Below are 56,837 nucleotides of genomic sequence, written 5' to 3'. Positions count from 1 at the left end.
TGGCCGCGGTCGCCGGTGATCTCGATCTCATCCTGGCGGCGGAACGCGCAGAAGCTCCATTGCGCGATGCCATGCACGCCTGGCCCGATGCGGAAGCACATGGAGACGCTGTCCTCGGCGGCGTAAGCGCCGGCCAATGAACTGGCCAGGCCGCGCACATCGCTCAGCGGACCCAATAGATGATCGAGCAGGTCCAAGGTGTGCGAGCCCAGATCGACGAACAGCCCGCCGCCGGAGATCGCGGGATTGGTCCGCCAGAAGTCCGGCGATGCGGCATTCACCGAATGCGGCCGATGCAGGGTGGCGCGAACGCTGCGCGGTGTACCGATCGCGCCGCTGTCCAGCAGCTGCTTCACCTGCGCGAATCGGGGCAGGGCGCGGCGGTAGTAGGCGACGAACACGGGCACGCCACGGCGTGCACTGGCTTCCAGGATGCGCTCGCATTCGGCGAGGTCCAGGGCCATGGGTTTCTCGATATAGACCGGCTTGCCCGCCGCAATCGCCTGCAATGCGTACTGCATGTGCGTGGAGGGCGGTGTTGCAACGTACACAGCGTTCACGTCCGGATCGCCGATCAGCGCGTCGGCATCCGTGTACCAGCGTGGCACCGCGTGGCGCCGCGCATAGTCTTCGGCCAATGCGGCATTGCGGCGCATGACCGCCGCCACCCGTGAGCCGGGTGTGGTGGCCAGGGCGGGGCCGCTCTTCTTCTCGGTGACGCTGCCGCAGCCGATGAAGCCCCACACCACGTTGTCCAGGATCATGCGTCTGTCCTCACATTGGGGCTGCGGTGGCCACAGCGACCCCGCTCATGCCTCGGGCAGCGGCTCGGGCACGGTGCCGGGAACGAACACGCCGTCCTTCACGTAGGCGGCCAGGGTCATGTCCAGTGCGAGCATGCCATCGCGCTTGAGGTCCATCAGTTCCGGTTCGACCATCGCACCGTGCAGTACGCCGAGCACGGTGGCGTGCAGCATGCGTGCGGCGATCTTCGGGTCTGCACCCTCGCGCAGCTGGCCCAGATCGCGGGCGCGGCGCAGGGCGCGCTCCATCCGGTCCAACGCATCGCGGAAACCGGCCTGCTGCATTTCGGTCAGCACCTTGGTGTCAGCCGACGCATCGCTGCGCAGCATGATCTCCATGGTCTTGCGCAGGCGCTCGTCCTCGGACAGTTCGATGAACGAGTGGATCATCACTGCGCGCAGGTCGTGCACCGGCGTGTCGCGCTGGTCGGTCGAGGTGCGCTCCAGCTCCTGCATGAAAGGCAGATGCACGCGCTCGACGATCGCGGCCAGCACCTCGCTCTTGTTCTTGAAGTGCCAGTAGACCGCACCGCGGGTATAGCCGGCGCGGGCACCGATCATCTCCAGCGTGGTACGGGCCACGCCGTGTTCATGGAAGCAGGCTTCGGCGGCGTCAAGGATGCCTTCCCGGGTTGCCTGGGTGTCCTCTTTGGTCTTGCGGGCCATGGATGGGTACGAGTGCGGGTGAAACGTGGCTGAATTGTACCGGTTTACAAACAAACAAGCATGTATGTATATTTCGCTCCCATCATTCCCGTCGTGTGCGTGGCAGGCCGGTCCGGCTTCCACTCCCCGCTGGTGAGCGTTGCCTGCTGGCGCTTTCGGCCTGTATCAGCGCGATTTGAGATTCCTTCCCCTAAGAGCCTTTCCGTCATGTTGCTGAGCCGAATCCGACCCTTTGCGCTGTCGCTGGCGATCGCCGCGACCGTGGCTGCCTGCGGCGGCCAACCCCAGGCCCCCGAGCAGGGCCCGGGTGACGTCACTGTGGTCACGCTGAAGTCCGAGACCGTGGGCCTGACCCGCGAACTGCCGGGCCGTACCAACGCCTTCCTGGTCGCCGAAGTGCGGCCGCAGGTCAATGGCATCGTCGCCAAGCGCCTGTTCACCGAAGGTGGCATGGTCAAGGCCGGCGAGCCGCTGTACCAGATCGAGGACGCCAGCTACCGCGCCCAGGCCAACAGTGCCCGCGCCCAGCTGGCCCGCGCCGAGGCCACCGCCAACGCCGCCCGGCTGAGCGCCAAGCGCATCACCGAGCTGGCCAAGGTCGATGCGGTCAGCCAGCAGGACCTGGAAAATGCCGTGGCCGCGCAGAAGCAGGCCGAGGCGGATGTCGGTGCCGCGAAGGCATCGCTGGACGCAGCCAACGTCACCCTGGGCTACGCCCGCATCACCGCGCCGATCAGCGGCCGCATCGGCAAGTCCAGCGTCACCCAGGGTGCGCTGGTCAGCGCCGGCCAGGCCAATGCACTGGCTACGGTGCAGCAGCTGGATCCGATCTATGTCGACCTGACCCAGTCCTCGGCCGAGCTGCTGCAGCTGCGCCGCGAACTGGCTGCCGGCCGCCTGCAGGACAACCAGACCCTGCCGGTCAGCATCCTGATGGAAGACGGCAGCACCTTCGAGCACAAGGGCACGCTGGAGTTCTCCGAAGTCAGCGTCGATCCGACCACCGGCAGCTTCGGCCTGCGCGTGAAGGTGGACAACCCGGACGGCCTGCTGATGCCGGGCATGTACGTGCGTGCGGTGATCGGCGGCGGCGTGCGCAGTGATGCCGTGCTGGTGCCGATGCAGGGCATCGCCCGCGATCCGAAGGGCGATACCACGGCGATGGTGGTCGGCAAGGACAACAAGGTCGAAGTACGCCCGGTCAAGGTCAGCCGCACGGTTGGCGACAAGTGGCTGGTCGAGGACGGCCTGAAGGCCGGTGACAAGGTCATCGTGGAAGGCCTGCAGAAGATCGGCCCCGGCATGCCGGTCAAGGCCACCGAAAAGGGCGACGTACCGGCCAAGCCGGCGGCCGCCGCCCAGCCTGCCGCCCCGGCCGGCGACGCGAAGTAAGCGGAGAACCCCATGGCACGCTTTTTCATCGATCGACCCATCTTCGCGTGGGTGATCGCCATCATCATCATGCTCGCCGGCGGCCTGGCCCTGTTCAAGCTGCCGGTCTCGATGTACCCCAACGTCGCGCCGCCGGCGGTGGAAATCAGCGCCACCTACCCGGGTGCATCGGCCAAGGTGGTCGAAGACTCGGTGACGCAGATCATCGAGCAGAACATGAAGGGCCTTGATGGCCTGATCTACTTCTCCTCCAACAGCTCGTCCAACGGCCAGGCCACCATCACCCTGACCTTCGAGAGCGGCACCAACCCGGACATCGCCCAGGTGCAGGTGCAGAACAAGCTGCAGCTGGCCATGCCGCTGCTGCCGCAGGAAGTGCAGCGGCAGGGCATCAACGTGGCCAAGTCCAGCTCGGGCTTCCTGAACGTCATCGCGTTCGTGTCCGAGAACGGCAGCATGGACGCCAACGACATCGCCGACTACGTCGGTTCCAATGTCGTCGACCGCCTCAGCCGCGTGCCGGGCGTGGGCAACATCCAGGTATTCGGTGGCAAGTACGCCATGCGCATCTGGCTGGACCCGAACAAGCTGCATACCTATGGCCTGTCCGTCGCGGAAGTGACTGCGGCGATCAAGGCGCAGAATGCCCAGGTGGCGATCGGCCAGCTCGGCGGTGCGCCGTCGGTGAAGGGCCAGCAGCTCAACGCCACCATCAACGCGCAGTCGCGCCTGCAGACCCCGGAACAGTTCCGCAACATCATCGTGCGCGGCGCGCAGGACGGTGCCGAGCTGCGCCTGGGCGACGTTGCCCGCGTCGAACTGGGTGCCGAGTCCTACGACTTCGTCACCCGCTACAACGGCCAGCCGGCCAGCGGCTTGGCGGTGACCCTGGCCACCGGCGCCAACGCGCTGGATACCGCCGCCGGCGTGAATGCTGCGCTGGAAGACATGAAGAGCTTCTTCCCGGCCGGGCTGAAGGCGGAGGTCCCGTACGACACCACCCCGTTCGTGCGCGTGTCGATCAAGGGCGTGGTGCAGACCCTGATCGAAGCGATCGTGCTGGTGTTCGTGGTGATGTACCTGTTCCTGCAGAACTTCCGCGCCACCCTGATCCCGACCATCGCCGTGCCGGTGGTGCTGCTGGGTACCTTCGGCGTGCTGGCCATGCTCGGCTTCTCGGTGAACATGCTGACCATGTTCGCGATGGTGCTGGCGATCGGCCTGCTGGTGGACGATGCCATCGTGGTGGTGGAGAACGTCGAGCGCATCATGTCCGAGGAAGGACTGTCGCCGCTCGAGGCGACCCGCAAGTCGATGGGCCAGATCACCGGCGCGCTGGTGGGCATCGGCCTGGTGCTGTCGGCGGTGTTCGTGCCGATGGCCTTCATGAGCGGATCCACCGGCGTGATCTACCGGCAGTTCTCGGCCACGATCGTCTCTGCAATGGCGTTGTCGGTACTGGTGGCGATCGTGCTGACGCCGGCACTGTGCGCGACCATGCTCAAGCCGTTGAAGAAGGGCGAGCATCATGTTGCCCACCGCGGCCTGGCCGGTCGCTTCTTCAATGGCTTCAACCGTGGATTCGACCGCACCAGCGAAAGCTACCAGCGTGGCGTGCGCGGCATCATCCATCGCCCGTGGCGCTTCATGGGCATCGTGGCGGCGCTGTTCGTGCTGATGGGCGTGTTGTTCGTGCGCCTGCCCAGCTCATTCCTGCCCAACGAAGACCAGGGCGTGTTGATGGCGCTGGTGCAGGCCCCGGTGGGTGCCACCCAGGAACGTACGCTGGAATCGATCGCGGCACTGGAAAACCACTTCCTGCAGAACGAGAAGGATGCGGTGGACTCGGTGTTCTCGGTGCAGGGCTTCAGCTTCGCCGGCATGGGCCAGAACGCCGGCATGGCATTCGTCAAGCTGAAGGACTGGAGCGAGCGTGACGCCAACAATGGCGTGATGCCGATCACCGGACGCGCGATGGCGGCCCTGGGCCAGATCAAGGATGCCTTCATCTTCGCCTTCCCGCCGCCGGCCATCCCGGAACTGGGCACCGCCTCGGGCTATACCTTCTTCCTGAAGGACAACAGCGGCCAGGGCCACGAGGCACTGGTGGCCGCGCGCAACCAGCTGCTCGGCCTCGCCGCCGGCAGCAAGAAGCTGGCCAACGTGCGCCCGAACGGCCAGGAGGACACGCCGCAGTTCCGCATCGACATCGACGCGGCCAAGGCGACCTCGCTGGGGCTGTCGATCGACCAGATCAACGGCACGCTGGCCGCCGCGTGGGGCAGCTCGTACATCGACGACTTCGTCGATCGTGGCCGCGTCAAGCGTGTGTTCGTGCAGGCCGACCAGCCGTTCCGCATGGTGCCGGAGGACTTCGATCTCTGGTCCGTGAAGAACGACAAGGGTGAAATGGTGCCGTTCAGTGCCTTCGCTACCAAGCACTGGGATTACGGTTCGCCGCGCCTGGAACGCTACAACGGTGTGTCGGCCATGGAAATCCAGGGCGAACCGGCCCCGGGTGTCGCCTCCGGTGATGCCATGGCCGAGATCGAACAACTGGCCAAGCAGCTGCCGGCGGGCTTCGGCATCGAATGGACGGCGATGTCATACCAGGAGCGCCAGGCTGGCTCGCAGACGCCACTGCTGTACACGCTCTCGCTGATGATCGTATTCCTGTGCCTGGCCGCGATGTACGAAAGCTGGAGCGTGCCGACCGCAGTGCTGCTGGCGGCCCCGCTGGGCATCCTCGGCGCGGTGCTGGCCAATACCTTCAAGGGCCTGGAACGCGATATCTACTTCCAGGTGGCGATGCTGACCACGGTGGGCCTGACCAGCAAGAACGCGATCCTGATCGTGGAGTTCGCCAAGGAGAACCTGGAGAAGGGCGCAGGCCTGATCGAATCGATCATGCATGCCGTGCGCGACCGCCTGCGTCCGATCGTGATGACCTCGCTGGCCTTCGGCATGGGCGTGGTACCGCTGGCGATTTCCACCGGTGCCGGTTCCGGCGCCAAGCAGGCGATCGGCACCGGCGTGCTCGGCGGCATGATCGTCGGCACCGTGCTCGGCGTGTTCTTCGTGCCGCTGTTCTTCGTGGTGGTGCAGCGCGTGTTCAAGCGCAAGACCGCCGAGTGATGAAATCCGGTAGCGCCGGGCCATGCCCGGCGGATGCCTCACCGCGTAGCCGCCGGGCATGGCCCGGCGCTACCACCGTGACCCCCAAGGTGTCGCCATGAAATTCTCTTCTCTTGCTGTATCCCTGGCCGCCGCGCTCGCGCTGGCCGGCTGCTCCACTCTGGTGCCGAAGAACACCGCGGTCGCTCCGGCAATTCCGGCGCAGTGGCCGGCCGAGGCTGCACAGGGCCAGGTGGCTGATGTCGCCGCCGTCGGCTGGCGCGATTTCTTCACCGATGCGCGCCTGCAGCAGGTGATCGAGCAGTCGCTGCAGAACAACCGCGACCTGCGCGTGGCCGTGCTCAACGTTGAACGCGCGCGCGGCCAGTACCGCGTGCAGCGCGCCGACCGCGTGCCCGGCGTGGCCGTCACCGGCCAGATGCAGCGCCAGGGCACCGACGCTGGCGTCACCGAGCAGTTCACCGCCGGTGTCGGCGTGGCCGAGTTCGAGCTGGACCTGTTCGGCCGCGTGCGCAACCTCAGCGAAGCGGCACTGCAGCAGTACTTTGCCGTAGCTGCCAATCGTCGCAACGCGCAGCTGAGCCTGGTGGCTGAGACAGCGACGGCGTGGCTGACCTACGGTGCCGATGCCCAGCGTCTGAAGATCGCCGATGCCACGCTGAAGACCTACGAGGATTCGTTGCGCTTGGCCGAGGCCCGCCACGAGCGTGGTGGCAGTTCGGCACTGGAACTGACCCAGACCCGCACGCTGGTCGAGACCGCGCGCACTGATGCAGCGCGCCTGCGTGGCCAGCTGGCCCAGGACCGCAACGCGCTGGCGCTGCTGGCCGGTGGCCAGTTGGATCCGGCGCTGCTGCCGGACGGCATCGAACCGCAGTTGCTGGCACTGGCGCCTCCGCCGGCCGGCCTGCCCAGCGATGTGCTGCTGCAGCGCCCGGACATCATGGCCGCCGAACACCAGCTGCTGGCCGCCAATGCCAACATCGGCGCGGCACGTGCCGCGTTCTTCCCGAGCATCTCGCTGACCGGCAGCATTGGCAGTGGCTCCAGCGAATTGTCCAGCCTGTTCGACAGCGGCACTCGCGTATGGAGTTTCCTGCCGAAGATCACCCTGCCGATCTTCCAGGGCGGCAAGCTGCGCGCCAACCTGGCCGTCGCCAACGCTGATCGTGATATCGCACTGGCGCAGTACGAGAAGTCGATCCAGGTGGGCTTCCGCGAAACCGCCGATGCGCTGGCGTTGAATGTCAGCCTGGATGAACAGGTGAGTTCACAGCAGCGCCTGGTGGACGCGGCCGAACAGGCCAACCGCCTGTCGCAGGCACGTTACGACGCCGGCCTGGACAGCTTCGTGACCCTGCTGGACGCACGACGTACTGCCTACAACGCGCAGCAGACCCAGTTGCAGGCGCAGTTGGCCCAGCAGGCCAACCGCATCACCCTGTACAAGGTACTGGGCGGCGGCTGGCACGAGCGCGGCTTAGCAGCAATTCGATACCGGTAGCGCCGGGCCACGCCCGGCGGCTTTTCGTTCCTGCATGCCTGACGTCTGGGCGGACCGCACTTCGTGCTCGCCGGGCATGGCCAGGCGCTACCGCATGGGCCAACGGCACCATGCAAACGGATATTCATCGAGATGCAGGGTCAACCCTGCTCGGATGGGGTTGACCAGGATGTACAACGCATGGCGCCTCAAGGCTTCCTCGCTGCGTACCGCGTGATCGAAATAGCTCGTCTGCCACAAAGGCGTCTGTATGCCGAACTGCTGCCCCAGCAACCGGCTGCTGCGGGATTTCACCGTTCCCATCATGCGCGCCAGTGATCCGTCGCGCAGCTGCATCAGCCAGTGCAGATGGTCAGGCATGACGACCCAAGCAAAGGACCGGCTGAGGCCCGTGCGTTCAACATACCTCAATGCACCCACAAGACACGTTGCACAACGTGGATCTTCAAAGACCGGACGCCGGTGGCGTACGACCGTGGTGAGGACGTAGTAGCCCCCGATACGGGAGTGGCGGCCGCGTTCCAGCTGACGGCTGGACATGGCGCCAGTCTGCACTGATGGGATGTCCGCCGTTATCAGCCGAGGGCGATGGCCCGTGTGGGATTCTTCCGGGTATCGCGCTCGCCGGGCATGGCCCGGCGCTACCGTCAGATCGCTTCATCGTCGCGCCGCGCTGCATGGCAGGCGCGCACCCGCGCGAGCGCATCGCCGGCTTCGCGCGCCATCTGCTCGTACTCGGCGCGGATCTCTTCCAGGCGTGCCTCGTCCAGTTCTTCCAGATCCAGCAGCTCGTTGTTGGCCTCGGCGGTTGCCCGGATCAGCTCGTCCAGCTTGATCTGCATCGCGGCGGTGTCCGCGTTCTGCGTGTGCTGGATCAGGAACACCATCAGGAAGGTGATGATGGTGGTGCCGGTGTTGATCACCAGCTGCCAGGTGTCGTTGAAGCCGAACACCGGGCCACTGATGCCCCAGATCACCACGATCGCCACTGCAGCCAGGAAGGTCCACGGCGAGCCCGTGGCGGCGGCAGCCTTCTTGGCGATCGTATTGAACAGGTTGCGTGCTTTCATCGTCGTCGTCCCACTCAGGTGACGAGGATGATCGGCAGTGGCGCGTGGAGGCGCCGTGCAGCGGCCGTCAGGCGCGCATGCGTTGCAGTCGTGGCGCCTGCAGGCTGCGCACCGGGCTGCTCTGATAGACGTGCTGCCAGCAGAGGTCGACGAACTCGCGGGCCTGTGCTTCGCTCAGCCGCGGCATGATCTGCAGGGCGTACTGGGTCTGGAACATTTCGTCACGTTCGGCCTCGCTGGCGCGCGGCTGGGTGATCAGCGAATCACAGGCGAACTTGATCCACGGCACGTAGGAGCCGAACGAGTTGTGCGGCAGTGCGCCCTCGGCATGCTGGCGGCGCCAGTGGTCAAGCTCGGCGTCTACGTTGATGACCGGGGGAATGGTGGGGACTTCAGCGTGCATGACAATCCAGTTCGGTTGAGTGGAAAGGGAGTGGGGGTTCATCGGAGTGTGGCGTATCTGCCGGTGCATGCCGCGTCAGCGGGATGTGGAGCCGGTGTGGCGATTGCTGATCAGTTGCGCGTGCTCGACCGCCCCCATCTGCTCGGCCATGGTGGCCATCGCGTTGCACAGTCGCTCGTGATCGCGCGGCTGGCCGCGCACCAGTTCCAGCTGCAGGCCCTGGTAGGCACTCCAGAACGACGCACTGCGCCGGTGCAGCGCGAAGTGCTGCTGCAGGCGTTCGCGGATGGATTCGAGGATCGGGTCGGGCGTAGGTCGTACGGCGTGCGCGCACATGGCTGGCTCCGCCGGGGAAACGAGCCCCGGTAACCCCACCCTAGGCGTGTCAGCCGGGTGGGGTGTTACCGCAGTGTGTGCACGCAGTCCAGCTGACTGTGCGCGCGGTCACGGCAATGGCCGCAAACGCTGTCCGCACCAAGAGGTGGCGGCACTGAAGCGTTCATTAAACGGGTTCAACGGATGACGGTGTGTGGCTCATTCACCGATGTCTTCGTTCCAGATGTCCGGATGGCGGCTGATGAAATCGCCGAGCAGGTCGACGCATTCCTGGTTGTCGAGGTCGATCACGTTGACGCCGTTCTCGCGCAGCCAGTCGATGCCGCCCTGGAACGTGCGCGATTCGCCCACCACCACGGTGCCGATGTTGAACTGGCGCACCAGGCCCGAGCAGTACCAGCACGGCGCCAGGGTGGTGACCATGATGGTGTCCTGGTAGCGGCGCTGGCGGCCGGCCTTGCGGAAGGCGTCGGTTTCGCCGTGCACCGACGGGTCGCCTTCCTGCACGCGGCGGTTGTGGCCGCAGCCGAGCAGGCGGCCGTCGTTGTGGTACAGCGCCGCGCCGATCGGCACGCCGCCCTCGGCCAGGCCCTGGCGGGCTTCGGCGATGGCGGTCTGCAGCAGGGCCTGGTAGTCGGGCGTGGTGATCATGCGGGGGCTCCGGTCAGTCGTGGCCCGCCATCATACGGGCAGGGGGTGCCGCTGGCCCCCGGCGGTGCGATAATCGGGGCCATGAGCGAATCCCCCTATAAAGCCGGTACCACCCATTTCGGGTTCCGCGACGTCGCCGCCAAGGACAAGCAGAAGCTGGTCGGCCAGGTGTTCACCTCGGTCGCGCGCAACTACGACCTGATGAACGACCTGATGAGCCTGGGCGTGCACCGGGCGTGGAAGCGCTACTACGTCGCGACCGCGCAGGTGAAGCCGGGCGACCGCGTGCTCGATCTGGCCGGCGGCACCGGCGACATCGCCGCCCTGCTGAAGGAACGCGTCGGCGCCGAGGGCTCGGTGGTGCTGGGCGACATCAACGCCGGCATGCTGTCGGTCGGCCGGGACCGCCTGACCAACCGCGGCCTGGTGCTTGGCCTGGACTACGTGCAGTGCAACGCCGAAGCCCTGCCGTTCCCGGACAACAGCTTCGACCTGGTCACCATTGCCTTCGGCCTGCGCAACGTGACCGACAAGGACGCCGGCCTGCGCGAGATGTACCGCGTGCTGAAGGTGGGCGGCCAGGCCCGCGTGCTGGAGTTCTCCGAAGTCACTGCCGACTGGTTCAAGCCGATCTACGACTTCCACTCGTTCAAGATCCTGCCCAGGCTGGGCAAGTTGTTCGCCAACGATTCGGACAGCTACCAGTACCTGGCCGAGAGCATCCGCAAGCATCCGCCGCAGGACGAACTGAAGGCGATGATGGGGCAGGCCGGCTTCGAGCGCTGCCACTACAAGAACCTGACCGGCGGCATCGTCTCGATCCACTCCGGCTACAAGCTGTAAGCCCGGTGTTCCGGTAGTGCCGGCCGCTGGCCGGCACCTGTGCGGGCAACCACCGGGCGACGGGGTTGCCGGCCAGCGGCCGGCACTACCGGCGCTGTGCCGGCCATTACCCCGCACCGCGCAACGCCTGCCGGGCCGGAGGGAGGTACCATTGGGGTTTGATCCCCGTAACGGTCCCGATTCATGCGTAATCCGCTGATGCTCCTTCCGCTGGCCGTGGCCCTGGCCGCCGGCTGCTCCCAGGAGGCGGCCGCGCCCGCCGCCGCCCCGACTGCCGCAAAGGCCCCTGCCGCCCCCGTGAACGCCGAGAACCGCAGCCACGACGAAAGCTCGTACGCCGAGCCGGACAAGGTCGTCATCAAGGACATCGCGCTGGATCTGAAGCTGGACTTCGACCAGAAGCAGATCGGCGGCACCGCCACCTACACCCTGGAATGGAAGCAGAAGGACGCCAGGCAGCTGGTGCTCGACACTCGCGAGCTGACCGTGTCCAAGGTCGAGGCCGTCGCCGCCGATGGCGCGCGCAGCCCGCTGAAGTTCGAGCTGGCCGCGGCTGACAAGGTGTTCGGCAGCAAGCTGACCATCGAGGCCCCGGAACAGCCGGCCAAGGTGGAAGTGAGCTACCACACCGCGCCGACCGCATCGGGCCTGCAGTGGCTGGCACCGTCGATGACCGAGGGCAAGAAGCTGCCCTTCATGTTCAGCCAGTCGCAGGCCATCCACGCCCGTTCGTGGGTGCCGCTGCAGGACACCCCGAGCGTGCGCTTCACCTACAGCGCGCACGTGGTCTCGCGCCCGGACGTGATGGTGCTGATGAGCGCCGACAACGATCCGAAGGCCGCGCGTGATGGTGACTACACCTTCAAGATGCCGCAGCCGATTCCGTCCTATCTGCTGGCCATCGCCGCTGGCGACCTGGTGTTCGAGCCGATCTCTGGCCGCTCCGGCGTCTGGGCCGAGCCGACCATGGTCAACAAGGCCGCCAAGGAATTCGAGGACACCGAGAAGATGATCGGTGCCGCCGAGAAGCTGTACGGCGAATACCGCTGGGGCCGCTACGACATGCTGGTGCTGCCGCCGTCGTTCCCGTTCGGTGGCATGGAGAACCCGCGCCTGACCTTCGCCACCCCGACCGTGATCGTCGGCGACAAGTCGCTGGTCTCGCTGGTCGCCCACGAACTGGCGCACAGCTGGTCGGGCAACCTGGTGACCAACGCCAGCTGGAAGGACATCTGGCTCAATGAAGGCTTCACCACCTACGTCCAGGGCCGCATCACCGAAGCCCTGTACGGCAAGGAAATGGCCGAGATGGAGAAGCAGATCGACCAGACCGACCTGCTGGCCGAAGTGAAGGACATGAGCCCGGCCGACCAGGCGCTGGCGCTGCCGCCGCTGAACGAGCGTGATCCCGACGAAGCGCTCAGCCAGGTGGCCTACGTCAAGGGTGCGTGGTTCCTGGAATTCCTGGAGCAGCGCTTCGGCCGCGAGACCTTCGATCCGTTCCTGCGTGGCTGGTTCGATGACCATGCTTTCCAGAGCGCGAACACCGACCAGTTCGTCGACTACATGAAGAAGAACCTGCTGCCGAAGAATCCGTCGGCAGTGACCGAGGCCGAACTGAAGGCATGGCTGGACGAGCCGGGCATTCCGGCGTTCGCGGCCAAGGCGCAGTCGCGCAACTTCAGCAGCGTCGATACCGCGCGCATCGCCTTCGCCAGCGCCGGCACCGTGCCGAGCAGCCAGGTCATCGCCGACTGGAGCACGCAGGAATGGGTGCGCTTCATCGATGGCCTGGGCGCGACCCAGCCGCTGGACAAGCTGGCCACGCTGGACAAGGCCTTCCACTTCACCGGCACCCCGAATGGCGAGATCGCCATGCGCTGGTACCCGCTGGCGATCCGCAGCGGCTACGAGCAGGCCAATGAAGGCGCCGCTGCGTTCATCGAACGCGTCGGCCGTCGCAAGCTGATCCTGCCGATCTATGCCGAACTGGTGAAGACGCCGAAGGGTCTGGAGCTGGCCAAGCAGGCCTTCGAAAAGGCCAAGCCGGGCTACCACCCGATCACGACCGCCTCGGTCCAGGACATGCTGGCCAAGGCTGAAGCCAAGTAAGCGGTAGTGCCGGTCGCTGGCCGGCAACCGGTCACTGCTTCACCACCAACGGCGGGGAAACCCGCCGTTGGTGTATCCGCTTTTCGCTGCCGATAGAATCGGGATGCACTCGCAAAGGACCTCCGCCATGAAACGACTGATCCTGCTCACCGCCTGCACCCTGGCGCTGGCCGCCTGCAGCAACCCCGAGGAAGAACGCAAGGCGCAGGAAGCCGCCGCAGCCGCCGTGCAGGCGCAGAAGGAAGCCAAGGCCGAGGACGTCGCCAAGCAGTACGACATGGCTGTGGCCGCGCAGGACTGGGAACGCGCGCGCCTGCATGGTGCCTCGCTGCTGGACCAGTACAAGGACACCGCCGCCGCCGAGCGCATCGCCGCCGGTTTCGATGAAGTAAAGGCCAAGGGCGATGCCGCGCGCGACCTGCGCCGCATGCAGGGGCTGTGGCAGTACAACCAGATTCCGGTCGGCAGCAAGGGCAGCCAGGTCTCGGCGTCGATCTACAGCAAGGAACGGGTGGACGTGGACGGCAGTGGTGCCAAGCCGGTGCAGCTGGTGTTCCGCGATCACCCGGAGTGGAAGCGGCACGCCTACCTGGTGCTGCAGGCTGGCGATTTCCGCTGCCCGCAGTGCACGGTGAAGGTGACCGTGGACGATGGCAAGCCGGTGTCGATGGCGGCCTGGCGCCCGAAGACCGATGAGGCCATCGCCCTGTTCATCACCGACCAGAAGGCGCTGTGGAAGCTGGCGCGCAAGGGCAGGTCGATCAGCATCGAGTTCCCGGTCAAGGCCGGCGGCACCCGCACGGCGGTGTTCGAAACGGGTGGCGTCGACGCCAGCCGCATGCCGCAGTGGTGGCAGTGACGGGGGCGGCGGGCAGCGCAGTGCACGCGTTGTCCGCGATCCGGCACTGGGTGTTCGACATGGATGGCACGCTGACTGTGGCCGTGCATGATTTCGCCGCGATCCGCCGCGCATTGCAGATTACGGCCGAGGAAGACATCCTCGACCATATCGCGGCGTTGCCGGATGCGCCGGCGCAGGCCAAGCGTGAGTGGTTGCTGGATCATGAGCGCGCGCTGGCCGAGGACGCACTGCCGGCACCGGGTGCGGTGAAGCTGCTGCGCGCGTTGTCGGCGGCAGGCTGCCGGCTCGGCATCCTGACCCGCAATGATCATGCGCTGGCGAAGCTGACGCTGGAGGCGATCGGGGTCGGGGCGTTGTTCGACGATGCCGACATCATTGGTCGCGATGAAGCGGTGCCCAAGCCCTCCCCGGAGGGCCTGCAGCAGCATCTGCGGCGTTGGGGCATCGGGCCTGCCGAGGCGGTGATGGTCGGTGACCACGCCTACGACCTGGAGTGCGGCCGTGCCGCAGGCACCCATACCGTGCTGGTCAACCTGCCGGAAAACCCGTGGCCGGGCCGTGCCGACTGGCATTTCGCCGATTGCCGCGCCTTGTTGGCTGCCTGGCAGGGCGCCTGATGATGTAGAGCCGAGCCCACGCTCGGCTGCTCTCCGGTCAGATCGCGCTGGCGCGCGCAAGCCGAGCATGGGCTCGGCTCTACAGAGAGCAGGCAACGTGTCGGTCGGAGGTTCCGGTAGTGCCGGCCGCTGGCCGGCAGTGTCGACCAAGGTCGACACCCACCGATCAGATGTGCGGGCAGTTCGGTTTACGCGCTTAGCGCGTAACCGAACTGCTGCTTGAACTGCTCGTTGAACTCATCGAAGGTGAAGCGCTGGTTCTGCGTGCCCGGATGCTCGACCTTCAGCGCGCCCATCAGGTTGCCCATGCGGCCGATGGTCAGCCAGTCGTAGCCCTTCTGGATGCCGTAGATCAGGCCGGCGCGGAAGGCGTCGCCACAGCCGGTCGGGTCGACCACGCGGCGCTCGTGCGCCGGCGGGATGTCGTAGCTCTTTTCCGGGGTGTGGATGACCGCGCCCTTCGGGCCGCGGGTGGTGATGTAGGCCTTGACCCGGCTGACGATCTCCTTTTCGTCCCAGCCGGTGCGCTCCTGCAGCAGGTTCGACTCGTAGTCGTTGACCACCACGTAGTCGGCCTGCTCGATGAAGGCGCGCAGTTCCGGGCCGTTGAACAGCGGCATGGCCTGGCCCGGGTCGAAGATGAACGGGATGCCGTCTTCGTGGAATTCCTGCGCGTTCTGGATCATGCCTTCGCGGCCGTCCGGGCCGACCAGGCCCAGGGTCACGCCCGGCACCCCACGCACGTGGTTCTCGTAGGAACGCATCATCGCGCCCGGGTGGAAGGCGGTGATCTGGTTGTTGTCGTGGTCGGTGGTGATGAACGCCTGCGGGGTGAACAGCTCATCGATCACGCGCACGCGCGACAGGTCGATGCCCAGGCCTTCGAAGTATTCGCGGTACGGGCCGAAGTCCGAACCCACGGTGCCCATCGGGATCGGCTGGCCGCCCAGCAGGTGCAGGTTGTAGGCGATGTTGCCTGCGCAGCCGCCGAACTCGCGGCGCATGCGCGGCACCAGGAAGGACACGTTCAGGATGTGCACCTTGTCCGGCAGGATGTGATTCTTGAACTGGTCCGGAAACACCATGATGGTGTCGAAGGCAAGAGAACCACAGATCAGAGCGGACATCGATGTAAGCCTATGCGGTGAATTTTGGGGTGGGCCGGCCCGGTTCAGCGGGCAAGCAAACGGCGCCCTTGGGCGCCCGACGGCGCAAAGGTTACCCGCTGGTGCCGCTCAGGGCCAGAACCGGGTGAGACCCGATCAGGCCGAAAGCCTGTGAAGACGCGGGTTCAGCTAGTTTTTTCCTTGCTCGGCGGCAGGCGGGTTGCTAGGCTTGTCGGCCTCGATTTCTGCCCATTTTTTCGCCATCCCGCGGCGGGCACGACACCCCTCAGGACTCCTTCCTCAGATGTTCAAGAAACTCCGTGGCATGTTCTCCAACGACCTGTCCATCGACCTGGGCACGGCCAACACCCTCATCTACGTGCGCGGGCAGGGGATCGTGCTGAACGAGCCGTCGGTCGTGGCCGTGCGCCAGGACCGTGCCATCGGTGGCACCCGCTCGGTGGCAGCCGTCGGCGCCGAAGCCAAGCAGATGCTGGGCCGTACCCCGGGCCACATCACCACCATCCGCCCGATGAAGGACGGCGTCATCGCCGACTTCACCTATACCGAGGCGATGCTCAAGCACTTCATCAAGAAGGTGCACAAGTCGCGCGTGCTGCGCCCGAGCCCGCGCGTCCTGGTCTGCGTGCCGGCCGGCTCGACCCAGGTCGAGCGCCGCGCGATCAAGGAATCGGCCGAGGAAGCCGGTGCCCGTGACGTGTTCCTGATCGAAGAACCGATGGCCGCCGCGATCGGCGCCGGCATGCCGGTCACCGAAGCCCGTGGCTCGATGGTCATCGACATCGGCGGCGGCACCACCGAAGTGGCGGTCATCTCGCTCAACGGCATCGTCTATTCGGCCTCGGTCCGCATCGGCGGCGACCGCTTCGACGAGTCCATCACCAACTACGTGCGCCGCAACCACGGCATGCTGATCGGTGAAGCCACCGCCGAGCGCATCAAGGTCGAGCTGGGCTGCGCCTACCCGCAGGCGGAAGTGATCGAGATGGAAATCTCCGGCCGCAACCTCGCCGAGGGCGTGCCGAAGATGATCAAGATCAGCTCCAACGAGGTGCTCGAGGCCCTGCACGAACCGCTGTCGGGCATCGTCAGCGCGGTCAAGCTGGCGCTGGAGCAGACCCCGCCGGAACTGTGCGCCGACGTCGCCGAGCGCGGCATCGTGCTGACCGGTGGTGGCGCCCTGCTGCGCGACCTGGACCGCCTGATCTCCGAGGAGACCGGCCTGCACGTGCAGGTGGCCGACGATCCGCTGACCTGCGTGGCCCGCGGTGGCGGCCGTGCGCTGGAGCTGGTGGACATGCACGGCAACGAGTTCTTTGCGCCGGAATAAGCCGTCCCGGCCGTTCCTGCCCGCCGCGCCCTTCCGGGGTGCGGCCCGCCGTGATGGCGGGCCGGCACCGGCGGGGCGCCCGCGTGTTTCCCTTCCGCCTTCTGCCAGTTGAATCGTTGCCGTGCCGCCCTACGCCGGTCCTCCCGTCGCCTCCCGATCCGGTGATGCCGCCAGTCCCCTGCGGTTGCTGGCCTATCTCGCGTTGGCCATCACCCTGATCGTGCTCGATGACCAGGCCGGCTGGCTGGCGCGCCTGCGCGAGCAGGCCAACAGCCTGGTGCAGCCGGTCTGGGCACTGGCCGGCCTGCCCGGCAAGCTGGGCAACCAGGTCAAGGATTCTGCCGCCAGCCACAGCCAGCTGGTCGCCGAGAACCGCGAACTGCGCAACCAGCTGCTGCTGGCCAACGCGCGCCTGACCCGCCTGCAGACCGCCGCACTGGACAATGCCCAGCTGCGCGAACTGCTGAACGTGGCCGAGCGCAGTGGCCTGGACGTGCAGCTGGCGCCGATCCTGGACATCGACCTGGACCCGGTGAAGCAGCGCCTGGTGCTCGACGCAGGCAGCCGCGAGGGCGTGCACGTCGGCCAGGCGGTGATCGACGCCGGCGGCCTGATGGGGCAGGTGATCAGCGTGACCGGCGGCACCTCCACCGTGCTGCTGCTGACCGATCCCGACCACGCGGTGCCGGTCACCGTGGCCCGCAACGGCGTGCGCCTGATCGTCTACGGCCGCGGCGACACGCTGGAGCTGCGCGATATTCCGCTCAGCGCCGGGGTGGAAGTGGGCGATGAGATCGTCACCTCCGGTCTTGGTGGGCGTTTCCCGGCCGGCTTCCCGGTCGGCACCATCACCGGCCTGCGCCCGGACGACACCCATGCGTTCCTGGTCGGCGAACTGAAGCCGGCCGCACAGCTCGACCGCGGCCGCGACGTGCTGCTGCTGCGCCCGGGCGCGGCGATCCGCATTCCGCCGGAGCTGCGCCTGCAGCTGGAAGAAACCGCCCCGGGTGGCCCGGCCACCGGCGCCACCGTGCCCGTGGGAACCGCGCCAGCGGCAACGACGCCAGCTCCGGTCAGCGCCCCGGTAGTGCCGGCCGCTGGCCGGCAACCGACCGCGCCGGAGGCGCAGCGATGAGCCGCCTGCGCGACAACCCGTGGGTGCTGCCGGCCAGCCTGGTGGTGGCGCTGCTGCTGGGCCTGCTGCCGCTGCCGGCGCTGCTGCAGCCGCTGCGCCCGTACTGGCTGGCGCTGGTGCTGGCGTACTGGGTCATCGAAGCGCCCGAGCGCGTCGGCCTGGGCATCGCCTTCGCCAGCGGCGTCATCGCCGACCTGCTGTACGGCGGTGTCCTCGGCGAACAGGCACTGCGGCTGGTGATGCTGGCCTTCATCCTGCAGCGCTTCCGCGCGCGCATCCGCTTCTTCCCGATGTCGCAGCAGATGCTGGCCATCGGCGGCCTGCTGTTCAACGACCGCATCGTCAGCGCACTGGTGCACATCGTGGTGGATGAGCCAACGCTGCCGTGGTCGTACTGGTGGGCGCCGCTGCTGGGCATGGGCCTGTGGCCGCTGGTGTTCGTGCTGCTGGACGCGGTGCGCTTCGGCAAGCGCGGGCGCTGAGCCATGATCCCGCGCCGCCAGGTCAAGAACCCGCACGCCGAAGCCGAGCAGTTCCGCCGTCGCGCGGCGCTCGGTTTCCTGGGCGTGCTGGTCTGCCTGCTGGGGCTGGGCGGCTGGTACTTCAAGCTGCAGGTGCTGGACCACGACGTCTATGCCACGCGCTCGGAAGCCAACCGCATCAAGCCGCGGCCGGTGGTGCCCGGGCGCGGCATGATCTACGACCGCAATGGCCGCCTGCTGGCCGAGAACGTGCCGGCGTTCCGCCTGGACGTGACCCCGGACAAGGTCAAGGACATGGAGGCCACCCTGGAAGGGCTGGCGAAGATCATCAGCATCAGCCCGGAAGAGCTGGAAGCGTTCAACAAGTCGCGCAAGGCGCGCCGCAAGTTCCTGCCGGTCACGCTGAAGCTGCGCATGAGCGACGAGGAGATGGCGCGCTTCGCCGTCGACCGCTGGCGTTTCCCCGGCGTCGAGCTCGAACCCTACCTGACCCGGCGCTATCCCTATGGCGACCTGTTCGCGCACATCATCGGCTACGTCGGCCGCGTTGATGACAAGGATCTGGAGATCCTCGGCGAAGGCAATGCCGCGCTGACCCACATCGGCAAGTCCGGCCTGGAGCGCTATTACGAGCAGCAGCTGCGCGGCAAGGTCGGCTACGAGCAGGTTGAGACCAACGTGCAGGGCCGCGCGATCCGCACCATCGGCCGCGTCGCCGCGCAGTCCGGCGCCGACCTGCGGCTGTCGATCGACGCCGACCTGCAGCGCGCGATGGTGGCCGCGTTCGGCGACCAGGAGGGTTCGGCGGTGGCGATGGATCCGCGCACTGGCGAAGTGCTGGCGATGGTCAGCCTGCCGTCCTACGACCCCAACCTGTTCGTCAACGGCATTTCCCATGCCGACTTCAAGGCCTTGAACGAAAACCCGTCGCGGCCACAGTTCAACCGCCTGGTGCTCGGTGGCGTCGCTCCCGGTTCCACGCTGAAGCCGCTGATCGGCCTGGCGGGACTGGACTCCGGCGTGCGCCGCCCGGAAGACAAGGTGCTGTCCACCGGCATGTTCTACCTGCCGGGCACCTCGCGCGGCTGGGGTGACGCCCACCGTGGCGGCCACGGCTGGACGGATCTGCGCAAGTCCATCGCCGAATCGGTCAACACCTATTACTACAAGCTGGCGCTGGACCTGGGCATCGAGCGCTTCGACCATTACATGGAGTACTACGGCTTCGGCCAGCCGACCGGCATCGACCTCACCGGCGAGATCGGCGGCATCCTGCCGTCGCCGGCCTACAAACGGAAGACCCGCAAGGAAGCCTGGTATCCCGGCGATACGGTCAACATCAGCATCGGCCAGGGTGACTGGAAGGTCACCCCGCTGCAGCTGGCGCGCGGCGTCAGCGGCCTGGCCGACGGCCAGCTGCGCACCCCGCACCTGGTGATCCAGCAGCGCGACGGCTTCGACAGCGACTGGACGGCAATGCCGGCCGGCGAAAGCAAGCCGGTCAGCCCCAACCCCAACAACGTGCAGGCCGTGCGCGAGGGCATGATGGCGACCATGCGGCCCGGCGGCAGCGGCTGGCGCGTAGCGGTCGGTGCGCCGTACGTGATGGCCGGCAAGACCGGTACCGCACAGGTCATCAGCCGCAAGGGCACTGCTGCAGTGAACCCGAAGAGCCTGCCGATGCACCTGCGCCACCGCGCGCTGTTCGTTGGCTTCGCGCCGGTCGAAAACCCGGTCATCGCAATTGCGGTGGCAGTGGAAGGTGGTGGCTATGGTGGTTCGGCCGCGGCGCCGATTGCGCGCAAGGTGTTCGACGCTTACCTGTTGGGCAAGATGCCCGAAGGCATGCAGCCGCTGGACAGCGAGCGCGGCACCACCGCCATCGGCGCCACCGCGTTCGACAACGAAGACGCGGGCGCACGTCAGGCCGGTGACCTCGCCGCTGCACAGGTGGGAGAGCATCCGGTGCTGATCGGTGCACCCGCACCGGAGCCGGCGCCTGCGCCGCAGCCGGGTGCGCCGACCGCCGCGCTGCCAGCCACGCCCCGCCCGACCCCTGCGGAGCCCGCACGATGAGAGTGTTCCTGCGCTGGGCCGGCGACATGCTGAGCCGCTTTTTCAGCACGCTGGACTGGGTGCTGTGCCTGGCCCTGGGCGCGCTGATGGTGATTGGCCTGGCGACCCTGAAGAGCGCTGGTGGCGACAGCCTGGTGATGGCGCAGGGCGCGCGTTTCGCGGTGGGCATGGCCGCACTGTGGGGCATCTCGCGGGTGCCGATCCTGCGCATCCGCTCGGCCACGCCGATGATCTACGCGATCTCGATGATCCCGCTGCTGGCGGTGTTCGTGCTGGGCACCGGTAAATATGGCCGGCAGTGGCTGGACCTGAAGTTCTTCTACCTGCAGCCGGCCGAACTGCTGAAGGTGAGCCTGCCGATGATGGTGGCGTGGTACCTGCACAAGATGCCGCTGCCGCCGCGCTTCAATACCGTGCTCGTGGCCTTGATCATCATCGGTGTACCCACCGGCCTGGTGATGCTGCAGCCGGACTTCGGTACCGGCGTGCTGATCGCCGCCAGCGGCGTGTTCGTGCTGCTGCTGGCGGGCCTGCCGTGGTGGTGGGTTGGGCTGGGCGTGGGCGGCGTGGCAGCGGTTGCGCCGGTAGCCTGGTTCTGGTTGCTGCGGCCGTACCAGAAGGACCGCATCATGATGTTCCTGGACCCGGAGATGGACGCGCTGGGCGCCGGCTGGAACATCATCCAGTCGAAGATCGCGATCGGTTCCGGCGGCTTCGATGGCAAGGGCTGGGGCGAAGGCTCGCAGTCGCACCTGAACTTCATTCCCGAGCAGACCACCGACTTCGCGTTCTCGGTGCTGAGCGAGGAGTTCGGCTGGATCGGCGTGGCCACCGTGCTGGCTTTGTACCTGGTGGTGATCGGGCGCTGCCTGTGGATCGCCAGCCAGTCACGCGATTCCTATTCGCGCCTGCTGGCTGGTGCCACCGGCCTGGCGTTCTTCGTCTACGTGCTGGTGAATGGCGGGATGATTTCCGGCCTGCTGCCGGTGGTGGGCGTGCCGATGCCGCTGATCAGCTACGGTGGTACTTCGGCGGTGTCGCTGCTGGCCGGTTTCGGCCTGGTAATGGCGGTGCGCAGCCACAACCCGGTGCACGGGGGTTACGGGTAACATTGGCTGCGCGCTTCTGTAGAGTCGAGCATGGCTCGACTCTACAAACGCAGGACCACAATGACAGCTTCACGCAAGCACCCGTTGCTACCGTGCCCGCGTGAAATGGAAACGACTGCTTGGCGGCTGCCGTGAGGCGCTGCGCACGATCGATCTGCCGTTGCTGGGCGCGTTGTTGATCCTGATGGGCGCCGGCCTGGCGGTGCTGCACAGCGTGTCCGGCCCGGTGGCCGGGCAGGCGGCACGCTTTGCCGGTGGGCTGTTGGCGATGTGGCTGCTGTCGCGTGTTTCGCTGCTGCGATTGCGTGCATGGACTCCTGCGATCTACGCGCTGTCGATGCTGCCGCTGATGGCGGTGTACGTCATCGGCACCGGCAAGTACGGGCAGCGCTGGCTGAACCTCGGCGTGTTCTACCTGCAGCCGTCCGAGCTGCTCAAGCTCAGCCTGCCGCTGATGGTGGCGTGGTACCTGCATCGGCAACCACTGCCGCCCTCGCCGCGCACGGTATTGACTGCCGCGCTGCTGATCGGCATGCCGGCGGTACTGATCCTCATGCAGCCCAACCTCGGCACCGCCACGTTGGTCACTGCCAGTGGCGTGTTCGCGTTGTTGCTGGCGGGCCTGCACTGGGGCTGGTTGGCGACCGGGGCGGCAGGGCTGGCAGTGGCTGCACCCCTGGCGTGGTTCGGCTTGCTGCGGCAATACCAGAAGGATCGTGTGCTGACCTTCCTCGACCCGGCGGCCGACCCGCTTGGTACCGGCTGGAACATCCTGCAATCGCGCATCGCGATCGGTTCCGGGGGCTGGCAAGGACGCGGCTGGGGGCAGGGCACGCAGGCCACGCTGGATTTCCTGCCCGAGTACACCACCGACTTCGCGTTCTCGGTGCTGGCCGAGGAATTCGGCTGGATCGGCGTGGCGACGCTGTTCGCGCTGTACCTGTTCGTGGTGGGGCGTTGCCTGTGGATTGCGGTGCACGCGCGCGACACGCACGCGCGATTGCTGGCCGGTAGCCTGGGGCTGGCGTTCTTCGTCTACGTGCTGGTGAACGGCGGAATGATTTCCGGCCTGCTGCCGGTGGTGGGCATTCCGATGCCGCTGATCAGTTATGGCGGGACATCCGCTGTCTCGTTGCTGGCCGGCGTCGGGTTGGTGATGGCGGTACGCGGGCACCGGCCCGTGCACGGGGGATAGGGTTTCCAGCCAACGGCGCAGCCCCTCGTGGGTGGTTGGGTTGGTCGCTTAAAACCGGATTGCTGAGGGCTGGCCGGGTGGGTGAGTAGTGCGGGGACGCCGTAAACCCGTCCATGCCGCGGACACCCCGCACTACCCACCCACCCGGCCGCTGACAGTTCACGGGTGTTCTCCATCCACGGAGAAGAAAAAGAAGATCAAAGGCAAAAGCAGCTTGGCCGGTTGCTTCATTGCTTCCTGTAGAGCCGAGCCATGCTCGGCTCACGAGCAAGCGCAGCGCCGCGACCCGCTTTTGAATTTTCTTTTCTTTTCCATGGGGGAACGCGCCCGGAACCTGTCCGTGGCCGGGTAGCTGGGCTGCGCAGGGGCGTGAGCCGCATGGATGCGGCGACCGAGCTTACATGGACGTACTTGCAGCGCCCCCTGCGCAGCCCAGCTCCCCGGCCCCACCCGCGAACCGCTTTTCGCGACCACCCCCGAGGGGCGGCGCCGTTGGCCGAGGACTTCCTGGCGCTGCGCATTGCCCGTTGTGGAAGCGTTCTCACAACAATGCGACGCAACACGCTCCCCGACGAAAGTCCGCAAAAAACGTTAGCTGGTTCACATTTTTACACCGCGTTGATCTTGATCAATGGACTTGTCGTAATCGGCCTGCACAATGGCGGCCCGTTCGGCACGGCGCGCCGTCAATCGATGCAGCGCGAGGGGGCGTCGGGCGGGAGCAGTACTGATCCAACGGGTACAGGGAGCGCGGGGAACTGCCACTGGGGAGCGGCAGCCGCGCAGGTACCGACCGGATCCGGTCGCCGGTTGCGTCTGCGGGGATGGGGACGCAACCGGCCACCTCTATCTGAATGGGGAAGCTCGATCACGACGTCTTCACATTTCCCGCTGAACGCGGGCAAATCGTTGTGATTCATGGTGTTAGGGGTTTTAATTCATCCATGACCTGCTAACCTGCGACGATGATTCGACGCACTCTGGCCTGCATGCTCACCCTCGGCCTGGTCGCCTGCGCGACCCAGCCGAAGTCCCCACCGTCTTCGCCCCAGGCCAGCAGTACGCCGCGCCAGCCCGCCACCAAGGCCCACGGCCCGGCCGAGGCCGCGCCCGAAGCGGCCGCTGCTACAGCGCCGCCGGTCGATCTCACCCCGGTGCCGTTCGAGGTCGCACGGGCCCGCTTTGTTGCCGATACGGCCAAACGCTATGGCCTGAAGCCAGAGCAGATCAGCAGCGTGCTCGACCAGGCGCAGGTGCGCCAGCCGATCATCGCCGCCATGTCGCGCCCGGCCGAACGGGTCAAACCGTGGAACGAATACCGGCCGATGTTCATCAGCAAGGCACGCATCGATGGCGGCCGCGCGTTCCTGGCCCAGCATCGTGCAGAACTGGATCGCGTGCAGCAGCGCACCGGCGTGCCGGCCGAAGTGATCGTGGCGATCATCGGCGTGGAGACCAGTTACGGGAAAAATGCCGGCAACCACCGCGTGCTCGATGCGCTGTACACGCTGGCGTTCTACTACCCGCGCAGTGGCGACCCGGCCAAGCTGGAACGCGAAGTGCGCCGCGAGCTGTTCTTCCGCGATGAGCTGGCCAAGCTGTTCGAGCTGGGCCGTGAGGAAAAGCTGGACATCACCACGCTCAAGGGCAGCTATGCCGGTGCGATGGGCATGGGCCAGTTCATGCCGTCCAGCTATCTCGATTACGCCGTGGACGGTAATGGCGATGGCCGTCGCGACCTGTTCACCAGCTACGACGATGTGTTCTCGTCCATCGCCAATTATTTCGTGAAGAAGGGCGGCTGGGTCCGTGGTGGCCAGGTGGCCGTACCGGCCACGCTGGCGCCGGGGCGCGAGGAGTTCAACCCGACCGAATGGATGCCGACCTGGTCGCTGGCCGACCTGGCGCAGCGCGGCTACCAGCCCAGCGCTGCGGTGCAGCCGGGCGCCACCGCAACGCCGATCACGCTTGAGGGCAGCACCGGCAAGCAGTACTGGCTGGGCTTCCAGAATTACTACGCGATCACCCGCTACAACCTCTCGATGATGTACGCGATGGCCGTGTTCCAGTTGTCGCAGGCCATCGCCGGACAGGAGCTACCCCCGGCATGAACATCAGATGGCTGGTCCCGAGCTTGATCGTCCTCGCGCTCGCTGCCTGCAGCAGTGCGCCGAAGAAGCCGGCCACGGCCGGCCACGGTGGCAAGCCCAGCGGCACGGTGGTGCAGGGTCGCGGCTCGCGCCCGGCGCATTGCCCGGAGGGCTCGCCCTATGCCGCGGCCAAGGAAGACCCGAACACGCGCGGCAACTACACCGCCGGGGGGCTGTACAAGCCAGGCGTGCGTGACAGCACCCCGGACTACATTCCCAACGTCGCCTGCATTCCCGAGCCGGAAGTGACCGCCGAAGAGCGTTCGGCCATCGGCAACAAGTCTCCGTACGTGGTGCTGGGCAAGTCGTACAAGGTGCTCGACGACACCCGCAACTATGTCGAGCGCGGTACCGCCTCGTACTACGGCGCCAAGTTCCACGGCCGCCTGACCTCCAACCGCGAGGTCTACGACATGTACCAGTTCACCGCCGCGCACAAGACGCTGCCGCTGCCCAGCTTCGCCCGCGTCACCAACCTGGACAACGGCGAGTCGGTGATCGTGCGCGTCAACGACCGTGGCCCGTTCCATGATGGTCGCGTGGTCGACCTCAGTTATGCCGCCGCGGTACGCCTGGGCATCACCCAGCGCGGTACCGGCAACGTGGAAGTGCGTGCGCTGCAACCGGGCGAGAGCAACCTGCTGGCCCAAAAGCCGTCGCGCCGCGAGCGCCGTGCCGCCGAAACGGCTGTCGCGGCGGCCAGTACGCGCCCGGTAACGGCTGCGCGTGCCACCGCCGACAGCGACATCGATCGCCTGGTCAAGCGCCTGCCGGCCGACGCCATGCCTGCGCGTGGCCAGCCGGCCACCACCCAGGGCGTGGCCAGCGCCGTGCCGGACGTGGCGGTCAGCAGCCTGCCGCCGAGCGCACCGCCGGCGCGCAGCGCCCCTGTGGCACCGGTTGCCGTCGCCAGCGCCGCGCCGCGCGCGGTCACGCCGGCGCCGGCGCGTACGACGCCGGCCACACCGACGGCCCCCAGCCTGTCGCAGCAGGTGGTGGGCGCGGTGATGGTGCAGGTCGCCAGCTTCTCCAGCCGCGACAATGCCACCCGCGCAATGGGCCAGCTCAACGCCGCCGGCATCGTCGGCGCGACCATCAGCGACATCGCCGCCGGTGGCCGCACCCTGTTCCGCCTGCGCGTTCCCGCCAGCGACCATGCCAGTGCCGCGGAACTTGTCGGCCGCATTGCCGGTCTGGGCCTGGGTTCGCCGCAGATCGTCAAGGATTGACCCGCCCGGGCCGGTGCTGCCGGCCCATGCTGCCCCGGCCTTACAATGGCCACGTTCCACCCTCCATTCCTGGCCGTCCCCTGGAGCCTGCTGTCCAATGAATTTCCGTTCCGCCGCCACCGCCCTGGCCGCCACCCTGGTGGTGGGCCTGGCTTCCGCCCAGACCCCGCTGCCGACCCCGGCCACGCCGGCGCCCGCCGCCGCCGCTGCCGCCCCGGCCACCGTTGCCACCCCGCCGGCGCCGGTGCCGAGCGTATCCAAGGCCTGGGTGCTGATGGACTACGCCACCGGCCAGGTGCTGGCTGGCGAAAACATCCACGAGCAGCTCGCGCCGGCCAGCATCACCAAGGTGATGACGTCCTACGTGGTTGCCGCCGAGGTCAAGAACGGCAAGGTCCGTGCGGATGACCAGGTGATGATGAGCGAGCGCGCCTGGCGCGAAGGCGGCGCCGGCACCGATGGCAGCTACAGCGGCTTCCCGGTCAACCAGACCGCACGCCTGGAAGACATGGAAAAGGGCATGGCGATCCAGTCCGGCAATGACGCCGCGATCGCCCTGGCCGAGCACGTGGCCGGCAGCGAAGAAGCCTTTGCGTCGCTGATGAACAGCTACGCCGCCAAGATCGGCATGAAGAACTCCCACTTCGTCAACGCCCACGGCCTGACTGCCGAAGGCCACCACAGCACTGCCTACGACCTTGCGCTGCTGGGCCGCGCGATGGTGCGTGATTACCCGGAAACCTACGCGTACAACAAGATCAAGGAATTCCAGGTCGGCAACATCAAGCAGCCGAACCGCAATCTGCTGTTGTGGCGCGACGGCAGCGTGGACGGCATCAAGACCGGCCACACCTCCGAAGCCGGTTACTGCCTGATGAGTTCGGCGCAGCGCGGCGACCAGCGCCTGATCGCCGTGGTATTGGGCGGTGCGTCGGAAAAGCAGCGCGCCGATGACAGCCTGGCCCTGCTGAACTGGGGCTTCCGCTTCTTCGAGACCCACCGCCTGTACGAGCCGGGCAAGGCCGTGGCCGAGCACAAGGTCTGGAAGGGCACCACCGACAAGGTGCAGCTGGGCGTGGCCCAGCCGATGCTGGTGAGCGTGCCGCGCGGCCGCTACAACGACCTGAAGCCGAGCATTGATGTGCCCAAGACCCTGGAAGCACCGTTCACCGCCGGCCAGCAGATCGGCACCGTGAAGGTCACCCTGGATGGCAAGGTCGTCGCCGAAGCGCCGCTGGTGGCCGTGGCCGCCGTCGAGCAGGCCGGCTTCTTCAAGCGCCTGTGGGACAGCTTCTGGATGTGGTGGGAATCGGAATGATCCACGCCCCGGCGTGGTGAACGAAAAGGCCGGCGAATGCCGGCCTTTTCTGTTTCGGGATGCCGGTTGCGTGCGGATGCGGGGAGTGCCGGCCGCTGGCCGGCTCCGCTTGAACCCATCCGGATGTGCCAACAGCCGGCCAGCGGCCGGCACTACCCTCACCCGCTCGCTTGCAGCGAGCGATGCAATAACCGGTGTGCCGACCAACGGTCGGCACCTGCCCGCTTCACCATCAGCCCCTCGCCTACAGCGACCGGCTGATGGTGAAGCTGCCGAACACCGGCGCCTCGCGCTGGCCGTTTAACTCGCGCGTGCTGTGGTAGCGCGCGGCGGCGAACTTCCAGCGGCCGTACATCACCGCCACGCCGTACCCGCCGTAGGCCACCACATGGCGCTTGTCCACGCTGTGACTGTTGCGGAAGGTGTTGCCATCCAGGGTGATATCGCGGATCACCCAGGCAGCGTCCGAGGTCGCGAACAGGTGCCAGGACCACCCACTGGGGCGGCCGCGGCGGGTCGGCGCGGTGTTTTCGCCGGCCGGGCGCAGCGGCGTGCTGCCGAAGTCGTCTGGCAGCTTCCAGCCAAAGCGCACTTCACCGCCGAAATTGGCCTTGGTTTCCAGGTTGCCGATCGACCCGCCGTAGTGGCTGATCGCGTCCCAACCCCAACCGTCGGCATTGACGCTGGCATCGCCCGGCCAGCGGCGCATGCGCTCATGGGTCAGCATGAACAGTGGTTCGTTGTGCAGCTGGTTGTCCCAACCCTTGAATTTTTCGTCGCCCAGCACGTCGTGCACGGCATTCTGCACCTGCTTGCCCTGTGCCCACGGACCGACCACGCCCAGTGTCAGCTGGGTGGTCTGCAGGTGGTCGCCGCTGCGCGCATTGAAACCGAAGTTCGCGATCAGCACGCCGGCGTAAGGGCGGTCGTCCTCGATCAGGTCCCTGCGAGTGAAATCGGTCGGGGTGAAGATCCCCTGGCCGATGCTGAAGATCATGTTCTGCTGTTCGAACTTGCCCGGATGCAGCCCTTCCAGGTACCGGTTTACCCAGCGCGCCATGCGCGGCAGGCAGGGGTCGTCGGTGTAATCGACCAGATTGGGGGAGACCAGGGTCAACAGCGCACCGTTGGTATAGCCCTGATCCTGGTGGCGGCCGCCGAACAGGTCGTTGTCGACGCGGAAATTGACCTGCGGCGGGTGGTCGCGCATGGCGTCCGGGCCACATTGTTCGGCCGCCTGGGCGGCAAGGGGGAGGGCAGAGGCCAGCAGGCCGGCGAGCCCGAGAGCTGCGACACTACGCATGGATGGAATGCTCATGGGGAAGGGGGCGGTTTTCAGTCGTTTTCTGCAACGCTACGGTACTCGTGCCCGCGCGTCGGAACGAGCACGTCCAGATCACTTGTCTGTTCCGAAAACAACATTGTCCGGCGGGCACAATTTGTTACCCGCGTACGCGCCGCAGGCCGGGCGTGAAGGCGGTCGCGGGCCGCCCGTACGATGTTCGCGCTGGTGATGGTCAGGAGATTGCAGTCAGCTGCCGTTGGGCCTCAGGCCCGTCCCTTTGGGCCGCCTGCAACGCAGCAGACCGCCGGTGCGGTCCTGGCGTTGATGAATACTCTTGGGTTTGTTGCCCTGCGGCCCGATAATGGGGCCATGGAAATCAAGTCCGACAACCCCGACCACGGCTTCCAGTTCCCCGGCCAGTTCGAGCTCAGCGCCATGGGCCCGGCCAACCGCGGCCTGGAGCATGAGCTTCCCCGCCTGTTGCTGGCCGCCGGCATCGATGTGGTGAACGAACGCATCAGCTGGAAGCACTCCTCCAACGGCAAGTACGTGTCCGTCCGCATCGTGTTCAAGGCCGAGAGCCGCGAACAGTACGACCTGGCGCACCAGGCGCTGCGTGACCACCCGGAAGTGAAGTGGACGCTGTAGCCGACTCCTGCCCGGCCGAAGCCGCCCCGGAGGACCGTGCGCCGCGTCCGGCGCTGGTCCGTGACCTCGGCCGCCAGCCGTATGAACCGGTGTGGCGCGCCATGCAGCGCTTCACCGACCAGCGCAGCGACGCCGATGCCGACGAGCTGTGGGTGGTCGAGCACGATCCGGTGTTCACCCTGGGCCAGGCCGGCAAGGACGAGCATGTGCTGGCGCCGGGCGACATCCCCGTGCTGCACGTGGACCGCGGCGGCCAGGTGACCTATCACGGTCCCGGCCAGATCGTGATCTATCCGTTGCTGCGCCTGCCACGGCTGGGTATCGGTGTGCGCGACTACGTGTGCCGCATCGAGCAGGCGATCATCGATACGCTGGCCGAGTGGAACATCGGCGCCGAACGCCGCGAGGGCGCCCCGGGCGTCTACGTCGGTGGTGCCAAGATTGCCGCACTCGGCATCCGTGTGCGCCGCGGCTGCACCTTCCATGGGCTGGCCTTCAACGTGGCCATGGACCTGGAACCCTTCCACCGCATCAATCCCTGTGGCTATCAGGGGTTGCAGGTGACCTCGGTGCTGGACTTGGGCGGCCCCTCGGGGATGGACGCCGTCAAGCCGGTGCTGCTGGACCACCTGGCCCGCCAGTTTGGCCTGCTGCTGCAGCACACGCCCGAACTGCCCGATCTTTCTGCGGCCGCCTGACCGCTCCCCGGAACTGCCATGACTGAAACCACCGCCCGTTCCATTCCCCTGCAGATCGTGCAGGGCGATTCTCCGTCCACCGCGCCGTTGCAGGCCGGGGTCAAGCAGCTGGGCGGTGACAAGATCAACCGTTCGCCGGTGCAGTTCGCCGATGCGCCGGTACTGCGCAAGCCGTCCTGGATCCGCGTGCGCATTCCTTCGGGCAATGCCGTGCAGAACCTGAAGGCCAAGCTGCGCGAGAACCGCCTGGTGACGGTATGCGAGGAAGCCAGCTGCCCGAATATCCACGAGTGCTTCGGTCATGGCACCGCCACCTTCATGATCCTCGGTGAGGTCTGCACCCGGCGCTGCTCGTTCTGCGACGTGGCCCATGGCCGCCCGAAGCCGCCGGATGCCAACGAGCCGGCCAGCCTCGGCCAGACCGTGGCCGACATGGGCCTGAAGTACGTGGTGGTGACCAGCGTCGACCGCGATGACCTGCGCGACGGGGGTGCCCAGCATTTCGTTGACTGCATCACCGCCATCCGCGAGAAGTCGCCGGGTACCCGCATCGAGGTGCTGACCCCGGACTTCCGCGGCAAGGGCCGCATGGAACGTGCGCTGGAGATCCTGGCGCAGAACCCGCCGGATGTGTTCAACCACAACATCGAGACCGTGCCGGACCTGTATCGCAACGTGCGCCCGGGTGCGGACTACCAGTGGTCGCTGAACCTGCTGAAGAACTTCAAGGCGCAGCATCCGGACGTGCCGACCAAGAGCGGCATCATGCTGGGCCTGGGCGAGGACTTCGAACAGATCAAGGCCACGATGCGTGACCTGCGCGCGCACGACGTGGACATGATCACCATCGGACAGTACCTGCAGCCGACCGCGCACCACCACCCCGTGCTGAAGTACTGGACGCCCGAGGACTACAAGGCGCTGGAAGTCTACGGCTACGAACTGGGCTTCAGCCACGTGGCCTCCGGCCCGATGGTGCGCTCGTCGTACCACGCCGACGTGCAGGCCAAGGGCGCCGGCGTTTCCTGACATCCTGCCGGTGGGTGGGAGCTGCTTCTCCTGTGGGTGCGGACCGTTGGTCCGCACACCTCTGCCTGCCGTAGAGCCGAGCCCATGCTCGGCTGCTTGCTGCCGGCCAGCCGAGCATGGGCTCGGCTCTACATGCATTCACAATTTGCTACACCGGCCCGGCTAGGCTGGTTTTCCACCGAGCGCGGCCGGGTGACAAACCCGGCAACTTTCGGCACTGTCGGGGTGTCTGAACACCCTGCAGTCTCTCCCTTGGCAAGGCGCCTTCGAGCACGTCAATGAAATTCAAAGCCCCCGCATTCCTGATGGCCCTGGCGCTGGTCGCGCCGCTGGCGCTGGCGGCCAAGGCCGACTCGCCTGCATTGCCCGCTGCGGCAACTGCCGATCAGGTGACCACCTCCAAGCTGGTGTATGGCCTGTTGTCCGACAGTCGTTACGCCTACCGCCCGCGTGCGCTGGACGAGGCCACCTCCAAGGACGTGTTCAAGCGCTATCTGGAGACGCTGGACGGCGCCAAGCAGTATTTCACCCAGGCCGACGTGGCGCGCTTTGCGCCCTTCGAAGCCAACATCTCCTCGGCCATCCGTGGCGGCGAGCTTGAGCCGGCGTTCCAGGTGTTCGCGGTCTACAAGCAGCGTGTCGGCGAACGTGTGGCCTTTGCGCGCAAGCTGCTCAAGCAGGAGCCGGACTTCACCACCGACGAGCGCTTCGAGTACGACCGCAAGAAGGTGCCGTGGGCGGCCAGCAGCGCCGAGCTGGATGAGCTGTGGCGCAAGTCGGTGAAGAACGACTGGCTGCGCCTGAAGCTGGCAGGCAAGAAGCCGGACGATATCCGCAAGACGCTGGACAAGCGCTACGCGACGCTGGAGAAGTCGGTCAACGAGCTGAAGGGCGAAGACGTCTTCCAGTTCTTCATGAATTCGTACACCAGCGCGGTTGATCCGCACACCGATTACTTCACCCCGCGCACGGCCGAGAACTTCAACCAGGCGATGTCGCTGTCGCTGGAAGGCATCGGTGCGCAGCTGCAGCGCCAGGACGACGTGGTGGTGATCCGCGAGATCATCGCCGGCGGCCCGGCTGCGGTGGACGGCACGCTGAAGCCGGGTGACCGCATCGTCGGCGTTGGCCAGGGCAAGTCTGGCCAGGTCGAGGACGTGATCGGCTGGCGCATCGACGATGTGGTGGCCAAGATCCGCGGCGCCAAGGACACCCAGGTCAAGCTGGAGTTCATTCCAGCTGCCGAAGGTGCCGATGGCAAGCACCACACCCTGGTGCTGACCCGGCAGAAGGTGCGCCTGGCCGAACAGGCCGCCAAGGGCGAGACCATGACCATTCCGGCCGCCAACGGCGAGCCGGCACGGAAGATCGGCGTGATCAAGCTGCCGACCTTCTACCAGGATTTCGAAGGCCGCCGCCGCAACGCGGCCGACTATGCCTCGGCCACCCGTGACGTGGCCAAGCTGCTGGCTGGTTTCAAGAACGACAAGCTGGACGGCGTGGTGCTGGACCTGCGCAACAACGGCGGCGGTTCGCTGGATGAAGCCATCGAACTGACCGGCCTGTTCATCGAGCAGGGCCCGGTGGTGCAGGTGCGCGAGTCCGGTGGCCGCGTCACCGTCAACAGCGATCGCAACCAGGGCGTGGCGTGGGATGGCCCGCTGGCGGTGCTGATCAACCGCGGTTCGGCCTCGGCCTCGGAGATCTTCGCCGGCGCGATCCAGGATTACGGTCGTGGCCTGGTGATCGGTGAAACCAGCTTCGGCAAGGGCACCGTGCAGAACATCGTCGACCTCGACCGCTGGCCGAGTGGCGAGACCCAGCGCTTCGGCCAGGTCAAGCTGACCATCGCCCAGTTCTTCCGCATCAGCGGCAGCAGCACCCAGCACAAGGGCGTGGTGCCGGACCTGGCCTTCCCGGCCAGCGTCGATGCCACCGAGTTCGGCGAGAGCACCTACGACAACGCCCTGCCGTGGACCCGCATCGCCGCCGTGCCGCACACCCAGTACGGCAACTTCGCGCCGCTGCTGCCGAAGCTGGAGGCCCGCCACGACGCGCGAATCGCCACCGACAAGGAATTCCAGTGGTGGAACGAGGACGTGCAGCAGTTCCGGACCGAGGCGGCGAAGAAGTACATCTCGCTGAACGAGGCCACCCGTCGCGCCGAACGCGAGCGCCAGGACGCCCAGCGCAAGGAACGCCAGCTGCAGCGCAAGGAGCTGGGCCTGGCCCTGGACCCGCTGGCCGATGACAGCAGTGATGATGGCCTGACCGGCAACGAGCGCGACATCGTGAAGGATGCCGCCCGCGAGAAGGCCGCCGAAAAGCGTCCGGACCCGCTGCTGCGCGAGTCGGCCTCGATCCTGGCCGACGCGGTGAACCTGCTGGCCAACGACCGTCCGCTGTCGGCCCAGGTGCTGCCGCAGTCCACCGGCGCGGGGCGCTGGGCGGACTGAGCCGGAGGCGGCGCGTGACATCCGCAGGGGCCGGCATTGCCGGCCCCTTTCTGTTTGGGAAGCCCATTCCCGGTCGCGCCGGGCCATGCCCGGGCCAGTGAAGTGCCGCAAACGACTTGATCCCCTCCGTCCCCTTTTACGTGCATGAACCGGGAGCAACGTGGGGGGCCATATCGACCTGCCGCACACGGGGGCGGGACTACCCTTGGTGCTTCCGTTCTCGCAGGAGTACCCATGCGGGCCTCCCGTCTTTCCCGCGCTGCCGTGGCGTGCGCCAGCGCCTTGATCCTTTCGGCCTGTGGTGGCCGCGCCGCCGACAGCACCGTGCTGCGCGAGTCTTTCGATTCCGGCGATACCTTCTCGCGCACCGTTGAGGGACGCCCCGGCGAAGCCTGCGAGGCCGCGCGCCGCACGCTGCTCAGCCAAGGCTATGCCATCGCCCGTTCCGATGATGCGCAGGTGGAGGGCAACAAGAACTTCCAGCCGCGCGAGGATGACCATGAGCAGCTGGTGCTGCGCATCTCCTGCGCCCCGCGCGGCAGCCAGACGCTGGTGTTCGTCAGTGCCGTGCAGGACCGCTACGCGCTGAAGAAGAGCCCGACCTCGGCCAGTGTCGGCGTGGGTGCGCTGGGCTCGGTGTCGCTGCCGTTCGGCAGCAACGACGACTCGCTGGTGAAGGTGGCCAGCAGCACGGTCACGGATGCCGAGTTCTATCGTCGCTTCTTCCAGCGCCTGCAGCAGTATCTGCCGGCCGCGGCTGGCACGCCATCGCCATCGCCGGCAGCGGCGCCGGAACCCGCACCGGCGGTCACGGACCAGGGCTGAGTGTGCGCGGCAGGTGGCTGATTGCAGCCCTGCTGCTGGCGCCCGCGTGGGTCGTGGCAGCGCCATCCCCGGACTGTACGCAGGGCCTGCTGCAGCGGTTGGGGTGGCGCTTCGAAGAAGCGTCCCTCACCGCGCCGCAGGTGCGCGGTGGTCCCGTATGCACGCGTGCCTCGCTGGCTGATTCACAAGCGGCCGGCGACCTGCAGGTGCGGTGGCCGGCGGCGCTGCCCGCTGCCGCTCGGCAGGCACTGCTGCAGCAGCTGCTGGATGACCCCGCCACCGTCTGCGCCTATGCCTTTGAGCTGGGGGCGGCCACGCGGCGCGCGACTTCGGCATTGCAGGGCAATCCCACGTTCCGCTTCTCCGGCCCGCAGCTGGGATGGATCGGCTTCGGATTGCAGGGCGCACCGGCACAGGGTTGGCAGCGTACGCGCAGTTTCGGTCGTGGCTTCGTGCCCCGCGCGGGCAACAGCCATGCGCTGCAGGCGTTCTACAGTGGTGCCGTGCGTGCCGAATGCGGTGTCGGCCGCCAGGTCGCACAGCTGGCCACCCAGCGCGAGCTGTATGGCGATGCTGCGTTCGACACCGGGTTCGCAGCGGAGGAACTGTCGATCGGCACCTTCCTCGCGCTGCACGACACCGACAGCATCCTGCTCGGCGCGCATGCGGGCGACCTCTTCGCCGATGGCAAGGCGGTGCGCACCTCGGCGATGGGGCGGCAGGCGTTCGTGGGCGTGCCCGGTTTCATCGAACATGTGTACGACAAAGGCACGCTGGACGACCTGAGCAACCAGGCCGAGAACTTCGTGGTGGTCGAGGTGGGCGAGGGCGCTGCGCAGGCGCTGGCGCTGCACGCCGGCCTGGCCTGGTACGACCAGCGCAATGCCGAGCTCTGGAAACTGGCGCAGGACATCCCGCGCATCGGCCAGCGCTATTTCGAGCGCCTGCTGTTCGAGCGCGATCCACAGCTGCGCGCACGCCTGGCGCCGCGCTACCACGCGGCTCTTGTGCGCATGGATCAGCTGCTGGACGATCCGTTCTACCAGCAGTTCGTGATCTACGTGCATCCGCGCGGTATACGTCCTATCGGCTACCACATCGTCCGCCTGCTCGATCGCAACCCGAGAACGCCGTTTTCGATCGACCTGGCGGTGCACAATCTGCATACCACGCTCTACCGGCGTTGGCGCGAGGCGCAACTGCGCCACTGCGCGGCTACCGGCAGGCCAGGCAGCCTGACCCTAGACCCCAACTGAAGGTGAAACAATGGATATTGCAATGATCGGCCTCGGCCGCATGGGCGCCAACATGGCCCAGCGCCTGCATCGCGGCGGCCACCGCGTGGTCGGCTACGACCCGGGCGAAAGTGCGCGCCAGCGCGCTGCAGAGGCCGGCCTGGAAGTGGTTGATTCGCTGGCCGCCGCCGTGGCCGCGCTGCCGGTGCCGCGCGTGGTGTGGCTGATGGTACCGGCCGGCGAAACCGTCGACCAGACGCTGGGCCAGTTGACCCCGCACCTGGCCGAGGGTGACATCGTCATCGACGGCGGCAACTCCAACTACCAGGACTCGATCCGTCGCGCCAAGGCGCTGGCGGAGGACGATCTGGGCTACGTCGACTGCGGCACCAGCGGCGGCGTGTGGGGCCTGCAGGAAGGCTACAGCCTGATGGTCGGTGGCGAAGCGCCGGTGGTGGAGCAGATCGCACCGCTGCTGCGCACGCTGGCACCGGCAGAAGATCGTGGCTGGGCGCGTGTTGGTCCATCCGGCGCCGGCCATTTCACCAAGATGGTCCACAACGGCATCGAGTACGGGATGATGCAGGCCTATGCCGAAGGCTTCGCGCTGATGGAGCGCAAGCAGGAAATGGAACTGGACTTGGCCCAGGTCGCCGAGGTGTGGCGCCACGGCAGCGTGGTGCGTTCGTGGCTGCTGGACCTGAGTACTGAAGCACTCAAGCGCAATCCGTCGCTGGAAGGCATCGCGCCATACGTGGAGGATTCCGGCGAAGGCCGCTGGACCGTGGCCGAAGCCATCGCGCTGGACGTGCCGGCACCGGTGATCACGTTGTCGCTGCTGGAACGCCTGCGTTCGCGCGAATCGAATTCGTTCACCGACCGCCTGCTGTCGGCGATGCGCAATGAATTCGGCGGCCACGCCATCAAGAAGTCGTAAGCACTGCGGTGGGGTCAGAGCCCTTCGGCGTTGCCGAAGGGATCCGACCCCGGGCAGATCAGGGTCGGATCCCTTTCCGCAGGAAAGGGTTCTGACCCCATGCAGCCAGTCGAGCATGGCTCGACTCTACAAAAGCCGTCTCCGATCGTTGCCACGTCATCCACGCATGGCGTGGATCTACTGGTCAGTCCAACGCGATCCGCCGCCCTTCGCGCGCGCTGTCCATGCCGGCCTGCAGCAGCCGCATCAACTGCAATGCCTGCATCGGGCTGACCGTCGCTTCGCCGTCGCCGTGCATCGCCGCTGCGAACTGCGCATACAACCGACGATAGTCGCCGGGCAGGTTGTCGACGGTGCTGCGCAGAACATTGTCTTCTGCATCACAGCGCACCAGTTCGCCATGCCGGGGATCGATGCCCCAACCGGGCGCACCCGGTGCTACGCCGCGGCGCAGCTGGGCCTCCTGCACATCCAGGCCGTACTTGATCCAGCTGGCCTTGCTGCCATGCACGCTGAAGTGCGGGGCAGGGGCAGCCACCAGTGAACCGGCATGCACGATGGCGCGATGCCGCGGGTAGTGCAGTACGGCGTGGAAGTAATCGATGCCGGTGCCACCTTGGCGCTGCACGGCCAGATCCGCATCGATGGCGTCGGGCCAGCCGAACAGCACCAGCATCTGGTCCAGCAGGTGCGGGCCGAGGTCGTACCACAGGCCACTGCCTGGCCCGTCCTGTTCGCGCCAACGGTCGCGCACCTGCGGCCGGTAGCGGTCGAAATGCGCATGGCATTCGGCCACCTCGCCCAGCGTGCCTTCGGACAGCAGCGCCTGCAGCGTGAGGAAGTCGGCATCGAAGCGCCGGTTCTGGAACACGGTGGCGATGCGGCCGGCGTCGCGTGCTGCGGCCAGTACCGTTTCCGCTTCGGCCACATCCAGCGCAAAGGGTTTGTCGACCAGCACGTGCTTGCCGGCGGCCAGCGCGGCCATCGCCAGTGGCGCGTGCTGTTCGTTCGGCGTGGCGATCACCACCGCATCCACCGCTGGATCGTCGAACACGTCCTGTGGCGTTGCACGCACGTGTACGTTGCTGAACGTGCGCAGCAACGTGTCGCGCTGCGAGCTGACGATGCTGTGCAGGACCAGGCCGGGCGTGTGCTGGATCAGCGGCGCATGGAAGACGCGGCCGGCGAGGCCGTAGCCGATCAGGGCCAGGTGCAGGTCGGGGCGCATGGCAGAGCTCCGGCAGGGGGGGGAAGGGCAGGGTAAACGACGGATGCGGACAGCCCAAAACTGAACCGTTGCCGTTGGAAACGCTTCGATTCACGGCGGCATGACCGCGACGCCACGCCTGCTCTACGTGCGCTCGTCCAGACTGGCAGCACATCCCGAAGGAGAACGACACGATGAGCAATACCACTCGCACGCTGATTGCTTCTGCCCTGACGCTGGGCCTGGCACTGTCCTCCTCGGCCGCCTTCGCCAAGGACCCGGCCGCGAAGAGCCCGCCGACCACCAGCGCACATCCGGCTACCCATGCGGATCGCCATGATTCCAACGAACCGGTGACCGACAGCTGGATCACCACCAAGGTGAAGGCGGACCTGCTGACCAGCAGCAACGTCCCGGGCACCGAGATCAAGGTGGAAACGGTGAACGGCGTGGTCAGCCTGAGCGGCACCGTGGCCACCCAGGCCGAGAAGGACAAGGCGGTCACCACCGCCAAGGGCATCAAGGGCGTGACCCGCGTCGATGCCGCCGCATTGAAGGTCAGCGCTGCCGCCAAGCGCTGAACCGGTTGGGCGCCCCCGGGTGGGGCGCCCGCTGACCTGTAGAGCCGAGCCACGCTCGGCTGGAACTCCAAGGCAGCCGAGCATGGGCTTGGCCCTACAGGTCTGATTGCCAACCCGTTCAGCTGACCGCGCTGGAAATTCCAGAGTTGTGACCGCCTGCGCTATATTGCCGGTTCCGCAACCGGGTTCGGCCCGGCCAACGCGTCGCGGCAGAGCTGACGAGGAACTATGGCGCTGGTTTTCAGTGACGACATCTGGGACCGCTGGCGGTTGCCGGCCTTGGCGCTGGCCGCCGCCGCGATCATCGTGGTGCCGTGGTTGACCCTGCGTAAACTGCAGCAGGACAGCGAACAAGCGATGGCCTGGGTCAACCACACCCAGGCCGTGGGCGTGGCACTGCAGCAACTGCAGGCCGATGTGCGCGATGTTGAATCGGCCGCGTTGACCCTGTCCAAGGGCGTGGATGCCCCCGGCCTGCGCGAGCGCATGGCCCGCGCCGATGAAATTCCCGGGCGCCTGGCCGAACTGGGCCGGATGACCCGCGACAATCCCGACCAGCTGATCCGCATCGGTCGGATCGAATCGATGCTGGAAGGCCGCATGACACTCGCCCGCGAGCTGGCCAGGTCCGAGCCGAACAGCGACCAGCGCGAGCTGGTGCAGGACCTGAGTACGCGCTATCCCATCCGCGGGCTGGTGGAAGAACTGCAGGCCAGCGAGCAGAAGCTGCTGGCGCTGCGCGCCGAGCAGGCGGCGCGCCAACGCAAGCAGACCGAACTGGTGTCGTGGAGTTCGCTGGTGATCCAGCTGGCGCTGCTCGGCTTGGTGCTGTGGCTGCTGCAGCGGCAGATCGGCCGTCGCCTGCATGCCGAGCGGCAATCGCTGCGCTCGGCTGCACGTGCGGCGTCGGTGCTGCAGACCGTGCGCGAACCGATCGTGCTGCTCGACCGCGACCTGCGCGTGCAGCTGCACAATCCAGCATTCGCTGAGCTGTACGGCCTGCAGGACGAGCGCGCCGACGGCCTGCTGCTGGAAAACGTTGGCGACAATGCATGGCAGGACCCGGTGGTCCGGCAGCGCCTGGCCGACGTACTGTCGCGCGGTCGCGAACTGTGGGACTTCGAGCACGAGCAGCGCACCGCTGACGGCGTGGTGCGTTACATGCTGCTCAACGCGCGGCGCATGCCGCTGCCCGACAGCGATGACGAGGTGGTGCTGCTGACCATCAGCGACGTCACCATGCAGCGCGCAGTGCAGCTGCGCGTGGAAGAGCTGAACCGCCAGCTGGAAGGCAAGGTTGCGCAGGTATCCGAGGTCAACCGCGAGCTGGAGGCCTTCAGTTATTCGGTCTCGCATGACCTGCGTGCACCGCTGCGCCACGTGGCCGGATTTTCCGACAAGCTGTCGCGCCACCTCGGCGATCAGGCCGATGACAAGAGCCGCCACTATCTGGACGTGATTTCCAGTTCGGCCCGGCGCATGGCAGCGTTGATCGACGACCTGCTGGTCTACTCGCGCCTTGGCCGTGCGGCGATGCGGCAGCAGGCGGTGGACATGCAGTCGCTGGTGGCCGACACCCGCGCCATGCTCGATTCCAACCTGCAGGCCGAGGCCGAGAACAGCGGCCATGTGCACCAGGTGGAGTGGAACATCGCGCCGCTGCCGATCGTGGTGGGCGACGAGAACATGATCCGCCAGGTCTGGCTCAACCTGCTCGGCAACGCAGTGAAGTACTCGGGCAACCGCGAGCCGGCGAAGATCCGCGTTGACTACCAGCAGCAGCCCGACGGCGGCCATCAGTTCACGGTCAGCGACAATGGTGCAGGCTTTGACATGGCCTACGCCGGCAAGCTGTTCGGTGTGTTCCAGCGCCTGCACAAGGCCAGTGACTATCCGGGGACCGGCATCGGCCTGGCCAGCGTGCGCCGCGTGCTGACCCGCCATGGTGGCCGTATCTGGGCCGAGGCCGAACCGGACGTCGGCGCCACCTTCCACTTCTACCTGCCCCCCGCGACCGACGCGGACAAACAAGGTCCTTCTGCATGACGACTCTGCGCACCATTCTTCTCGCTGAAGACAGCCCGGCGGATGCCGAAATGGCGATCGACGCCCTGGAAGAAGCGCGTCTGGCCAATCCCATCGTGCACGTCGAGGACGGCGTGGAAGTGATGGACTACCTGCTGCGCCGCGGTGCCTTCGCCAACCGCGAGGAAGGCTTGCCGGCGGTGCTGCTGCTGGACATCAAGATGCCGCGCATGGATGGCCTGGAAGTGCTGCGGCAGATCCGCGAGCACGAAGAACTCAAGCGCCTGCCGGTGGTGATCCTGTCGTCCTCGCGCGAGGAAAGCGACCTGGCCCGCAGCTGGGACATGGGCGTGAACGCCTACGTGGTCAAGCCGGTGGACGTGGACCAGTTCTTCGGCGCGGTGCAGACCCTGGGCAAGTTCTGGGCATTGATCAACCAGGCACCGGAACTCGAGTGAGCCCATGCCCCTGACCGGTCCCGCCCTGGGGGCGCTGCGCATCCTGCTGGTGGAAGACTCACCGGAAGATGCCGAGCTGATGTCCGAACAGATGCTCGACGCGGGCCTGGAGGCCCGTTTCGAGCGTGTCGAGAGCGAGGCGGAACTGCGCCAGGCACTGGCGGTGTTCCAGCCGGACATCGTGCTGTCCGACCTGAGCATGCCGGGGTTCTCCGGTGACGACGCGCTGCGCATCGTGCGCGAGACCTCGCCGGAGGTGCCCTTCATCTTCGTCTCCGGCACGATGGGTGAGGAGAATGCGGTGGCGGCGCTGCAGAAGGGCGCCAACGACTACATCATCAAGCACCAGCCTGCGCGCCTGCCTTCGGCGGTCGCACGTGCGATCCGCGATGCACGCAGTGCGGTCGAGCGCGCACGCGTGGAAACCGAACTGATGCGTGCGCAGCGCCTGGAAAGCCTTTCACTGCTCGCCGCCGGCCTCAGCCACGACCTGCGCAACATCCTGCAGCCGTTGCTGATCATGCCGGACCTGCTGAAGGCCCGTACCGAGGATCCGCAGCTGCACCACCTGGCCGACGTCATCGCCGAGTGCGGCCGCCGCGGCCATGAGATGGCCGAGTCGATGCTGTCGTTCGTGCGTGGTTCGCGCAAGCCGAGCGAGCGCATCGAGATCAAGGGCCTGTTCGATGCGGTGGCGCTGCTGTTGCGCAGCAACGTGCCCGATGCCGTGCGCCTGGAACTGCAGGTGCAGGACGAAGGCCTGGTGGTCGACGCCAACTACACCGAACTGCAGCAGGTAATGCTGAACCTGGCGCTCAACGCGATCCAGGCGATGCCCAACGGTGGCCGCCTGAGCCTGACCGCCAGCCATGCCGGCCAGCGCGATGGCGTGGACTGGATGCAGATCTGCGTGTCCGATGAAGGCATCGGCATGGATGCGGACACGCTGTCGCACCTGTTCAATCCGTTCTTCACCACCAAGGCCGATGGCACCGGCCTGGGCCTGATTTCCTGCAAGCGCATCGTCGAAGGTGCCGGCGGCAGCATCCATGTCAGCAGCCAACCGGGGCAGGGCACCTGCTTCGAGCTGCGCTTGCCGATGCACGAAGCCAGCGACGGCAGCGAGCCGATCGAGCAGCTGGTGGCCTTGGGCAGTGGCCAGTCGATCCTGGTGGTCGACGGCGAAGCCACGCGCCTGTCGCTGCTCGGCAACGCGCTGTCCAGCCAGGGGTATCAGCTGCAGCTGGCCTCCGATGGCCCGGCGGCGCTGCGCTGGATGCAGCAGGAGGCGATGCCGGCGCTGGTGATTGCAGACGCCGGCTCAAAGCTGCTGCCGGCCAGCCAGCTGCTGGGCGAGATGGCTGCGCTGGGCTATCGCGGCCCGGCGCTGGTGCTGGAGGACGCGGCGGTGGCGGTGCCTGCCGATGCCTTCCCGGCCGGCGTGGACGTCCATGTACTGCGCAAGCCGCTGCAGATGCAGCAGGTGTTCCGGGCAGTGGCCGAGGCGCTGGGCTGATGCCGCTGGGGTTCTGTAGAGCCGAGCCTATGCTCGGCTGCTGTTCGCATTGACCTCGACAGCCGAGCATGGGCTCGGCTCTACAGGGCGGTTTCCCAGGGGAACCGCGGCAGCGCGTCCACCGCCTGTTCCAGCCGCCGCGACCAGTTCTGGTGGATGTCGGCATACAGCGTGGAATCCGCGCCCAGCCGCAGCTGCTGGCCGATGCGCAGTTCACCGTCGCGCAGCAGCGCCAGGTCGATCGGCAGGCCTACCGACAGGTTGGAACGGATGGTGGAGTCCAACGAGACGATTGCCGTGCGGGCGGCATCCTCCAGGCGCGTGGCGGGGCTGAGGATGCGGTCGAGGATCGGCTTGCCGTACTTGGACTCGCCGATCTGCAGGTAGGGCGTCTCCGGCGAGGCGGCTATGGCGTTGCCGAGCGGGTAGATCATGTACAGCCCGGGCCGCTCGCCGGCGATCTGGCCGCCGAAGATCAGCGTGGCCTGGGTGTTGACCCCGTCATGGCCGTGTTCGCTGTGGCTGCTGTGCACCTGGCTGTCCACCAGCAGTTGCCCCACATACGCGGCGGCTTCGAACAGGTGGGTCATGTCGCGCAGGTTGGGCACGCGCCGCTCTGCGGCATCGCGGCCCAGGCGCGACACCAGCAGCTGGGTGGTGGCCAGGTTGCCAGCCGCCATCAGCACGTAGGCTGCCTGGCCGGGATATTCGAACACGTGCAGCTTGCGATGCACGCGTACATCGTCCAGCGAGGCATTGGTCCGGGTGTCGGCAGCGAAGACCAGGCCCTCGTCCACCTCGATTCCAACGCAATAGGTCATGTCGGTGCCCTATCATGTGCGTCCCGGATTGTAGGCAGGCCGCCGTGACGACGGCATGTCCACGCCCCCCATCGCTGCCACCTGAACCGCATGACGACCGTGCTCCTGAGCCTGGGCAGCAATGTCCAGCCCCGCCGCTACCTCCACGCCGCGGTGGCGGCCCTGCGCGAGCGCTTCGGCGCGCTGCAGGTCTCGCCGGCCTACCGTACCGCCGCGGTCGGCTTCGACGGCCCGGCCTTCCTCAACAACGCGGTGGCGATCGAGACGGACTTGCCGCTGCAGGAACTGGACGACTGGCTGCATGCGCTGGAGGACGCGCACGGCCGCGACCGTAGTGGGCCGCGCTTCTCCGACCGGACCCTGGATATCGACGTGGTGTTCTACGGCGACCTGGTGGTGGAAGGTCCCGGCCACCTGCGCATTCCCCGTCCCGAACTGAAGCATGCCTTCGTGCTGAAGCCGCTGGCCGATATCGCGCCCGACTTCATCGATCCGGTCAGCGGGCTGGACCTGGCGACGCTGTGGCGCGCGCACGCGCAGTTTGGCGAGGCGTTCGAGGTGGTTGACCTGGATTGATGGAGGTTGCCGGCCAGCGGCCGGCATGACCGGTAGCGCCGGCCGCTGGCCGGCAACCTCTCAGCTGACCGTGCGCCCGCCATCCACGCGCAGCGTGTGGCCGGTGACGAAGCTGGCTTCGGCCACCAGCCAGTACACCGCTTCGGCGATCTCCTCGACCGTACCGATCCGCGCCAAAGGCGTGCGCGCCAGCAGGGCCTCGCGGGCGAAATCGTCCTTGCCCTGTTCCGGCCAGAGGATCGCGCCGGGCGCCACCGCATTGACCCGCACCTTCGGCGCCAGCTCCAGCGCCAGCGAACGGGTGGCCATCTCCAGCGCGGCCTTGGCCATCGTGTAGGCGATGTGGTCGCGCATCGGGTCGGTGCCGTGCAGATCGGTCAGGTTGACGATGCAGCCCTGCTGGCGGCGCAGGTAGGGCGCGGCCGCCTGTGACAACAGCAGTGGCGCGCGCGCATTGACCGCATACAGCTCGTCCATCGCCTCGGCGGTGACCTGGCCGAGCGGGGTGGCATAGAAGTTGGAGGCGTTGTTGACCAGCGCGTCCAGGCGGCCGAAGTGGGTAACGGCCTGTTCCACCAGGTCGGGCAGGGCGTCGGCGTCACGCAGGTCGGCCTGCAGCGCAAGCACGCTTCCGGGCCGCACGTTGTCGAAATCGAACGCGGCCTGCTGCAGTTCGGCGCTGGAGGTGTTGGCATGCAGTACCACCGACCAGCCACAGGCGTGGAACTGGCGGGCGATGGCCGCACCGATCCGGCGCGCGCTGCCGGTGATCAGGACCACGGGGTGGGTATCGCTCATCGAGGGTCCTCCAAGGCTCGGCTATCCTGTGCACCATTGTCACCGCATTCGAAGACGCCATGCAGCCCACCTTCCCCCTGCCCGAAGCCGATGCCCTGGCCCACAGCGACCAGCTGGCGGCCGCCCTGCGCGCCGAAATCCTTGCGCAGGGCGGGGCGATGCCGTTCTCGCGCTTCATGGAGCTGTGCCTGTATACCCCCGGCTGGGGCTACTACAGCGCCGGCGCCAGCAAGTTCGGTGGCAGCGGCGACTTCACCACCGCACCCGAGCTCGGCAGCCTGTTCGCCGGCAGCGTGGCCAATGCGCTGGCGCCAGTGTTCGCCCAGCTGGGCGCGCAGGCCCGCATGCTGGAACTGGGCGGCGGTACCGGCGCCTTCGCCGAGGCCGTGCTGCTGCGCCTGGCCGAACTGGACGCGCTGCCATCGCGCTACGCCATCCTCGAACCCAGCGCCGACCTGCGCGAGCGCCAGCAGCAGCGCCTGCAGCAGAACCTGCCGGCCGAGTTGGCCGCGCGCGTGGACTGGATCGACCGCCCGTTCGAGGAGGACTGGGAGGGCGTGGTGTTCGCCAACGAGGTGATCGACGCGCTGCCGACCCCGCGTTTCCTGATCCGGGACGGCGAGGTCTATGAGGAAACCGTCGAGCTTGATGGCGAAGGCAACTTCATCCGTGGCGCGCAGCCGGCTGACATCCTGCTCAACGGTGCGGTGCGCCACATCGAGCGCTACCTGGAAAAGCCCTTTGCCGACGGTTACCGCTCCGAGGTGCTGCCGCAGCTGCCGTACTGGCTGCAGGCAGTGGCTGGCGGCCTGCAGCGTGGTGCGATGCTGTTTGTCGATTACGGTTACAGCCGCAGCGAGTTCTACCAGCACGACCGCGACGATGGCACAGTCCGCGCGTTCTACCGCCACCACGTGCACAACGACGTGCATCGTTGGCCCGGCCTGCAGGACATCACCGCGTCGGTGGATTTCACCGCGATGGCCGAGGCGGGCATGCACGGTGGTTTCGAATTGGCGGGGTACTGCAGCCAGGCCAGTTTCCTGCTCGGCAACGGCCTGGACCAGGTGCTGCTGCTGGCCGAAGAGCGTACGGATGAGGTCGGCCGTATCCAGCTGCGTGACCAGGTGAAGAAGCTGACCCTGCCGACCGAGATGGGCGAGCGCTTCCAGGCCATCGGCCTGCAGCGCGGCGTCGACTTCGAGCCGGCGTTCGAACTGGGCGACCTGAGCTGGCGCCTGTGAGCAGTGCGTTGCCGCTGATCAAGCCGCTGCGGCGGCCGCGGCTGTGGACTGTGCTGTGGGTGCTGGCGGTACTGCTGGTGGTCGTGGTCTGCCTGATCCCACCGCCGCCGATTCCACTGCCGGAAAACAGCGACAAGGGCGAGCACTTCCTCGCCTACTTCATCCTGGCCGGCAGCGCGGTGCAGCTGTTCCGGCCGGGGCGCCCGCTGCTGTGGGTGGGCGTGGGGCTGGTGCTGATGGGCGTCGGCATCGAGTTCGCGCAGGGCGCGCTGACCAGCAACCGCACTGCCGACCCGATGGACGCCATTGCCAACACGATCGGCGTGCTGGCCGGCATGGCCACGGCACTGACCCCGTTGCGCGATCTGCTGGTGCGCTGGCGGGGCTGAGGTTCCTGTAGAGCCGAGCCCGTGCTCGGCTTCCTCCCGAAAGGCAGCCGAGCATGGGCTCGGCTCTACAGTAGATCCACGCCATGCGTGGATGGATTGCGCCAGGACAGGCTTGCGGTTACTTCTTCAGCGTGACCTCATCCAGCACCCACATCGCCGGGCGCGTATCGCCGGTGAAGTTGATGCACAGGTCACCCGTGCCCTGCGTGCCCTTCGGCAGCGCCGCACGCAGGGTCACGAAGCCATCGGCATCGGGCGTGGCCGGCAGCGGTACTTCAGCCAGCACCTTGCCGCTGCAATCGCCGTGACGCACCTGCATTTCGCCATGCGCGCGCCTCGCTTTTTCGAAGCGACGCTTGGGTTCATCGTGGGCCAGCTGGAAGTAGTACGGAATGCGGCCCGCGCGGACCTCCACGCTGCCGATGCCGTCCAGCTGCGCCTGCGGCCAGCGCCAGCACGGCTGGAAGATGTCGACGTTGAACACCGCACGCGTTCCCTCGCGCGGGCCGTCGTCTTCCAGGCGCAGCACCAGCCCCTTCTTGCCCACGCAGCTGAGCAGCGCATCGCTGCGGCGGCTGAGCAGCGACTGCGCGGTGAACGTGGCGATGGTCGGCTTCGCGGCCAGCATCTGGCCCTGGTAGAACGCAGCGGCCTGCACGGTGGTCGGCAGCGTCGCGGTCAGCGGCTGCTGGTACAACGGCGACTGCGCGGTCACCGGCTGGCCATGGGTGCTGTAGCGCACTTCATAACCCAGCGGGTTGGCCAGCGATAGGGTCACGGAGTTTTTCGCGCGATCATCGGTGTAGTCCACGCCCACTTCGAACGGGGTCTGCGCGTAGGCCAGGCCCCAGGCACGGTAGCGCTGCAGCTGCGCGGGCAGGCGCGCGAGGAAATCGCGGAAGTCGCGATGTTCCGGCGTACTCCAGCCGGTCTCGGCCACGGCGGCCAGGCGCGGGAACAGGTTGTGCTGCAGGCGCGCGTAGGTGCGCGTGTGCTCGGTAAACATGTTGGCCTGCAGGCCGAGAATGTGCTGGCGCTTGTCGGCCGCCAGCTCGGCCGGCACCGGCTCGAAGTTGTACAGCTTGCCCAGGTTGACCTGAGCCGGGCGACCGGGTGGTTCATTCGGCGAGGCGGTCTGCAGGTAATCCAGGTACAGGTACCCCACCGGCGACATGACCACGTCATGGCCGGCACTGGCTGCAGCCAGGCCACCTTCGGTGCCCTGCCACGACATCACCGTGGCCTGCGGTGGTAGGCCGCCTTCGAGGATTTCGTCCCAGCCGATCAGGCGCCGGTCGTGCTGCTCCAGGAAGGTCTCCAGGCGCTTGATGATGTGGCTCTGCATGGCCATTTCATCCTTGATGCCCAGCGCACGCATGCGCTGCTGCACCTGTTTCGAGGCTTCCCACTGGTCCTTGACCGCTTCGTCGCCGCCCACGTGCACGTACTTCGCAGGGAACAGCGCGATCACTTCTTCCAGTACGTTCTCGAGGAAGGTGACGGTGCTGTCTTCCACGTTGAACAGGTTCGGGAACACGCCCCATTCGCTGATCGGCTTCAGCGGGGTGTTGATCGAACCCAGTTCCGGGTACGCGGCGATCGCCGCGGTGGCATGGCCGGGCACGTCGATTTCCGGAATCACCTGGATATGCAGCCTGGCGGCATAGGCGATCACTTCGCGGATCTGCTCCTGCGTGTAGAAGCCGCAGTACGGATGCTCCTTGCCACTGGCCGGATCGATGCCACCGTCGCCGGCCGGCAGGCGGCAGCTGCCCACCTCGGTCAGCTTCGGGTAGCGCTTGATCTCCATGCGCCAGCCCTGGTCATCGGTGAGGTGCCAATGGAAGGTATTGAGCTTGTGCGCGGCCATCGCGTCGAGCACATGCTTGATCTCGTCCAGGCTCTGGAAATGCCGCGCCGAGTCGAGCATGAAACCGCGCCAGCCGAAGCGCGGCGCGTCCTGGATCTGCACCGCCGGCAGCACGCCGTTGCTGCCACCCGTGGCGAGCTGGGCAAGCGTGGTTGCGCCGTAGAACAGGCCGGTTTCGTTGCCGGCCTGCACCAGCACGCCCTGCGCGGTGCTTTCCAGCGTGTAGCTCTCACCACTGTCGCGGAAGGTCGGGATGATCTGGAAGCGGATGCTGCCCGACGTGCCTGCCGCCTTGCCCTGTGCCGGCGTAAGGCGCGGACCGCCGCTGCGCGCCAGCAGGTCGGCGAACTGGGTGGCGACCCGTTGCGCGGCTTCGCCTTCGGCCTGCAGCGCGGTATCGGCGCGTACGGTGATGCCGCTACCCTGGCCGTGCTGCACGGTAGCGGGCGCGGGAATCAGCATCAGGCTGCCGGCGCGCAGCTGCGGGCCCGGTGCTTCAGCGGCCGGCGTGGGATCGGCGGCGAGCGCGGGTAGCGCCGGCAGCAGGGCGAGCAGGCTGCCCAGCAGTACTGCGCTGCGCATCTGGGCGCGGGAAGGCTTGACCATCGGAACGACTCCTTGGAACGGTGCGATGAACGCTATACATGAAAAACGCCGGGCCCGGAATGACCCAGGCCCGGCGTGCGTGCACGACTCGGCGATGTTGCTGCCGCTGGATCAGTACTTGAAGCGGAAGTTGAGGTAGTACTGGCGGCCGTTGCTGTAGAACGAGGTCGGGATGGCCGCGGTCTGGTAGTACTTGTAGGTCGGGTTGTTGAGGTTCAGGCCATCCAGGCTGATGCTCAGCCAGTCGGTGGCCTTGTAGCTCAGCGATGCCGACAGCGTGCCGAAGTCATCCTGGTAGTACGGGTTGGTGCCCGACAGGCTGATCAGGAACGAGGAACGGCGGGTGTAGCTGACCCGGGCGCCAAAGCGCTCGTTCTCGAAGTAGGCACCCACGTTGTAGGTGTTCTTCGAAGTACCCAGCAGATTGTGCGAACCATCCGACCAGGTGTGCGAGGTGGTGCCGTTGGCGTAGGTGTAGTTGGCATTGATGCCGAAGTACTCGCCGATCGGCTGCTCGTAGGCCACTTCCACGCCGGTGACCTTGCCGTCGGCATTGATCGGGGTGGAGATCTGGTAGGTCTCGAGCTGGTTGGTCAGTTCGCTGTACAGCTGGCGCGAGACCACGTCGAAGGCGATGTAGTCCTTCAGCTTCATGTGGTACGCGCCCACCGACAGCAATCCGCGCGGCATGAAGTACCACTCCAGGTTGGCATCCAGGTTGGTCGACAGGGTCGGCTTGAGGTTCGGATTGCCGCCGCCGCCGGTGCGGTTCAGGTCAGAGCCGTACGAGGACGCGCCCAGTGCCGAGTAGTCCGGCAGGGTCTGGGTCTGCGAGGCGGCGACACGCAGCACCAGCGAGTCGTCCAGGTCGAACTTGATGTTGGCGCTGGGCAGGACACGGTTGCGCTTGTTCTGGAAGGCCAGGCGCTCCCACATGCCGAACAGGCTGCTGACATCGGCGTCGGCGGCCTTGCTGACGGCGTTGTAGGTGTCGATGTCCTGCTTGATGTTGACGTAGCGCAGGCCGACGTTGCCGCTCCACCAGTCGCCGCGGAAATTGGCCTGCACGTAGCCGGCGAAGTTCTTTTCCTTCACCTTCCACTCGGCGCCATAGTTGTGGCGACCGGTCGGGCCATCATTGCCGGCCAGCCAGGTGGAGTTGTTGGTCACCGCATCCTTCAGCGCGCCCGGGGTGAAGTACCACAGGTTGCGCGGGAAGGTGCCGCCGATGTCACCGGCAAAGCCGCTGGGATAGTTGGCCGTGGCACCGTTCTTCAGCGCGCTCCAGATGTCACCCGGGGTTGCACCTTCCGGCGACAGCGCTTCGCGCTTGTGGTCGGCGAAACGCAGGCCGAAGTCGATCGAGCTCAGTACGCCGCCATCATTGAAGTACTGGTTGAAGTCGAGCGTGGCCCACTTCTCCTTGTCTTCAGCGGTGACCTGCTGGTTGCCCCAGGTGCCGAAGCTGGTCACGCCGTTGGGCGAGAGGTCGCCGCCGACGTTCCAGTCGATCGGCGAGCCATTGCCGTGGGTGGCCCAGCTGGCGCCGCCGCCGTTGGCCAGGGTGACCTCGGCGATGTACTGGCGCGGCGTCTCGCCGGTGCCCTTGGTGCTGCCGGCCTGGAACGTGGCGGTCAGGCTGTCGCTGATCTGCCAGTCGGCATCGAAGGTGACATAGCTCGACTTGGCCTTCGACTCGCGGTAGATCATGTCGTACACCGCATAGTCGGTGCCGGGCACGCCCCGGTAGGTGGCGTTGGTCAGCACGCCGTCCTTGACCACATAGCCCGGATCCGGCGCCTGCGACTTGGCGAAGCTGTTGCCGAACATCATGAAGTTGCGGTTGTAGTTGTTGGCCTTCAGCTCGGAGCTGAAACCATTCAGGCCCAAGGTGAGGCTGTCGCTCGGCTTGAACTGCAGCGAGACCAGGCCGCCCTTGCGTTCGCGGGTCTGTTCGAACAGGGTCGAACCCAGCAGGCCCGGCACGTTGACGCCGATCAGGTCCGGATTGGTCCTGGCGACCGGGTCGCCGGCGCCGATCTTGAAGAAGCCGCCCGGGATTTCCTGCGCTTCACGGCGCAGTTCGCGCTTCTGGCTGAAGCCCTGCACCATCACGCCGAAGGTGCCTTCGTCGTTCTTGTAATTGAACAATGCCGAGTACTGCGGATCGGTCGATTTGGCCAGGTCCGAACGCACCGCACCGATGGAGCCTTCCGCGGTGAACGGCTTGGAGAATTCCAGCGGCTTGCGGGTGATGATGTTGACGGTACCGGTGGTGCCGCCGTCCTGCAGCTTGGCCTGCGAGGACTTGTTCACTTCCACCGAGCTGACCAGTTCCGACGGCAGCAGCGAGTAGCTGACGCTGCGGCCGACGTTGTTGCCCTGGCTGAGCACGAACCAGTCGGCGGAGCCGACGGTGTGGCCGTTGATCAGGGTCTGGGTCAGGCTCGGGCTGGTGCCGCGCAGGCTGACACGGTCGGCTTCATCGAAGCCACCTTCGTCGGCGCTGGACGAGCTGATGTTGACGCCCGGCAGGCGCTGCAGGGTATCGGCAACGTTGTGCGCGGGCAGCTTGCCCACGTCTTCGGCGGTGACCACTTCCACGCGCGCATTGGCTTCGCGCTTGGTGTCCAGCGACTTTTCCATCGAGCCACGGATGCCGGTAACGGTCACGGTGTCCAGATCGGTGGCGGTCGGGGCCGCCTGCTGCGCGTGCGCACTGAAGGCGATGCAGCTGACGATGGCGGCCGAAAGCAGGGTCTTGCGGGTGTTCATGATGTCTCTCCTCATCACTCGATTGGGTGCCGGCGGCGGTGTTCGGTTACGGTTGCGATGACATGCGCGGGGCGGCGGCGAAGTCCCGTGCGTTGGCGTGCCACGTACTGCGTGCTGCGATTGCGTTGAAGCCTGTTGCGGTGTCAGGCGGCCGACTGCTGCAGGTACCAGCTGGCAGCGCCGACCACGCCCAACTGGCCGTGTTCGACGACCTTCACCGGGATGCGTGCCAGCGCTTCGCCCATCGGCCCCTTCTGCAGGTAGCGTTCGACGAAGGTGCTGGTGTGCAGGTATTCGCGGATCTGCGGCAGGATGCCGCCGGCCAGGTAGACGCCACCGTGGGCGCCGTAGAACAGCGCCATGTCGCCGATGGTGCTGCCGAGCAGGCCACAGAACACGTCCAGCGCCTGGCGCGCATGTGCATCGGTATCGGCCATGGCGGCGGCGGTGACTGCGTCGGGGCTTGCCAGGGTCGGCGCCTGCCCTTGCAGTGCACACACCGCACGGTACAGGTTCATCAGGCCGGGGCCGGAGATCGCATGCTCGATCGACACGTGCGCGCGGTCGCGCTGCATGTAGCGGACGATGGCCATTTCCAGTTCGGTGCTGGCCGCCAGGGTCGGCTGGCCGGCTTCGGTGGGCAGCACCACCGGGCCGTGCGCGGTGGGGATCCACAGCGCGGCGCCCAGACCGGTACCGGGACCGACCACCAGGGTCGGGCCACGTGTGGCAGTTTCCGGTCCACACAGGTGCAGCACGCCGCTGGCGTCCACCTGCGCGGCGGCGTAGGCCACCGCTTCGAAATCGTTGACGATGTAGACCCGCTGCAGGCCGACCTCGGCTTCCACCTGGCGCGCCGACAGCGGCCACGGCAGGTTGGCGGTGATCACCGTGCCGTCTTCGCGGGCATAGCCGGCGCTGGCGACCACGCAATGCGTGGGCCGCGGGCCTTCGCCCAGGAAGTCGGACAGGATCGCGCTGAGGCCGGCATGGTCGGCATTGCGGTACTTGCGGTACTCCAGCACCTGCACCGGATGGGCGGCGTCACCGCTGGCCTGGACCCGGGCCACGCGCACATGGGTGCCACCGACGTCGGCGGCCAGGAACGAGGGCGCGACGCGGGACAGGACATGCGACGGGGCGGGGTGGCTGGCGGTCACGCGGGCTCCTGCTGCAGGTGGGCCGGCCCGGGGATCGGGGGCGGCGATTGGGGCGGAGTCTGTAACCGCGCTGACAACGATGTCAACGAGTTCGTGACACTTTCGTTGCTGCGTCGCAACGAATGCGGCGCGCAGTAAACGTTTACACGGTGTGAGTGCGGGTTTCACATGGGAACCATTGGCGCACGGGGCTCTAGGCCTGCCGCGCATTCAGCGGGGCGTACCGCGGCGGACTTGCGCAGTGCAGCACAAGGTTCAGGCAGGCGTGCATGGAAGTTGACAAACCGCCGTTGTCCATCGAAAGAATGTGACAACGTTGTTCCCAGCCACTCTCCGACGCCGCGTTCTGCGGCCGTCGCCGCAGGAGCCCTCCTGATGTCCGCCGTCCCCGCTGCAAGCGCGCGCCCGAACGTGGCCACCTCCATCGCCATCGTTGGCGTGTTGTTCTTCCTGATCGGCTTCTTCACCTGGCTCAACGGCCCGCTGATCACCTTCGTCAAGTTGGCCTTCGAACTCAGCGAGGTCGGCGCCTTCCTGGTGCTGATGGTGTTCTACCTGTCCTATTTCTTCCTCGCCCTGCCGGCGTCCTGGATCCTGCGCCGCACCGGCATGAAGAAGGGCCTGAGCCTGAGCCTGCTGGTGATGGCCGGTGGTGCCGCGCTGTTCGGTGAATTCGCCACCCAGCGCTGGTACCCGGGTGCGCTCGGCGGCCTGTTCGTGATCGGCAGCGGCCTGGCGCTGCTGCAGACCGCGATCAACCCCTACATCTCGATCCTCGGCCCGATTGAAACCGCGGCACGCCGCATCGCGCTGATGGGCATCTGCAACAAGATCGCCGGCATGCTGGCGCCGGTGCTGATCGGTACCCTGGTGCTGCATGGCATCGGCGACCTGGACAAGCAGGTGCAGGCCGCCGACGCGGTCACCAAGGTTGCGCTGCTCAACGAATTCGCCGCCAAGATCCATGCGCCGTACCTGGCGATGGCCGCGCTGCTGGTGGTGCTGGCGGTGGCCGTGCTGTTCTCGCCTCTGCCGGAGATCAAGTCCTCCGAAGCCAATGCAACGCCGTCGGGTGCACCAGGAACCGCCGAGCGCCGCAGCATCTTCCAGTTCCCGCATCTGTGGCTGGGCGTGCTGTGCCTGTTCGTGTACGTAGGCGTGGAAGTCATGGCCGGTGATGCGATCGGCACCTACGGCCACGGTTTCGGCTTGCCGCTGGACCAGACCAAGATGTTCACCTCGCTGACGCTGGGTGCGATGTTGGCCGGTTACGTGGTCGGCCTGCTGGCGATCCCCGGCCTGGTCTCGCAGTCGCGCTACCTGACCATTTCGGCAGTGATGGGCGTGGTGTTCTGCCTGGGCGCCTGGGCTACGCACGGCTACGTCTCGGTGGCCTTCGTGGCGCTGCTGGGCTTTGCCAACGCCATGATGTGGCCGGCCATCTTCCCGCTGGCGATCCGCGGCCTGGGCCGCTTCACCGAGACCGGCTCGGCCCTGCTGGTGATGGGCATCGCCGGCGGCGCGATCATTCCGCAGCTGTTCGCCGTGCTCAAGCAGCACATCGACTTCCAGCTGGTGTTCGTGCTGCTGATGGTGCCGTGCTACCTGTACATCCTGTTCTACTCGGTGATCGGCCATCGTGCCGGCCTGCCGCAGGACAAGGCCTGATCGGCGATGATGGACGGCAGCCAACCCCAGGGAAAACCCATGCGCAGAGCGACCATCAAGGACGTTGCGGAGAAGGCCAAGGTCTCGCTGAAGACGGTCTCGCGGGTGATCAACAACGAGCCCTCGGTGATGCAGGCCACCCGTGCGCGGGTGCTGCGTGCCATCGCCGAGCTCGACTACGAGCCCGATCCGTCCGCGCGCAACCTGCGCAGCGGCACTACCTTCGTGATCGGGCTGGTCTACGACAACCCGAACCCGTACCACATCATCGGCGTGCAGAACGGCGTACTGGCCGCGTGCCGCGAGACCGGCTTCGGCCTGCAGATCCATCCCTGTGATTCGAGCTCGCCGCTGCTGGCCGATGAACTGGCCGACTGGGTGCAGCGCTCGCGCCTGGCCGGGCTGGTGCTGACCGCGCCGATGTCCGAGCGCCGCGACCTGATCCAGGCGCTGACCGCGCGTGGCATCAAGCTGGTGCGCATCATCGCCGCCACTGAAGATCCGGCCGACGGCGCCTGCGTGTTCGTCGACGACCGCGAGGCGGCCTACGAGATCACCGAGCACCTGATCCAGCTGGGCCACCAGCGCATCGGCTTCCTCTGGGGCGGCAGCTCGCACCGCTCCTCGGGCGAACGCTACGCCGGTTACGAAGCCGCGCTGAAGGACTACGGCATGACCGTGGACAAGCACCTGGTGGTGCAGGGCGATTACACCTTCGATGATGGTTTCCGTGGGGCGCGCCGCCTGCTGGCGCTGCGCGAACCGCCCACCGCCATCTTCGGTTCCAACGACGAAATCGCTGCCGGCGTGCTGGCCGCCGCCAAGTCGGCCGGCATGAACGTGCCGTACGACCTGTCCATCGCCGGTTTTGAGGACAGCCCGTTCTCGCGCCAGTCGTGGCCGCCGCTGACCACCGCCAAGCAGGCCACCGAGGACATCGCCCGCCATGCCGCGCGCCTGCTGATCGCACAACTGCGCAGCGACGCCTACGACGATGCGCCGGCACCGCTGCACAACCAGGGCTTCGTGCCGCAACTGGTGGTGCGCGGTTCGACCGCGCCGATGCGCCCGGCCGGCGCACGCTCCCTTCCTTCCGATCCTGCCTGAGCCTGCCATGTCGCTGTCAGACCCCACCGCCACCCTGATGTTCGCCGAGGCCGCTGAAGCGGCCGACGTGGTTGCCCGCCAGTTCTCGCGCAACCACGCCACCATGGAAACCCTGGCCGCCAGCCTGCGCGCCGCGCCGCCGCCGTTCGTGGTCACCTGTGCACGCGGCAGCTCCGACCATGCCGCCACCTACGGCAAGTACCTGCTGGAAACCCAACTGGGCCTGGTGGTCGCCTCCGCGTCGCCGTCGGTAGGCTCGGTCTATGCCGCACCGCTGCAGCTGCGCGGTGCGCTGTTCATCGTCATTTCGCAGTCGGGCAAGAGCCCGGACCTGCTGCGCAACGCCGAGGCGGCCAAGGCCGCTGGCGCACGCGTGATCGCGCTGGTCAACGTCGAGGATTCGCCGCTGGCGCAGCTGGCCGACACGGTCATTCCGCTGCATGCCGGTGCCGAAAAGAGCGTGGCGGCAACCAAGAGCTACCTGGCCTCGCTGGCGGCGCTGCTGCAGCTGGCCGCCTACTGGAAGCAGGACAGCAGCCTGCGCAACGCGCTGGACCTGCTGCCGGACGCGATGCGTGAAGCCTGGCAGTGCGACTGGAGCGCGGTGACCGAAGGCCTGGTCGAGGCCACCAACCTGTTCGTGCTCGGCCGTGGCCTGGGCCTGGGTGCGGCGCAGGAAGCGGCGCTGAAGTTCAAGGAAACCTGCAGCCTGCACGCCGAAGCCTACAGCTCGGCCGAAGTGAAGCATGGCCCGATGGCACTGGTCGACCGTGGCTTCCCGGTGCTGGCCTTCGCGCAGCCCGATGAAACCGGTGCCGGCACCCGAGCGGTGGTCGAGGAGTTCACTTCGCGCGGCGCGCAGGTGTGGCTGGCCGGTGCCGGCGGCAACCTGCCGGTGGCGCCCGCGCCACACCCGCTGTGCGCACCGCTGCTGACCGTGCAGAGCTTCTATCGCGCGATCAACGCGCTGGCGCTGCGCCGTGGCTTCAACCCGGACCTGCCGCCGCACCTGAACAAGGTGACGGAGACCGTGTGATGGCATCCGTGCTGCGCAATGCCCGCATCCTGGCAGGCGATGAGTTCCGCGACGATCTGGCCGTGGTGATCGAAAACGGTCGCATCAGCGCGCTGCTGCCCGACGCCGCACCACAGCTGGGTCCCGCTGCCGAGCAGGTAGACCTGGGCGGTGGCTGGCTGCTGCCCGGCTTCATCGACGTGCAGGTCAATGGCGGTGGCGGCGCGTTGTTCAACAACACGCCGGACGTGGCGGCGCTGCGCACCATTGCGCAGGCGCATCGTCGTTTCGGTACCACCGCGATGCTGCCCACGCTGATCAGCGATGACGTGGCGGTGATGCGCGAAGCCATCGGTGCGATGC

Annotated in this window: 49 protein-coding genes (2 of these 49 cut by a window edge); 34 read left to right on the top strand and 15 right to left on the bottom strand. The window is 66.9% G+C overall.

Annotation, left to right across the window (positions count from 1 at the left end; translation table 11 throughout):
• Positions 1-764, bottom strand: partial view of a Gfo/Idh/MocA family protein gene (locus AC5P5V_RS12620; protein WP_134968363.1) — the 5' portion only. The gene continues 229 nt to the left of window position 1, outside the view; the window shows 764 of its 993 coding nt (coding positions 1-764); it begins with the start codon at positions 762-764; the stop codon falls past the left edge of the window.
• Positions 765-809: 45 nt separating this feature from the next.
• Entirely contained in the window at positions 810-1,469 is a 660-nt protein-coding gene (gene smeT / locus AC5P5V_RS12615) for an efflux transporter SmeDEF transcriptional repressor SmeT (protein WP_005419430.1), read from the bottom strand.
• 207 nt (positions 1,470-1,676) lie between these two features.
• Between smeT and smeD the strand changes: the two genes are divergently transcribed.
• From smeD to smeF, 3 genes are all read left to right on the top strand, one after another.
• Positions 1,677-2,861: a multidrug efflux RND transporter periplasmic adaptor subunit SmeD gene (gene smeD / locus AC5P5V_RS12610; protein ID WP_134968362.1), complete on the top strand. Its 1,185-nt coding sequence runs from the start codon at positions 1,677-1,679 to the stop codon at positions 2,859-2,861.
• Positions 2,862-2,873: 12 nt separating this feature from the next.
• On the top strand, positions 2,874-5,996 hold the full coding sequence (gene smeE, locus AC5P5V_RS12605) for a multidrug efflux RND transporter permease subunit SmeE (RefSeq protein ID WP_231352300.1): 3,123 nt from the start codon (positions 2,874-2,876) through the stop codon (positions 5,994-5,996).
• 97 nt (positions 5,997-6,093) lie between these two features.
• On the top strand, positions 6,094-7,500 hold the full coding sequence (gene smeF, locus AC5P5V_RS12600) for a multidrug efflux RND transporter outer membrane subunit SmeF (RefSeq protein ID WP_134968361.1): 1,407 nt from the start codon (positions 6,094-6,096) through the stop codon (positions 7,498-7,500).
• A gap of 87 nt (positions 7,501-7,587) precedes the next feature.
• Here the strand turns inward: smeF and AC5P5V_RS12595 are convergent, their stop codons facing one another.
• From AC5P5V_RS12595 to AC5P5V_RS12575, 5 genes are all read right to left on the bottom strand, one after another.
• A complete protein-coding gene (locus AC5P5V_RS12595) occupies positions 7,588-8,040 on the bottom strand; it encodes an REP-associated tyrosine transposase (protein WP_134968360.1) in 453 nt (150 codons plus the stop codon).
• A 107-nt stretch (positions 8,041-8,147) separates the two neighbouring features.
• Positions 8,148-8,570 (bottom strand): low affinity iron permease family protein, encoded by a 423-nt coding sequence (locus AC5P5V_RS12590; protein ID WP_019660693.1) that lies wholly within the window; start codon positions 8,568-8,570, stop codon positions 8,148-8,150.
• A 67-nt stretch (positions 8,571-8,637) separates the two neighbouring features.
• On the bottom strand, positions 8,638-8,973 hold the full coding sequence (locus tag AC5P5V_RS12585) for a hypothetical protein (RefSeq protein WP_021203904.1): 336 nt from the start codon (positions 8,971-8,973) through the stop codon (positions 8,638-8,640).
• Positions 8,974-9,048: 75 nt separating this feature from the next.
• Entirely contained in the window at positions 9,049-9,309 is a 261-nt protein-coding gene (locus tag AC5P5V_RS12580; protein ID WP_021203905.1) for a hypothetical protein, read from the bottom strand.
• Between the two features lie 198 nt (positions 9,310-9,507).
• The gene (locus AC5P5V_RS12575) at positions 9,508-9,960 is read right to left on the bottom strand and encodes a nucleoside deaminase (RefSeq protein ID WP_005419409.1); all 453 of its coding nucleotides are present in this window, start codon (positions 9,958-9,960) and stop codon (positions 9,508-9,510) included.
• A gap of 81 nt (positions 9,961-10,041) precedes the next feature.
• On the opposite strand from AC5P5V_RS12575, the gene ubiE reads away from it, so the two are divergent.
• From ubiE to AC5P5V_RS12555, 4 genes are all read left to right on the top strand, one after another.
• Positions 10,042-10,803, top strand: a complete 762-nt coding sequence (ubiE, locus tag AC5P5V_RS12570; RefSeq protein WP_005419407.1) for a bifunctional demethylmenaquinone methyltransferase/2-methoxy-6-polyprenyl-1,4-benzoquinol methylase UbiE — start codon at positions 10,042-10,044, stop codon at positions 10,801-10,803.
• A gap of 183 nt (positions 10,804-10,986) precedes the next feature.
• Positions 10,987-12,915 (top strand): M1 family metallopeptidase, encoded by a 1,929-nt coding sequence (locus tag AC5P5V_RS12565; RefSeq protein ID WP_049450433.1) that lies wholly within the window; start codon positions 10,987-10,989, stop codon positions 12,913-12,915.
• A 127-nt stretch (positions 12,916-13,042) separates the two neighbouring features.
• Positions 13,043-13,774: a hypothetical protein gene (locus AC5P5V_RS12560; protein ID WP_134968359.1), complete on the top strand. Its 732-nt coding sequence runs from the start codon at positions 13,043-13,045 to the stop codon at positions 13,772-13,774.
• On the top strand, positions 13,762-14,394 hold the full coding sequence (locus tag AC5P5V_RS12555; RefSeq protein WP_134968358.1) for an HAD family hydrolase: 633 nt from the start codon (positions 13,762-13,764) through the stop codon (positions 14,392-14,394). The genes AC5P5V_RS12560 and AC5P5V_RS12555 overlap by 13 nt, the downstream gene beginning before the upstream one ends.
• Positions 14,395-14,582: 188 nt before the next feature.
• Here the strand turns inward: AC5P5V_RS12555 and AC5P5V_RS12550 are convergent, their stop codons facing one another.
• Positions 14,583-15,521: a carbohydrate kinase family protein gene (locus AC5P5V_RS12550; protein WP_061479692.1), complete on the bottom strand. Its 939-nt coding sequence runs from the start codon at positions 15,519-15,521 to the stop codon at positions 14,583-14,585.
• Positions 15,522-15,804: 283 nt separating this feature from the next.
• Here AC5P5V_RS12550 and AC5P5V_RS12545 point away from each other — a divergent pair, with 283 nt between their 5' ends.
• From AC5P5V_RS12545 to AC5P5V_RS12505, 9 genes are all read left to right on the top strand, one after another.
• Entirely contained in the window at positions 15,805-16,851 is a 1,047-nt protein-coding gene (locus AC5P5V_RS12545) for a rod shape-determining protein (RefSeq protein WP_005419402.1), read from the top strand.
• A 121-nt stretch (positions 16,852-16,972) separates the two neighbouring features.
• The gene (gene mreC / locus AC5P5V_RS12540) at positions 16,973-17,986 is read left to right on the top strand and encodes a rod shape-determining protein MreC (RefSeq protein ID WP_231352299.1); all 1,014 of its coding nucleotides are present in this window, start codon (positions 16,973-16,975) and stop codon (positions 17,984-17,986) included.
• Positions 17,983-18,468: a rod shape-determining protein MreD gene (mreD, locus tag AC5P5V_RS12535; RefSeq protein WP_006392642.1), complete on the top strand. Its 486-nt coding sequence runs from the start codon at positions 17,983-17,985 to the stop codon at positions 18,466-18,468. Before mreC ends, mreD begins: the two co-directional genes overlap by 4 nt.
• Positions 18,469-18,471: 3 nt before the next feature.
• Positions 18,472-20,544, top strand: coding sequence for a penicillin-binding protein 2 (mrdA, locus tag AC5P5V_RS12530; RefSeq protein ID WP_231352298.1), 2,073 nt, complete (start codon positions 18,472-18,474; stop codon positions 20,542-20,544).
• Positions 20,541-21,653, top strand: a complete 1,113-nt coding sequence (rodA, locus tag AC5P5V_RS12525; protein ID WP_134969356.1) for a rod shape-determining protein RodA — start codon at positions 20,541-20,543, stop codon at positions 21,651-21,653. Before mrdA ends, rodA (AC5P5V_RS12525) begins: the two co-directional genes overlap by 4 nt.
• A gap of 100 nt (positions 21,654-21,753) precedes the next feature.
• Positions 21,754-22,848 carry a rod shape-determining protein RodA gene (gene rodA, locus AC5P5V_RS12520; RefSeq protein WP_061479688.1) on the top strand — a complete coding sequence of 365 codons (1,095 nt, stop codon included), beginning with the start codon at positions 21,754-21,756 and terminating at the stop codon, positions 22,846-22,848.
• Positions 22,849-23,813: 965 nt separating this feature from the next.
• On the top strand, positions 23,814-24,959 hold the full coding sequence (mltB, locus tag AC5P5V_RS12515) for a lytic murein transglycosylase B (RefSeq protein ID WP_495215896.1): 1,146 nt from the start codon (positions 23,814-23,816) through the stop codon (positions 24,957-24,959).
• The gene (locus AC5P5V_RS12510) at positions 24,956-26,227 is read left to right on the top strand and encodes a septal ring lytic transglycosylase RlpA family protein (protein WP_231352297.1); all 1,272 of its coding nucleotides are present in this window, start codon (positions 24,956-24,958) and stop codon (positions 26,225-26,227) included. The genes mltB and AC5P5V_RS12510 overlap by 4 nt, the downstream gene beginning before the upstream one ends.
• A gap of 97 nt (positions 26,228-26,324) precedes the next feature.
• Complete coding sequence (locus AC5P5V_RS12505) at positions 26,325-27,545, top strand: D-alanyl-D-alanine carboxypeptidase family protein (RefSeq protein WP_061479685.1); 1,221 nt, start codon at positions 26,325-26,327, stop codon at positions 27,543-27,545.
• Between the two features lie 244 nt (positions 27,546-27,789).
• Here AC5P5V_RS12505 and AC5P5V_RS12500 read toward each other — a convergent pair whose 3' ends face one another.
• On the bottom strand, positions 27,790-28,848 hold the full coding sequence (locus tag AC5P5V_RS12500; RefSeq protein ID WP_134968131.1) for a lipid A deacylase LpxR family protein: 1,059 nt from the start codon (positions 28,846-28,848) through the stop codon (positions 27,790-27,792).
• 351 nt (positions 28,849-29,199) lie between these two features.
• On the opposite strand from AC5P5V_RS12500, the gene AC5P5V_RS12495 reads away from it, so the two are divergent.
• The 7 genes from AC5P5V_RS12495 to gnd all read left to right on the top strand — a co-directional run bounded on the left by AC5P5V_RS12495 (position 29,200) and on the right by gnd (position 36,658).
• On the top strand, positions 29,200-29,478 hold the full coding sequence (locus AC5P5V_RS12495) for a YbeD family protein (protein WP_005411067.1): 279 nt from the start codon (positions 29,200-29,202) through the stop codon (positions 29,476-29,478).
• Positions 29,466-30,176 (top strand): lipoyl(octanoyl) transferase LipB, encoded by a 711-nt coding sequence (gene lipB, locus AC5P5V_RS12490; protein WP_134968132.1) that lies wholly within the window; start codon positions 29,466-29,468, stop codon positions 30,174-30,176. The genes AC5P5V_RS12495 and lipB overlap by 13 nt, the downstream gene beginning before the upstream one ends.
• A gap of 18 nt (positions 30,177-30,194) precedes the next feature.
• Positions 30,195-31,205 carry a lipoyl synthase gene (gene lipA, locus AC5P5V_RS12485; protein WP_061479683.1) on the top strand — a complete coding sequence of 337 codons (1,011 nt, stop codon included), beginning with the start codon at positions 30,195-30,197 and terminating at the stop codon, positions 31,203-31,205.
• A gap of 278 nt (positions 31,206-31,483) precedes the next feature.
• Complete coding sequence (locus AC5P5V_RS12480; RefSeq protein ID WP_005419368.1) at positions 31,484-33,661, top strand: carboxy terminal-processing peptidase; 2,178 nt, start codon at positions 31,484-31,486, stop codon at positions 33,659-33,661.
• 234 nt (positions 33,662-33,895) lie between these two features.
• The gene (locus AC5P5V_RS12475) at positions 33,896-34,486 is read left to right on the top strand and encodes a DUF2242 domain-containing protein (protein ID WP_134968133.1); all 591 of its coding nucleotides are present in this window, start codon (positions 33,896-33,898) and stop codon (positions 34,484-34,486) included.
• A 17-nt stretch (positions 34,487-34,503) separates the two neighbouring features.
• On the top strand, positions 34,504-35,742 hold the full coding sequence (locus AC5P5V_RS12470; protein ID WP_134968142.1) for a hypothetical protein: 1,239 nt from the start codon (positions 34,504-34,506) through the stop codon (positions 35,740-35,742).
• 10 nt (positions 35,743-35,752) lie between these two features.
• The gene (gene gnd, locus AC5P5V_RS12465) at positions 35,753-36,658 is read left to right on the top strand and encodes a phosphogluconate dehydrogenase (NAD(+)-dependent, decarboxylating) (protein WP_134968134.1); all 906 of its coding nucleotides are present in this window, start codon (positions 35,753-35,755) and stop codon (positions 36,656-36,658) included.
• Between the two features lie 184 nt (positions 36,659-36,842).
• Here the strand turns inward: gnd and AC5P5V_RS12460 are convergent, their stop codons facing one another.
• On the bottom strand, positions 36,843-37,886 hold the full coding sequence (locus AC5P5V_RS12460) for an oxidoreductase (RefSeq protein WP_061479680.1): 1,044 nt from the start codon (positions 37,884-37,886) through the stop codon (positions 36,843-36,845).
• A gap of 173 nt (positions 37,887-38,059) precedes the next feature.
• Between AC5P5V_RS12460 and AC5P5V_RS12455 the strand changes: the two genes are divergently transcribed.
• The 4 genes from AC5P5V_RS12455 (at position 38,060) to AC5P5V_RS12440 (ending at position 42,445) form a co-directional block, all read left to right on the top strand.
• Positions 38,060-38,446, top strand: coding sequence for a BON domain-containing protein (locus tag AC5P5V_RS12455; protein WP_053498227.1), 387 nt, complete (start codon positions 38,060-38,062; stop codon positions 38,444-38,446).
• A gap of 228 nt (positions 38,447-38,674) precedes the next feature.
• On the top strand, positions 38,675-40,492 hold the full coding sequence (locus AC5P5V_RS12450; protein WP_111007681.1) for a sensor histidine kinase: 1,818 nt from the start codon (positions 38,675-38,677) through the stop codon (positions 40,490-40,492).
• The gene (locus AC5P5V_RS12445; RefSeq protein ID WP_005411057.1) at positions 40,489-40,929 is read left to right on the top strand and encodes a response regulator; all 441 of its coding nucleotides are present in this window, start codon (positions 40,489-40,491) and stop codon (positions 40,927-40,929) included. Before AC5P5V_RS12450 ends, AC5P5V_RS12445 begins: the two co-directional genes overlap by 4 nt.
• 4 nt (positions 40,930-40,933) lie before the next feature.
• A complete protein-coding gene (locus tag AC5P5V_RS12440; protein WP_111201871.1) occupies positions 40,934-42,445 on the top strand; it encodes an ATP-binding response regulator in 1,512 nt (503 codons plus the stop codon).
• 80 nt (positions 42,446-42,525) lie between these two features.
• Here the strand turns inward: AC5P5V_RS12440 and AC5P5V_RS12435 are convergent, their stop codons facing one another.
• Positions 42,526-43,266: a proteasome-type protease gene (locus AC5P5V_RS12435; protein WP_061479677.1), complete on the bottom strand. Its 741-nt coding sequence runs from the start codon at positions 43,264-43,266 to the stop codon at positions 42,526-42,528.
• Positions 43,267-43,356: 90 nt separating this feature from the next.
• Here AC5P5V_RS12435 and folK point away from each other — a divergent pair, with 90 nt between their 5' ends.
• Entirely contained in the window at positions 43,357-43,842 is a 486-nt protein-coding gene (folK, locus tag AC5P5V_RS12430; protein WP_053498221.1) for a 2-amino-4-hydroxy-6-hydroxymethyldihydropteridine diphosphokinase, read from the top strand.
• Positions 43,843-43,902: 60 nt separating this feature from the next.
• Here folK and AC5P5V_RS12425 read toward each other — a convergent pair whose 3' ends face one another.
• Positions 43,903-44,640, bottom strand: a complete 738-nt coding sequence (locus AC5P5V_RS12425; RefSeq protein WP_005419347.1) for a pteridine reductase — start codon at positions 44,638-44,640, stop codon at positions 43,903-43,905.
• A gap of 59 nt (positions 44,641-44,699) precedes the next feature.
• On the opposite strand from AC5P5V_RS12425, the gene AC5P5V_RS12420 reads away from it, so the two are divergent.
• Together AC5P5V_RS12420 and AC5P5V_RS12415 are read left to right on the top strand one after the other, a co-directional pair.
• Positions 44,700-45,884, top strand: coding sequence for a class I SAM-dependent methyltransferase (locus AC5P5V_RS12420; RefSeq protein ID WP_061479676.1), 1,185 nt, complete (start codon positions 44,700-44,702; stop codon positions 45,882-45,884).
• The gene (locus tag AC5P5V_RS12415; protein WP_061479675.1) at positions 45,881-46,273 is read left to right on the top strand and encodes a VanZ family protein; all 393 of its coding nucleotides are present in this window, start codon (positions 45,881-45,883) and stop codon (positions 46,271-46,273) included. The genes AC5P5V_RS12420 and AC5P5V_RS12415 overlap by 4 nt, the downstream gene beginning before the upstream one ends.
• Positions 46,274-46,391: 118 nt before the next feature.
• Here AC5P5V_RS12415 and AC5P5V_RS12410 read toward each other — a convergent pair whose 3' ends face one another.
• The 3 genes from AC5P5V_RS12410 to AC5P5V_RS12400 form a co-directional block, all read right to left on the bottom strand.
• Positions 46,392-48,749 carry a family 20 glycosylhydrolase gene (locus AC5P5V_RS12410; protein ID WP_134968137.1) on the bottom strand — a complete coding sequence of 786 codons (2,358 nt, stop codon included), beginning with the start codon at positions 48,747-48,749 and terminating at the stop codon, positions 46,392-46,394.
• Positions 48,750-48,860: 111 nt separating this feature from the next.
• Entirely contained in the window at positions 48,861-51,524 is a 2,664-nt protein-coding gene (locus AC5P5V_RS12405; protein ID WP_088496524.1) for a TonB-dependent receptor, read from the bottom strand.
• Positions 51,525-51,667: 143 nt separating this feature from the next.
• On the bottom strand, positions 51,668-52,684 hold the full coding sequence (locus tag AC5P5V_RS12400; RefSeq protein WP_231352296.1) for a glucokinase family protein: 1,017 nt from the start codon (positions 52,682-52,684) through the stop codon (positions 51,668-51,670).
• A 375-nt stretch (positions 52,685-53,059) separates the two neighbouring features.
• Here AC5P5V_RS12400 and AC5P5V_RS12395 point away from each other — a divergent pair, with 375 nt between their 5' ends.
• The 4 genes in view from AC5P5V_RS12395 to nagA are tightly spaced (at most 39 nt apart) and all read left to right on the top strand, a layout consistent with a single transcriptional unit that may run on beyond the window.
• Positions 53,060-54,352, top strand: a complete 1,293-nt coding sequence (locus AC5P5V_RS12395) for a sugar MFS transporter (protein WP_005419333.1) — start codon at positions 53,060-53,062, stop codon at positions 54,350-54,352.
• A 39-nt stretch (positions 54,353-54,391) separates the two neighbouring features.
• Complete coding sequence (locus tag AC5P5V_RS12390; RefSeq protein ID WP_134968139.1) at positions 54,392-55,459, top strand: LacI family DNA-binding transcriptional regulator; 1,068 nt, start codon at positions 54,392-54,394, stop codon at positions 55,457-55,459.
• 7 nt (positions 55,460-55,466) lie between these two features.
• Positions 55,467-56,495, top strand: coding sequence for an SIS domain-containing protein (locus tag AC5P5V_RS12385; RefSeq protein WP_061479625.1), 1,029 nt, complete (start codon positions 55,467-55,469; stop codon positions 56,493-56,495).
• Positions 56,495-56,837: the beginning of an N-acetylglucosamine-6-phosphate deacetylase gene (nagA, locus tag AC5P5V_RS12380; RefSeq protein WP_134968140.1), read on the top strand. The gene runs 806 nt beyond the window's last position; 343 of the gene's 1,149 nt are visible here — the first part of the coding sequence; it begins with the start codon at positions 56,495-56,497; its stop codon lies beyond the right edge, outside the window. The genes AC5P5V_RS12385 and nagA overlap by 1 nt, the downstream gene beginning before the upstream one ends.

This window comes from Stenotrophomonas sp. YJH_SMC_130 (genome assembly GCF_059369035.1).
This window is presented reverse-complemented; position numbering and strand designations above follow the sequence as displayed.

Excerpts from the sequence above, each read along its gene's own strand:
- AC5P5V_RS12500 (WP_134968131.1), bottom strand. The coding sequence starts at position 28,848 with ATGCGTAGTGTCGCAGCTCTCGGGCTCGCCGGCCTGCTGGCCTCTGCC.
- AC5P5V_RS12585 (WP_021203904.1), bottom strand. The coding sequence starts at position 8,973 with ATGCACGCTGAAGTCCCCACCATTCCCCCGGTCATCAACGTAGACGCC.
- smeD (WP_134968362.1), top strand. The coding sequence starts at position 1,677 with ATGTTGCTGAGCCGAATCCGACCCTTTGCGCTGTCGCTGGCGATCGCC.
- folK (WP_053498221.1), top strand. The coding sequence starts at position 43,357 with ATGACGACCGTGCTCCTGAGCCTGGGCAGCAATGTCCAGCCCCGCCGC.
- AC5P5V_RS12385 (WP_061479625.1), top strand. The coding sequence starts at position 55,467 with ATGTCGCTGTCAGACCCCACCGCCACCCTGATGTTCGCCGAGGCCGCT.
- AC5P5V_RS12575 (WP_005419409.1), bottom strand. The coding sequence starts at position 9,960 with ATGATCACCACGCCCGACTACCAGGCCCTGCTGCAGACCGCCATCGCC.
- mreD (WP_006392642.1), top strand. The coding sequence starts at position 17,983 with ATGAGCCGCCTGCGCGACAACCCGTGGGTGCTGCCGGCCAGCCTGGTG.
- smeF (WP_134968361.1), top strand. The coding sequence starts at position 6,094 with ATGAAATTCTCTTCTCTTGCTGTATCCCTGGCCGCCGCGCTCGCGCTG.
- AC5P5V_RS12550 (WP_061479692.1), bottom strand. The coding sequence starts at position 15,521 with ATGTCCGCTCTGATCTGTGGTTCTCTTGCCTTCGACACCATCATGGTG.
- AC5P5V_RS12410 (WP_134968137.1), bottom strand. The coding sequence starts at position 48,749 with ATGGTCAAGCCTTCCCGCGCCCAGATGCGCAGCGCAGTACTGCTGGGC.
- AC5P5V_RS12590 (WP_019660693.1), bottom strand. The coding sequence starts at position 8,570 with ATGAAAGCACGCAACCTGTTCAATACGATCGCCAAGAAGGCTGCCGCC.
- mrdA (WP_231352298.1), top strand. The coding sequence starts at position 18,472 with ATGATCCCGCGCCGCCAGGTCAAGAACCCGCACGCCGAAGCCGAGCAG.
- AC5P5V_RS12455 (WP_053498227.1), top strand. The coding sequence starts at position 38,060 with ATGAGCAATACCACTCGCACGCTGATTGCTTCTGCCCTGACGCTGGGC.
- rodA (WP_134969356.1), top strand. The coding sequence starts at position 20,541 with ATGAGAGTGTTCCTGCGCTGGGCCGGCGACATGCTGAGCCGCTTTTTC.
- AC5P5V_RS12460 (WP_061479680.1), bottom strand. The coding sequence starts at position 37,886 with ATGCGCCCCGACCTGCACCTGGCCCTGATCGGCTACGGCCTCGCCGGC.
- AC5P5V_RS12435 (WP_061479677.1), bottom strand. The coding sequence starts at position 43,266 with ATGACCTATTGCGTTGGAATCGAGGTGGACGAGGGCCTGGTCTTCGCT.
- ubiE (WP_005419407.1), top strand. The coding sequence starts at position 10,042 with ATGAGCGAATCCCCCTATAAAGCCGGTACCACCCATTTCGGGTTCCGC.
- AC5P5V_RS12505 (WP_061479685.1), top strand. The coding sequence starts at position 26,325 with ATGAATTTCCGTTCCGCCGCCACCGCCCTGGCCGCCACCCTGGTGGTG.
- smeE (WP_231352300.1), top strand. The coding sequence starts at position 2,874 with ATGGCACGCTTTTTCATCGATCGACCCATCTTCGCGTGGGTGATCGCC.
- AC5P5V_RS12440 (WP_111201871.1), top strand. The coding sequence starts at position 40,934 with ATGCCCCTGACCGGTCCCGCCCTGGGGGCGCTGCGCATCCTGCTGGTG.
- AC5P5V_RS12565 (WP_049450433.1), top strand. The coding sequence starts at position 10,987 with ATGCGTAATCCGCTGATGCTCCTTCCGCTGGCCGTGGCCCTGGCCGCC.
- smeT (WP_005419430.1), bottom strand. The coding sequence starts at position 1,469 with ATGGCCCGCAAGACCAAAGAGGACACCCAGGCAACCCGGGAAGGCATC.
- AC5P5V_RS12495 (WP_005411067.1), top strand. The coding sequence starts at position 29,200 with ATGGAAATCAAGTCCGACAACCCCGACCACGGCTTCCAGTTCCCCGGC.
- AC5P5V_RS12405 (WP_088496524.1), bottom strand. The coding sequence starts at position 51,524 with ATGAACACCCGCAAGACCCTGCTTTCGGCCGCCATCGTCAGCTGCATC.
- AC5P5V_RS12545 (WP_005419402.1), top strand. The coding sequence starts at position 15,805 with ATGTTCAAGAAACTCCGTGGCATGTTCTCCAACGACCTGTCCATCGAC.
- AC5P5V_RS12420 (WP_061479676.1), top strand. The coding sequence starts at position 44,700 with ATGCAGCCCACCTTCCCCCTGCCCGAAGCCGATGCCCTGGCCCACAGC.
- lipA (WP_061479683.1), top strand. The coding sequence starts at position 30,195 with ATGACTGAAACCACCGCCCGTTCCATTCCCCTGCAGATCGTGCAGGGC.
- AC5P5V_RS12445 (WP_005411057.1), top strand. The coding sequence starts at position 40,489 with ATGACGACTCTGCGCACCATTCTTCTCGCTGAAGACAGCCCGGCGGAT.
- AC5P5V_RS12510 (WP_231352297.1), top strand. The coding sequence starts at position 24,956 with ATGAACATCAGATGGCTGGTCCCGAGCTTGATCGTCCTCGCGCTCGCT.
- AC5P5V_RS12450 (WP_111007681.1), top strand. The coding sequence starts at position 38,675 with ATGGCGCTGGTTTTCAGTGACGACATCTGGGACCGCTGGCGGTTGCCG.
- AC5P5V_RS12425 (WP_005419347.1), bottom strand. The coding sequence starts at position 44,640 with ATGAGCGATACCCACCCCGTGGTCCTGATCACCGGCAGCGCGCGCCGG.
- gnd (WP_134968134.1), top strand. The coding sequence starts at position 35,753 with ATGGATATTGCAATGATCGGCCTCGGCCGCATGGGCGCCAACATGGCC.
- AC5P5V_RS12475 (WP_134968133.1), top strand. The coding sequence starts at position 33,896 with ATGCGGGCCTCCCGTCTTTCCCGCGCTGCCGTGGCGTGCGCCAGCGCC.
- AC5P5V_RS12480 (WP_005419368.1), top strand. The coding sequence starts at position 31,484 with ATGAAATTCAAAGCCCCCGCATTCCTGATGGCCCTGGCGCTGGTCGCG.
- AC5P5V_RS12560 (WP_134968359.1), top strand. The coding sequence starts at position 13,043 with ATGAAACGACTGATCCTGCTCACCGCCTGCACCCTGGCGCTGGCCGCC.
- mltB (WP_495215896.1), top strand. The coding sequence starts at position 23,814 with ATGATTCGACGCACTCTGGCCTGCATGCTCACCCTCGGCCTGGTCGCC.
- AC5P5V_RS12390 (WP_134968139.1), top strand. The coding sequence starts at position 54,392 with ATGCGCAGAGCGACCATCAAGGACGTTGCGGAGAAGGCCAAGGTCTCG.
- AC5P5V_RS12580 (WP_021203905.1), bottom strand. The coding sequence starts at position 9,309 with ATGTGCGCGCACGCCGTACGACCTACGCCCGACCCGATCCTCGAATCC.
- AC5P5V_RS12395 (WP_005419333.1), top strand. The coding sequence starts at position 53,060 with ATGTCCGCCGTCCCCGCTGCAAGCGCGCGCCCGAACGTGGCCACCTCC.
- AC5P5V_RS12595 (WP_134968360.1), bottom strand. The coding sequence starts at position 8,040 with ATGTCCAGCCGTCAGCTGGAACGCGGCCGCCACTCCCGTATCGGGGGC.